The organism is Microbacterium enclense (assembly GCF_001456955.1).
Lineage (GTDB): Bacteria > Actinomycetota > Actinomycetes > Actinomycetales > Microbacteriaceae > Microbacterium > Microbacterium enclense.
Genome location: NZ_KQ758476.1, coordinates 56,462 through 103,536 on the forward strand (window position 1 = coordinate 56,462; position 47,075 = coordinate 103,536).

Below are 47,075 nucleotides of genomic sequence, written 5' to 3' on the forward strand. Positions count from 1 at the left end.
CCAGGCGGTCACCCTGAGTGCGGGCGGATGCCGCGCGCCCGGCCGACGGCGACGACACCGAAAGCGAGTGCGATGATGCCCGACGCGATCACGACGATGTAGCCGATCACCGAGCCCCACCCGTGAGTTGCCGGGTCGAGGAACGGGTACGGGTACCAGAACGGGGCGCCCGTGGTCGGGTTGGTGATGAGCGGGGCGCGCAACAGGGTGTAGACGATCCAGACGATGGGGAAGATCGCCGCCCCGAACGCCGCCGACCAGGGCAGCCGGCGACGGTTGGGCCCGATGAGAACGTCGAGCAGCAGGAACAGCGGCCCCCATACGTGCATGATCTCGTTCGACCAGCCGACGGTCTCGGGCTGCAGCGCGAGGCCCCGCAGGAGCAGGTTGTAGACCACCCCGGTGACGATCATGTACGTCGAGATCCACGCCAGGGCGGTGGCGAGCGCGGGCAGGTCGACTTCGGACGCCCGGCCGCGCACGAAGAAGCGCACGCCCGCGACGACGAGCACGACGACAGCCGACAGGTTCGAGAGGATCGTGAAGTAGCTGAAGAAGTTGGCGGTCACCGTCGCCAGGTCGCGCCCCCGGGCGAGCGCCTCCGACAGCGTCGAGACGAACTGTGCCAGGACAGCGGCGGCGATCAGCGCGGCGACGGCCAGTCGCCCGAGGCTCCATCCGACGGCCCACTCGCGTGATCGCAGCATCGCCCCAGGCTAACGGCGCACCGCTCGCGGATGGAGGTCCGCGGTCAGCGGCCCCCTCGCCGCCGAGGTCGGCGCCCCGGACCGAGGTCGCCTCGCTCCGCCCACCGGCCGGCATCGTGTCCGATTTCGAGGTGGCCGACGGCGGACCTGTGCTCGGCACCGCCGGGGAGGCGGGATCAGCCTGGATGTCACGGGGGATCGGTGCGGCCGATATCGCCTGAGGCGAAGGCGCCGGACCCCACTCACCCGGCGGCAGAGCGGGCCTCGAGCTCGGTGAGCGTCGCGGGGCCGGGCCGTCGAGCGCGGAGTACCATGCTCACCATGCCCGCCCCGTCCGCCGACGCGCAGTCGATCTCTGCGAGGCGGGGCTCGATCGACCGGATCGGTGTGAGGGTGCTCGACGAGATGGTCGAGATGATCGTCACCGGGACGGTGGCCGTCGGCGAATACCTCCCCCCGGAGCAGGCGCTGTGCGAGGAGTTCGGCGTGAGCCGGACGGTGATCCGCGAGTGCATCAAACGCCTGCAGGAGAAAGGCCTGGTCGTCGTCGCGCAAGGCCGCGGAACGCAGGTTCGGCGTTTCGACGACTGGAACGTGCTCGATGCCGACGTGCTCGACGCTCTCGTGCGCCACGACGAGTCGCTGGGTGTGCTCGACGAGGTCAGCGTGGTGCGCGCGACGCTCGAGGGCGTCATGGCCGCAGAGGTGGCGGCCACGGGGAGCGAGGATTCGCATCTCGAGATCGGCGGTCACCTCGATGACATGCGCCGCCTGCAGGACGACGATCCGGCCTTCTTCGAGGCCGACATGGAGTTCCACCTCGCGGTGATGGCCGCATCGAAGAATCGCATCGCCGCCACGATCGCGCGCTCCTCCTTCGTTCGTCCTCGCCAGAGCGCGCGCGGGGACGGCATCGACCCCACGGATGCCGTCGCGCGTACGCTCGAGGAGCACGAGCGCGTCTTCGAGGCCATTCGCGCGGGCGATGCCGCCGGGGCGCGGGTGGCGATGGAGGAACACATCCTCGGGTCGTGGCGCCGCCGCCGGCACCCGGACGGCGCGCACCACCTCAGCCCCTGACCTCCGTCGAGGTGGAAGACCTCGGCACGTCGGTCCGCGGCGCTCGGCCGTGGATGCGCCCGGCGGGGGCGGTGTCGGACCGCCTCGATAGGATGGGGTGTACCGCCGGAATCAGACGCGAGGAGCGCACATGCCCGGAATCGTGATCGTCGGCGTCCAGTGGGGCGACGAGGGCAAGGGCAAGGCCACCGACCTGCTCGGTGAGCGCACCGACTGGGTGGTGAAGTTCAACGGCGGAAACAACGCCGGCCACACCGTCGTCATCGGCGACGAGAAGTACGCGCTGCACCTGCTGCCCAGCGGCATCCTGTCTCCGGGCGTGACCCCCGTGATCGGCAACGGCGTCGTCGTCGACCTCGAGGTGCTCTTCAACGAGCTCGAGGCGCTCAACGCGCGCGGCCTCGACACCTCGCGTCTGAAGATCAGCGCGAACGCGCACATCATCACGCAGTACCACCGCACGCTCGACAAGGTCACCGAGCGCTTCCTGGGCAAGCGCATGATCGGCACCACGGGCCGCGGCATCGGTCCCGCCTACGCCGACAAGATCAACCGCGTCGGCATCCGCGTGCAAGACCTCTTCGACGAGAACATCCTGCGCCAGAAGGTCGAGGGTGCGCTCGACCAGAAGAACCACCTGCTGGTCAAGATCTTCAACCGCCGGTCCATCACGGCCGACGAGATCGTCGACGACCTGCTCGCCTACGCCGAGCGCGTGCGCCCCATGGTGGCCGACACCTCGCTGCTGCTCAACGACGCGCTCGACGCGGGCGATGTCGTGGTGTTCGAGGGCGGTCAGGCCACCATGCTCGACGTCGACCACGGCACCTACCCGTTCGTGACGTCGTCGTCGGCCACGGCCGGTGGTGCATCGACGGGCTCGGGCGTGGGCCCGAACCGGCTGGACCGCATCGTCGGCATCGTCAAGGCCTACACGACCCGTGTCGGTTCGGGTCCGTTCCCCACCGAACTGTTCGACGAGAGCGGCGACTGGCTGCGCTCGCGCGGGTTCGAGTTCGGCACCACCACCGGCCGCCCGCGCCGCGTCGGCTGGTACGACGCCCCCATCACGCGCTACGCCACCCGCATCAACGGCATCACCGACCTCGTGCTGACCAAGCTCGACATCCTCGGCGGCCTCGAGCAGATCCCCGTCTGCGTCGCGTACGACGTCGACGGCGAGCGGTTCGACGACCTGCCGGTGAACCAGACCGACTTCCACCACGCGAAGCCGATCTACGAGACCTACCCGGGCTGGAGCGAAGACATCTCGTCGGCGCGCACCTTCGACGATCTGCCGCAGACCGCGCAGGATTACGTGCTCGCCCTCGAGAAGATGAGCGGCACGCGCATTTCCGTCATCGGCGTGGGCCCCGCCCGCGATCAGGTGATCGTGCGCCACGACCTCATCGACTGATGCGGTTCTGGGTCGGCGCCTACGCCCCCGACAACGGGTCGGCGGAGGGCATCGGCATCCTTCAGGCGGGTGAGGCCGAGGCGCCGACCGCCAGCGGTCCCCTGGGCATGGTCGGCACGGCCGTCGCCGCCCCTGGCTCGCCGTCGTGGATCGCCGCCCACCCGACGCTCGACGTGCTCTACGCCGCGCTCGAGTTCGACGGCACGGTGCAGGCCTACCGGCGTGTGTCCGAGACGCGTCTGGCGCCGCTGGGCCCGCCCGTCGAGGCGGGTTCGGCCGTGTGCCACGTCGCCGTGTCGCCCGACGCGTCGTTCCTCGTCGCGAGCTGCTGGGGCGACGGTCGCGTCGTGCGGATCGACCTGGATGCCGCGGGCCGCCCGTCGCGCCCCGTCGTCGCCGCGGAGGCAGTCGATCCCTACGGCGTCGCACCCGCCGAGGGGGCGGTGTCGACCGGAGCGCGGGTGTCGGGCGCAGTCGTCCCCGATCTCGCGGCCGCGGCCCGCGCTCTGCGCGAGGCCGCCGGTGAAGAATATGCGCACCTCATCCCCGCCTACGACGACGTCCCCGAGACCGACGCCGAGTCCGAGGAGGCTCTGGCGGGCGATCGCGTCTCGCGCGCGCACCAGGCGATCTTCCTCCCGGGCGGGCTCGTGGCGACCACCGAGATGGGCCTCGACCTCGTGCGCATCTGGCGCGCGACAGACACCGGGCTGCGGGCGGTGCAGGACGTCGTGCTGCCCGAGGGCAGCGGTCCGCGCCATGGTCTCTGGCATCCGTCCGGCCACCTCTACGTCGTGACTGAACTCAGCCGCGAGGTCTTCGTGCTCGCGCCGGATCGCGAAGGACGCTGGCACCTCCGCTCCGGGCAGCCGCTCCTCGGCTCCCTCGACACCGACACCGCGGCCGAGATCTGCGCGAGCCGCGACGCCTCCACGCTCTACGCCGGGGTGCGCGGCAGCGACACCGTCGGCGTGCTCTCGGTGCGGGGGGCCGGCGAGACGCTCCAGCTGCTCGCGCTGGCCGAGACGGGCACGCACTGGCCGCGCCACCACGTCGTCGTCGACGACATGCTGCTCGTGGCCGGGCAGCTGGCGCACGAGATCGTGTCGCTGCCGCTCGACGTGCGCACCGGGGTGCCGGGGCGGGTGCGGCACCGCACCGCGTCGCCGTCGCCGACGCGGCTGCTGCCGATGCGCTGAGGGAGCGCCACGCCCCACGGGACGCCCCCTCAGCACGTTCATCGCCTCAGGCGGTCGGTATCCACACGCGCATGGTGGAGGGACCCCGGTTGCCCCAGTCGTGATAGGGCACGAGCGCCACGCGCTCGGTCTCGCCCAGCCCCCCGGACACCGCCTGCGTGTAGGGCCAGTCGCCCGGGTGGGCGGCTCGACGCGCGACGTCGACCCAGACGCGGCCGTCCTGCTCGGTCGGCGTGCTCCCGCGGTCCAGGGCCACCTCGCCGACGTCGCCGTGTCCCGAGAGATCGGTCGACTCGAGGGCGAGCACCTCCGGGCCGCGCTCCACCGCCACGCAGCCGCGGACGGCATCGATGCGGGGATCGGGGTCGACGACCCGCGGTGCCATCGGCAGTTCCAGCTCGACGACGTCGCCGGCGCGGAACGCGCGCGTCACGTCGGCGCGGCCGGGTGCCACGGAGACCGTCTCGACCACGGCGCCCCCGCTCCATACGCGAATCGCGGCGCCCTCGGCCCACTCCGGAACGCGCAGTGACAGGGTCCAGGGCTCGTCCGCGTCGCGGTCGACGCTCACGCGGACGGTGCCGTCGCTCGGGTAGGCGGTGTCGACGCGCAGCGACACGTCTCGGCCGTCATCGAGGGTCGTGCGGATCTCGGCGGGCGCGTACTGGTGGATCTGGATGCCGCGATCATCGGCCGTGGCGATGTAGGCGTCGAGACTGGCGAGGGTGCGGGCGACGTTCGGCGGGCAGCACGACACTTCGAACCAGGGCGCGCGCAACGACGAGGAGGCGCGCGGCGAGGTCGCGTCGGGGTCGGGCACCACACCCGGTACGCGCTGATGGAGCGTGTTCGCGTAGAAGAAGCTGCGGCCGTCGGCCGACGGCGAGGTCGCGACCACGTTGAAGAGCGTGCGCTCGATCAGGTCGGCGTAGGCGCTCTCGCCTCCCGAGAGCAGCAGACGCCACGAGAACATCACCGACGCGATGCCGGCGCACGTCTCGGAGTACGCGCGATCCGACGGCAGTTCCCAGTCGTCGCCGAAGGCCTCGTCCTGATGGTGCGAGCCCTGACCGCCCGTGATGTAGGTGCGTCGCCCGCGGGTGCGCGTCCACTGTGCGCGCAACGCGTCGAGAAGGTCGTCGTCGCGGGTCTCGACGGCGACGTCGACGGCGCCGGCCGCCAGGTAATTCGCCCGCACAGCGTGACCGCTCAAGGCGGTGGCATCCCGGATCGGCACGTCGTCCTGGAAGTAGCGGCGTCCCCACTCGATGTCGGCGAGCGTGTCGTGTCCGCGGCGCGCGACGAACAACGCCGCCTGCGCGGCGTAGCGCTCGTCGCCCGTGACACGGGCCAGCTCGGCGAGGGCCGCTTCGATCTCGGGGTGGCCGCAGAAGGAGGGGATGCCATCGGCTCCGAACACCTCGCAGACGAGGTCGGCGGCGCGACGGGCGATGAGGAGAAGGCCGTCGTCAGCGCCTGGCCGGGTGCGTTCGCGTGCGACCGCCGCCTGGAAGAGGTGGCCGAGGCAATACAGCTCGTGTCCCCACTCGAGATCCGACCAGCGGGGCTGCTGTCCGGGGCGGCCGAACTCCGTGTTGAGGTAGCCGTCGATCTCCTGCGCGGCGCCGACCCGTTCGACGACGGCGCGGAAGGTGCGCTCGAGTTCCTCGTCGTCGTGCCGGCCGAGCTCCCACGCCGCGGCTTCGAGGTACTTGTACACCTCGGAGTCGCTGAACTCGCGCCCGCGGCGCCCGGCGGGCAGAGTTCCCGCGGCGGCGCGATCGAAGTTGGGCAGCCAGCCCTCGGACTCGAGACGGTCGAGGATGTGGGACAGGGTGTGCGCGGCGTTCACGCGCTGGCGCTCGCCCCAGAATCCGCCGGTGATGCGCACCTCGTCGAGACCGAGCGGTCGAAGCCGCGCCCGTGAGGGGACGACGGGGGCGACGACGGTGCGCGCGGCGGCGGAGTCGAGCGGACGGGTGGGAAGTGTGGTCGACATGGTCATCCCTTGAATGCGCCCGACATGAAGCCGCGCACGTAGTGACGTTGGAGGATCAGGAACAGGACGATGCACGGCAGCGCGAGCACGACGACCCCGGCCTCGGTGACGCCGTAGTCGATGACGCCCATGGTCTGACCGCGGAGGTTCGCCACGGCCAGCGGCAGGGTGATGCGCGACTGGTCGTTGATGAGGATGAGGGGTGCGATGAAGTCGTTCCACGCGGTGAGGAAGGCGAACAGGCCCACCGTGATCAGGCCGGGTTTGACGGCGGGGAGAAGCACGCGCCAGAGCGCTGTGAAGCTCGTGCAGCCGTCGACGAGGGCCGCCTCGTCGAGTTCGCGGGGGACGGACTCGAACGAGATGCGCATCATGAACATCGAGAACGGCAGCTGGAACATCGTGAGGACCAGGGCCACGCCGACGAGCGAGTTCTGCAGCCCCACGGCGTTGAGGATCACGTACAGCGGGATCAGGAGCGTGGCGTACGGCACCATCAGGATCGCGAGCACCGACAGGAACAGCAGGTTCTTGCCGGGGAACGAGAAGCGCGCGAAGGCGTACCCGCCGAGGAACGAGATGAGCAGCGTCAGCACGACGGTGAGGATCGAGACGAACAGCGAGTTTCCGAGGTACACCCAGATGCCCGACTGGAAGTTGGCGAGCTTCTCGTAGTTGCCGAAACCCCACCCCTCGGCCTGGTTCGTGCCGGCCTGCGGACTCACCGAGGCGACGCCGGTCCATACCAGCGGGTACAGGAAGATGATGGCCAGGGCCCCGGTGAAGACCTTGCCGGGCAGACCCCAGAGCACCGGCCCGCTCGGCCGGGACCGGCCGCGGTAGCCGGGGGCGACGATCGCACGGGTGCTGCCCGTGACGGCCGCGCGCGGACGGATGTCGGTCGTGGCCATGTCAGGCCTCCTCGGGGCGACGGAACGCGCGCAGTTGCACGGCGTTGATGATGACGAGGGCGAGCAGGATGATGACCGACAGTGCGGCAGCGATGCCCAGGCTGTTCTGCCCCTGGAAGGCGATGTTGTAGATCAGCTGCACCACGGTCATGGTGCTGTTGTCGGGTCCGCCCTTGGTGAGGATGTAGAACTGGTCGAACGCCAGCAGCGACCCGGTCACGCACATGACGGTCGTGAGGGCGAAGGTCGGACGCAGAAGCGGCACCGTGATGTCGCGGAAGATCTGCCATCGCGACCCGCCGTCGATGCGCGCCGCCTCGTAGATCTCCTCGGGAATACCCTGCAGGCCCACGAGCAGCAGGAGCATGTAGAACCCGGCGAAGCGCCAGACGATGAGGAACACGGTCGACCACAGCGCCCCCTCCGGTGAGCCGAGGAAGGTGATGCCCCACGACTCCATGAGTCCGGCGAAGGGCCCGGCGATGGGGGAGTAGAGCACGTAGAAGAGCAGGGATGCCGACGCCAACCCGAGGGCGCTGGGCAGGAGGAACGCCGTCCGCAGGAATCCCTTCCACGCGGTCGACTCCTGGACCAGGAGTGCGAGCCCGAGTCCGAGGCCGATGAGAAGGACGGTGGTGATGACGGTGTACAGCACCGTGAACTGCACCGAATCCCAGAAGAGGCGGTGGTTCACGGCATCCACGAAGTTCTCGGGGAAGTTCGGGCCGGTGTTCCCTCGCAGCAGAGGCCAGTCGGAGCCGGACATCTGCAGGACGAGCAGGAGGGGGATGACGAAGAGGGCGACGACGAAGAGGGCCGTCGGGGCGGCGTACAGCCACCCCTGCACGGGACCGCCGAGGGCGGTGCGGCCGTACCGGGAGCGGCGGGGTGAGGTGGAGAGCGCCACGATGTTCCTTCCGGGGGTGCGGGGGTGCCGGCGAGCCAACACCCCCGCCGGGCATTACTGGGACAGAACGGCCGTGATCTCGTCGTTGTCGGCGTCGACGGTGTCGGTGTCGTTCAGGACGGCGTTGCGCACGAGCGTCAGCCACGGGCTGCCGGGAGCGTTGAACGCCTGCTGGAAGTTGAGCGCGACCGGGGTCTTGCCCTTGCCGGCGACCTCGTTGATGGCGACCTGACGGGGATCCTTCGACGAGTACTCGTTGTCGGCGAGGTCGGAGCGGGCGACGGTGCTGCCGTCCTTCGCGAGCACGCCCACCTGCGCGTCTTCGGAGGTCAGCCACGACAGGAAGTTCCAGGCCTGCGCGGACTGCTTCGAGTCCTTCGAGATGCCGATGCCGTCGCCGCCGACGAACGTCGACTCACCGCCGTCGACGCCCGGGATGCCCGAGACGCCGGCGTCGAACGACAGGCCCGAGAGCAGGGTGGCGGGGAACGGCATGATGCCGACGTTGCCCTCCTGGAAGCCGGCCACCCAGGTGGCGCCGGTCTCGTCGGCCGAGCCCGGAGCGACGGCGCCGGAGGACTCGAGGTCCTTCCAGGTCGAGTAGACCTCCTTCGCGGCGTCGTTGTTCAGCAGCGACTCGGTGCCGTCGGCGCTGAGCGCGTCCTCACCCGACGCCCAGATCGAGGGGAACCAGGTGAACAGCAGGCAGCCGCCGCAGTTCAGGCCCGTCGAGGTGCCCGACACGCCGGGCTTGTTCAGCGCCTGGACGGCCTTGGCGGTCTTGGCGAAGTCGGCGACCGTGGCGGGGGCCTTCTCGGGGTCGAGGCCCGCCTCGGCGACGAGGTCCTTGTTCCACATCATGACCGAGAGGTCGAGCACGAAGGGCAGGACGTGCTCCGCTCCGTCGAGCGTGCCGGCGTCGAGGTGACCCTGGTTGATGGCGTCCTTGTACGACAGCCCGTCGACCTGCGCCGTGATGTCCTGGAAGAGCCCCTGCTCGACCCAGTTGGGGACGTAGACGATGTCGGCGGCGAACAGGTCGGGCAGGCCCCCCGATCCGGCCGCGGCGCCGACCTTGGCGACGTAGTCGTCGTTGGGGACCACGGTCAGCTCCACCTGGTTCTGGTGGCTGGAGTTGTAGGCCTCCACCAGGAGCTTCGCCTGCTTCTCGAGGGGCGCACGAGTCCACAGGGTCAGGGTGGATCCGTCGTCGGTGCCCTCGGCGGGGATGTCGGCCGGTGCGGCGGTGGTCGAACCGCCGGAACACGCGGCGAGGCCACCGACGAGCGCGCTCGCGGTCAGGATGGCCGTTGCTGCCCGGAGGGCGAGGCGGCGCCGGAATGGGGTCATTGCAGTCTCCTCTAGCTCTTCATTGAGCGGATGCGACAGTCGGGGTCGGCACCGCTGGCGGGGCCGGAGCGTCGAAATGCCCGAAATCCCTTTCGGGACGGTAACGTGTGTTCTGCCGATCCGTCAAGACGGCGGAAGGTCACGAAGATGAAACGGAACGCGATGTCGACCGATCCCGTACGCGCAGCCACGCTGAGCGACGTCGCGCGCCGCGCCGGCGTCTCGATCGCGACGGCCTCCAAAGCGCTGAACGGGCGCGGCGACGTCGCCGCGGGAACGCGCAAGCGCGTGATGGAGGCCGCCGCCGAGCTGGCGTTCACCCCCAACGCGATGGCCCGCGGCCTCCTCGCCGGGCGCACCGGTACCGTCGGCCTGCTCACCAACGACCTCGACGGACGCTTCGTCATCCCGATCCTGATGGGCGCCGAGGACGCGTTCGGGGCGGGCCAGGTCAACGTCTTCCTCTGCGACGCCCGCGGAGACGCCATCCGCGAGCAGCACCACCTGCGCGCACTGCTGAGCCGTCGCGTCGACGGCATCATCGTCGTGGGGCGCCAGACCGACCCCCGACCGTCGCTCGGTCAGGAGCTCCCGGTGCCGGTCGTCTACGCCTACTCCCCGTCGGATGATCCGCGTGATCTGTCGCTCACTCCCGACAACTATTCGGGCGGGCGCCTCGCCGTCGAGCATCTGCTGTCGTGCGGTCGGCGTCGCATCGCCCACATCTCGGGTGACCCGTCGTACGCCGCGGCCCAGGACCGCCTCGCGGGGGCTCGTGCCGCGCTCGCCGCGGCGGGACTGGACTTCGTCGGCGAGCCCATGTTCGCCGCGTGGAACGAGCACTGGGGCCGCGACGCGGCCGCCATGCTGCTGGAGCGGCATCCCGACGTCGACGCCGTGTTCTGCGGCTCCGACCAGATCGCCCGCGGCGTGCTCGACACCGCGCGCGACTTCGGTCGGGATGTGCCGGGGGATCTCGCCGTCATCGGTTACGACGACTGGGAACTGCTCACCGAGAACGCCCGGCCTCCCTTGACGAGCATCAACGCCAACCTGCAACAGCTCGGACGTCAGGCCGCGCAGCGGGTGTTCGATGCGATCGACGGGGTCGACGTCGGCGCCGGCACGCACCCGATGCCCGTCAAGCTCGTCATCCGCGCGTCCACGATCGCACGGCGCTGATTTTCCGCGTTTCCGAGTCGTTTTCGACGATGTTTCGAAATAACAGAAAACCATTGCGAAACACTTCCCCGCCTCGGTAGCGTGCCTCCCACGCACCCGCTGCTCATCGGAGAGCAGCGCCGAGAGGAACAGACACAGTGGACTGCAATCCGACGACCCCCCATCGCGTCGGGCGTTCCGCGATCGCCACCGCGGCGATCGCGACGGTGCTGGCGACGACCTTCGTGGTCGCACCGGCACACGCCGCGAACACCGACATCGGCTACCCGACGTTCTCGGGAAGCCCGACCCCCGTCCCCGACACGGGGGTGACGTACACCCCCGGAAACCAGCTGCAAAGGATCTTCGACGCCGATCTCGCCGCCGGCGCGGGCTCGAGTGCGTCGAACGACTTCTGGATCGATGAGATGCTCGCGCGCACCGGCGACGCGGGCAGCTTCGGTGACAACAACCAGTGGTTGTTCACACGCGGACGCGCCGCATTCATGAAGGAGCACAACCCCGCTGTTCTCGGCTTCGGCGGCCAGCTCGCCTACTGGGAGGCCATCGACGGCCGCTCCGGGTACACCGTCACCGCCCGCGTCGGCGGCAACGACGTGAACCTGTCCGAGGACGTCGCGCAGCGCAAGCAGACGCCGAGCTACTGGCGCAGCGTGCACCGCGGCGCCGGGCTCGAGGTCGTGCAGACCAAGTTCATCACCGACGCCAACGTGCTCGTCACCGACCTCGAGGTGCGCGCGACCGGTGGAGCCGTCGACGTGGAGCTCGTGGCATCCTCCCCCTTCGCCACCACCGTCGAGGGCGATGAGCTCGTCGGGCACGTGCAGGCGCTGAACGACCTCACGAAACTCTCGCCGCGTTTCTCGGGCGACGGCTTCGCCCCCGCCGATGCGACGCTGACCCGCACGCTCTCCGTTCCCGCCGGCGGCTCGGTGACCACCAAGCTCCAGCTCGGCCTGGTCACCGAAGAGATCGCCGCGTCACGCACCGAGTACGACGCGACGCGCGGCCAGTCGGCGGGCGAGGCCTACACCGCCCACGTCAGGGCATACAACCAGTGGTGGGCCGACAACGTGCCGTACCTCGACACGCCCGAAGACAACATCGACAAGACGCTGTTCTACCGCTGGTGGCTCATGCGTTACAACTTCCTCGACGCCGACATGCCGGGCAACACCTACCAGTTCCCCGTCGCCATGGAGGGTGTGCTCGGGTACAACAACTCGATCGTGCTCACCACGGGCATGTTCATCGACGATCTGAAGTACTTCCGCGACCCGATCTACTCCTACGGCCCGTGGGTCTCGACCGGTGAGACGAGCAAGAGCTACAAGTTCGTCGACAACCCGGGCGACCCCGCCAACTGGTCGAACAGCTACACCCAGTACATCTCCGAGGCGGCGTGGCGCTCGTACGAGCTGCACGGCGGTCCCACCGCGATCGCCGAGAACCTGGCGAAGTACGCCGAAGACGACGTCAAGGGACTCGTCGACGCGTACGACTTCAACAAGAACGGCCTCATCGAGTACAACTGGGGCGCCATGACCGGCAACGACGCGGACGCCGTGTCGTTCCACTGGAAGAGCGGCTACCAGGACCGGGCCGAGAACGCCTACCTGTACTCCAATGCCCTGGCGGCGGCCGAGGCGTACCGCACCGCGGGCGACTCCGCGAAGGCCGACGAGATGGAGGCGTTCGCGCAGAACATCAAGACCCAGGTCATGAAGGTGCTGTGGAACCCCGACCGCAAGCTCCTCGAACACGCGATGGCGAACAACGGCGAACACGTGCCGTGGAAGGAGATCAACAACTACTACCCGTTCTCGGTGGGTCTGGTCCCCAAGCCCGGTGACGCCGACTACAAGGACGACTACGTCGAGGCGCTCCGTCTGTTCGCCGACGACAAGCAGTACCCGATCTTCCCCTTCTACACCGCGAACCAGGCCGACCAGGCGGCGTACAACGCCACCGGCGGTCAGGGCAGCAACAACTTCTCGGTCATCAACTCCACGGTGACGTTCCGGATGCTGTCGAAGGTGCTGCGCGACTATCCCACCGACGCGATCGACGCCGAGTGGTACAAGAAGCTCCTGTACTGGAACGCCTGGGCGCACTACCAGAACGGTGGCGACAACCGCCTGCCCGACCAGAACGAGTTCTGGGCCAACGGCTCGGCCGATCCGCAGAAGATCGACTACCGCTCGTGGATCCACCACACGATCCTCGGCGCCACCAACTTCACCATGATCGAGGACGCGATGGGGGTGCGCACCCGCAGCGACGCGAAGATCGAGCTCGACCCGATCGACATCGGCTGGGACCACTTCACCGCCAACAACATCCGCTACCGCGACCGCGACCTCACGGTCACCTGGGACGCGCCGGGCGGAGAGCGGCACTACGGCTCCGACGTGCCCGAGGGGTACTCGGTGTTCCTCGACGGCAAGCTCGCCTTCACCGTCGACGAGCTCGCGCACGTGGTCTACGACCCCGCCAGCGGCACCGTCGAGGTCGTGAAGGGCGAGGCGAAGGTCACCACCGCCACGGCATCCACCGTCCAGGCCCCCCAGGACGTCCGGTTCGCGGACGACGCCCGCGTGGTCGACCTCTTCGCCAAGGCGGGCGCCGACATCCGTACCGACAGCACGGGCAGCGACAACCTCGCCGCCTCCGCGACCGCGACGTTCTCGGCCGCGGGACGGGAGCCCGCCGGCGCCGTCGACGGCACGACCATCAACGAGCCCTTCTGGGGTACCGCGGGATCGCCGAACGCGAAGGACTCCCTCACCGTCGAGCTCGGCGGAGAGAAGACGTTCGACGACATCCGCACCTACTTCTACGACAGCTCCTCGTCGGCGACGGCCGCCGGCTACGCCGAGCCCGCGGTCTACACCCTCGAGGTGCGTCGGGGCGGGCAGTGGTCGGTGATCCCGCAGCAGGCGCGGACCCCCGCCTACCCGCGGGCGAACTACAACCACGTGCAGTTCCCCGAGGTGACCGGCGACGCCGTGCGTCTGACCGCGACCCACGCCAGCGGCGCCAAGACCGGCGTCAAGGAGCTGCAGGTCTTCCGCACGGGCATCGCCGCCCCGGCATCCTCGAACGCGGCGCCCCTGGTGACCGCGTGGCAGAACGACCAGGCCTCGGCCGGTGGCGCGGCCGCTCTGGTCGGCACGGTCAAAGACGACGGGCTGCCCTCCGGCACCGTGTCGTCACGGTGGAGCGTGGTGAGCGCACCCGAGGGGGCGACCGTGCTCTTCGACGACGCCGCCGCGGCCTCGACCACGGCGCGCTTCTCCGACGAGGGCGAGTACGTGCTGCGCCTGACGGCGGACGACGGCGAGAAGACCTCACAGGTCGACGTCACCGTTCAGGGCGAGCCGGCCACCGCCGGCACGAACATCGCACCGCAGGCGACGCCCACCGCGGAGTACACGGCGGGTTGGAACAACGTCAAGGCCGTCAACGACGGCAAGGTGTCGTTCACCGGTGGGAGCCAGAGCGACATCTGGGGCACCTGGTCGGGCAACCACCCGGCGACCCGCTGGCTGCAGTACGAGTGGACGTCGCCGCAACGCATCGCGGGGGCCGAGATCGGCTTCTGGCGAGACCAGAACGATGTGAACTCCACGAACGGCGTCAACGTCCCGAAGGGGTGGAAGGCGCAGTACTGGACCGGCTCGGCGTGGGCCGACGTGGCGAACCCCTCCGGCTACACCGTCGAGCGCGACGAGACCAACGCCGTCACGTTCGACGCCGTGACCACGACGCGACTGCGAGTGGTGCTCCAGGCTGCGGGCAACGGCCCGTACGCCGCCGTGGCGGTCAGCGAGCTGAAGGTCTTCTCCGACGCGCCCGTCTCGATCGAGCCGATCGACGTGCGCACGCAGGTGGGCACGAAGCCGACGCTTCCGGCGACGGTGGATGCCACCTACTCCGACGGCAGCCACGCCGACCTCCCCGTCACCTGGGCCGAGGTCGCCGACGGCCAGGTCGCCGGCGAGGGCAGCTTCCCCGTCTCGGGCATCGTCGCCGGGTCGCCGGTGCCCGCCAAGGCCACCGTCTGGGTGCGCGCGACCGCTCCCGGGCAGATCAACCAGGTGGATGCGGTGACCACGCGCACCCAGCCGGGTGTCGCGCCCGTGCTGCCGAAGAGCGTGGGCGTGCTGTTCAACGACGGTTCGCGCCAAGACCTCCCGGTCACGTGGGACGCGGTGCCGGCGGGGTCCTACGCCGCCGCCGGTCAGTTCACGGTCGCGGGCGTCGTGCAGAGCGATCTGGCCGGGTCGAAGGCCGCCCAGGCCACCGTGACCGTCGGCGGGGGCGGGAGCGACACCAAGGCGCCCACGGTCGCCTTCCAGACGTCGCCCGCCGCGCCCGAATCGGGCTGGTACACGCAGGCGGTCGCCGTCGAGGTGACGGCGCGCGACGATCAGGACGCCGCACCGCGCATCGAGGTGCGGGTGGACGAGGGTGCGTGGTCTGCGTACACCGGCGCCGTCTCGGTGACCGGCGACGGATCGCACGTCGTGCAGGCGCGGGCGACGGACGCCGCCGGCAACACGTCGGCGGTGGCCGAGCAGGCCGTGCGCATCGACGCGACGGCACCGACGGTCGAGGTCTCCCTCGACCCGGTCGCGCGCACGGTGAAGGCCACGTCGACGGATGCCGGTTCGGGAGTCGCCTCGGTCGAGTACCGCGTCGGCACCGACGGGACGTGGGCGCCGCTGACGGGCTCGGCGTTGCTCGGACTCGACGAGGCGAAGGTGCAGGCCCGCTCCACGGACAAGGCGGGAAACGTCTCGCCGGTCGTCGAGCAGACCATGCCCAAGGCCGACGGCACGCAGAAGCGCAACGTCGCCCGACTCGCCACGCCCACGGCATCCGGAACCGCCGCCTGGAACAAGGTGACGGGTCTGAACGACGACGTCCAGCCGACGTCGTCGGGGGATGTCACGCCGAACGACAACGCCAATGTCTGGGGCGTCTGGCCGGCCGTCACCGACCAGTGGGTGCAGTACGACTGGACCGAGCCGGTGCGCATCGGCGAGCTGGGCGTCTACTTCGTCTCGAACATCGACGCGCAGGGCCTCGGCATCGACGTTCCCGCGAAGTGGGAGGCGCAGTACTGGGATGCCGCGGCGAGCGCCTGGGTCCCGGTGAAAAACGCCGGTGCGTACGGCACCGCGAAGGACACCTACAACACGGTGACCTTCGAGCCCGTCACGACGACGAAGCTCCGCCTCGCCCTCGACCCGGTCGGGACCGAGGAGGGCAAGGGCAGCGTCGGCATCAAGGAGTGGCAGGTGTTCGAGCGCGCCGAGGTCGCTCAGTCCACGCTGGAGGTCGAGGTGAGCGCGACCACCCGTGCCATCGCGGGCAAGGCGTACGTGATCGCCACGGCGAAGAACAACGACGACGTCCCGGTCGATCTCGTCTTCACCTCGGCGTACGGGAACAAGACGGTCAAGGGCGTTCAGCCCGGCAAGACCGTGAGCGCGTCGTTCAACTCGCGACAGACGTCCGTCCCCGCGGGGAAGGTCACGGTCACCGAGAGCGCCACCGTCGACGGCGCGCTGGTCACCGAGACCTCCGAGGCGTCGTACGCCGCGTCGAAGTGACATCGAGGGAAGGGGGCGGGTCCGCCCGTCCCCTTCCCCCTCCTCGCGTTGCGAGGATGCCCGCAGGCGCGCCCCGCTCACGCGCGCCCGGACGGGCGCCCCATCCCGGATCTTCGAAGCGAAAGAAGCTCATGACCAGACTGACCGCTCGCCGGACCCTGGCGGCGACCGCCGCCGCGGGTCTCGTCGCAGGCCTGCTCGCGCTGGCCCCCGCCGGCGCCGCCTCCGCCCTGCCCAACCCCCTGCTCGGAGACGGATCGGTGTATTCCGCCGACCCGGCCACCCTCGTCGTCGACGACACGCTGTACGTCTATGCGGGCCGCGACGAAGCGGGCCCGACCACGAACGACTTCATCATGAACGAGTGGCAGTCGTTCTCGACCACCGACGTCGAGGGCGGCGAGTGGGAGTACCACCCGGCCCTGATGCGGCCGGAGCAGGTCTTCTCCTGGGCGACGCCCGGCCGCGCCTATGCCGGACAGGTCGTGCAGGGCGCCGACGACCGCTTCTACTGGTACGTGCCCGTGCACGAGGCCGGGAGCACCTCCGTCGATCCCTTCGGCATCGGCATCGCCGTGTCCGACACGCCTTCCGGCCCCTGGACCGATTACGCCGGCGGGCCGATCGTCTCGCAGAAGATCCTGGGCAACGACGCCCACAACATCGACCCCACCGTGTACGTCGCCGACGACGGTCGCGTGTGGATGTACTGGGGCAGCTTCAGCAGGTTGTTCGGTGTCGAGCTGGCATCCGACATGAAGACCTTGATCGGGACGCCCACCGAGATCCGCAGCGGCGTCGACGGCTTCTTCGAGGCCGCCTGGTTGTTCGAGCGCAAGGGAACCTACTACCTCGCCTACGCCGCGAACACCGCGGGCCCCGACAGCTGGTGCACCCCGGCGGTGTACCACGCGTGCATCGCCTACTCCACGGCGCCCACGCCGATGGGACCGTGGACCTCGCAGGGCCGCGTGCTGGCACCGGTGTCGTCGACGACGAGCCACCCCGCCATCACCGAGTTCAAGGGCGAGTGGTACATGGCCTACCACACCGCCGACGCGGTCGGCGGGAACCACTTCCGTCGCTCGGTCGCCGTCGACGAGGTCGAGTGGGACGACTCGGTCACCCCCGCGCGGATGAAGCCGGTCGTCACGACGCCCGTTCGGGACGACGACGCGACGCCGTCGGAGAACGTGGCGCCGTGGGCCACGGCGTCGGCCTCAAACCAGCCGATCCCGACGCAGTACTGGATCGCGGCTCTCAACGACGGCATCACCCGCCCCAACCCGCTCCCGCCGGACATGTGGGGCTCGTACGCCGCCGACCGCCCCGCGAGCCAGTGGATCCAATACGACTGGACGGAGCCGGTGCGCATCGATCGTTCATCCATCCAGTTCTGGAACGACGCCCAGCCCGGCAGCGGTGACGGCGTCGCAGCCCCGGCATCGTGGTCGCTGCAGTACTGGGACCAGGGTCGGTGGAACGACGTAAGGAACCCCAGCGGCTATCCGACGGCGGTTCGCGAGATGCACGAGGTGACCTTCGAACCCGTGACGACGACGCGGTTGCGGGCCGTGATGAACGCCGCGCCCGGCAAGACGACGCCCGTGAAGTACTCCGCCCTCGCGGTGGAGGAGTGGTCGGTCGCAGCCGTCGCCGCCGACGGGTACGCGCCGGCCGCCACCCGCACGCTGGTCGGTGAAGCCCCTGTGCTGCCCGACACCGTCGCGCTGATCTACGGCGTCGATCGTGTGGCCGCGCCCGTGAAGTGGGATGCCGTCGACCCCGCGTCGTACGCGCAGACCGGCTCCTTCGCGGTTCGTGGGACCGCTCAGGGGTATGCGGCCGGCCGCGTCGAGGCGACCGTGACGGTCGAGGAGCTCGACGATTCGCCCGACACCGCCGCACCCGAGGTCGGCGTCGACCTGCGCGGACCCCGGGGCGCCGGCGACTGGTACGTCGGCCCCGTGACCGTGCGCGTCACCGCCACGGACGACCGCGACCTGCGCTCGCGCATCTCGGTCGGCATCGACGGCGGCGCCCTGACAGACACCGCCGACGTGCGCCGCGTCGACACCGTCGTGAGCGCCGACGGAGCGCACACCGTCATCGCGCGGGCGACGGATGCCGCCGGCAACGTCTCGGACGACGCCTCGGCGGCGTTCCGCATCGACGCGACGGCCCCGAAGGTCACGGCGCAGCTCGACACCGACGCGCGGGCCGTGTCGGCCTCGGCGACCGACTCCGGCTCCGGTCTCGCCGGACTGGAGTACGCGATCGACGAGCCCACCGCCTGGAAGCCGTTCACGGCGCCTGTGGCAGCGCCCGACCTCGAGCGGCACGTCGTCTTCGTCCGGGCGACGGACGCGGCGGGCAACGTCTCGACGCCGACCGCGACGACCGTCCCCCGCTCGCCCGATGCGCCGATGACCGGCAACGTGGCGCGCTACGCGACGGCGACCGCGTCGTCGGCCTCGGGATGGGCTCCCGTCGACAACGTCAACGACGGGTCCACCGCGACGAACTGGGGCACATGGCCCCGGGTCGGCGAGCAGTGGGTTCAGCTCAACTGGGAACGCCCCGTCCGCGTCGACCGCGCGGGCGTGCGGTTCGCCCGGGATGCCGCCGACTCCGCGAACGCGGGACTGATCCCGCCCCGGTCGTGGGTGCTGCAGTACCGCGGCACGGACGGCGTCTGGCATGACGTCGCCACCGATGACGCCTACGCCCGGTCGTCGGATGCGGTGAACGAGATCGCGTTCGACGCGGTCGAGACGACGGCGCTGCGCGCCCTCATGCAGTCGTGGGGTGCGCAGGAGGGCCAGGGCTCCGCCGGCATCCAGGAGTTCGAGGCGTGGGCCGCCGAGGCGCCCGCCCCGGCTCTGACGATCGAGCCGTCGGCGTCGACCCGGATGATCGCGGGGAAGGCGTACGTGGTCGCCACCGTGAAGAACGCCGACGACGTGGCGGTCGACCTCGTGATCACCAGCGAGTACGGCACGAAGACGATCACGGGTGTACAGCCGGGCAGGACGGTGAGCGCGACCTTCACCTCTCGCAGGGCGTCCGTTCCGGCCGGCGAGGTCACGGTGACGGCCACCGCGACGGTCGACGGTGCTCCGGTGACCGCCACCGTCGAGGCGCCGTACGGCGCGCAGAACTGACTGTCAGCGGAGGGGGCGACTCCTCCCGCCCCCTCCGCTGATCAAGCCCCGAATCCGCTCGATGAAGAGAAGAGACAGCATGACCCCCATCCATCCCCCCGTCCTCACCCGACGCGCGCTGCTCGGCTCGAGCGCCGTGGGTGGGCTGCTCGCCGCCGCGGGCGCGCTCCCGGCATCGCCTGCGGCCGCCGCCCCCGCGGCATCCGCTTTCCGCCTTCCCGGGCTCCGGCACTCGGCTGCGATCGTTCGAGCAGCGGCCCGCGAGGTCATGCCCGACGCGTGGGCGTTGCAGCCCTTCCCGCTGAGCGCGGTCACCCTGGGGCAGAGCGTCTTCACGCGTGCGCAGAAGCAGGCGCTGATCCTGAACCGCGCGTACTCCGTCGATGCCCTGCTGGCGGTGTTCCGCCGCAACGCGGGACTCGACACCCGCGGCGCCACGCCGCCCGGAGGATGGGAGGAATTCGGCCCCGCCCCCGACGATCAGCGCTGGGGACCGTCGGAGTACCGGCCCGGGCAGAACGCGCGTGGCGCGGGGGGCCTGCTGCGCGGCCACTTCGCCGGGCACTTCCTGAGCGGGCTCTCGATGGCGTACGCCTCGACCGGCGAGGGGGCGCTCGCGCAGAAGGTCGGCGCATTCGTCGCCGGCCTCGAGGAGTGTCGGGCCGCCCTCGCGGCGCAGAAGGTCGGCACCGCCCCGCGCTACTCGCACCCGGGCTTCCTCTCGGCCTACGGCGAGTGGCAGTTCTCGGCCCTCGAGAACTACGCACCCTACGGCGAGATCTGGGCGCCGTATTACACGCTGCACAAGATCATGGCGGGCCTGCTCGACGCCCACGCCTACACGGGCAACGCCCTCGCGCTCACCCTGGCCGAGGGCATCGGCCATTGGGTGTACTCGCGTCTGTCGAAGTGCGCCCCGGCGCAGCTGCAGAAGATGTGGTCGCTCTACATCGCGGGCGAGTGCGGCGGCATGAACGACGTGCTCGTGGAGCTCTACTGGCGGTCGACGGACTCGGCCCGCGAGGAGTTCCTGCAGGCGGCGAAGCTTTTCACCTACGACGCCCTGGTCGACGCGTGCGCCGAGAACCGCGACACGCTCGACGGCCGGCACGCCAACCAGTACATCCCCACGTTCTCGGGCTACCTGAAGCTCTACGACCAGACCGGCGAGGAGCGCTACCGCACCGCCGTGACGAACCTGTTCGGCATGGTCGTCCCGGGGCGCGCATACGCCCACGGCGGTACGGGCGAGGGCGAGCTGTGGGGGCCGGCCGGCGCGGTCGCCGGTGACATCGGCAAGCGCAACGCCGAATCGTGCGCCGCATACAACATGCTCAAGATCGCGCGCTCGCTGTTCCTGCACGACCAGGACCCGGCCTACATGGACTACTACGAGCGCACCGTGCTCAACCACATCCTCGGCGGTCGCCGCGACGCCGAGTCGACCACCAGCCCGCAGAACTGCTACATGTTCCCGGTCAATCCCGGCACCCGCAAGGAGTACGGCGACGGCAACATCGGGACCTGCTGCGGCGGCACCGCTCTCGAGAGCCACGTGAAGTACCAGGACACAATCTACTTCCGGTCCAAAGCCGGCGACGCGCTCTACGTGAACCTGTACATCGCCTCCACCCTCGACTGGGGCGAGAAGGGGCTGACCCTCGTGCAGACGTCGTCGTACCCCGAGGCCGACACATCCACCCTCGAGTTCACCAGCGCCCCCGCGGGGTCGTTCACGCTGCACGTGCGCATCCCGGCGTGGGCGCGCGGAGCGAGCGTGAGCGTGAACGGGGAGCGGACGGATGCCGACACCACCCCCGGAACCTACGTGGCCCTCACCCGCTCGTGGGCGAAGGGCGACACGGTGACCGTCACCGTTCCGCTCAGCCTGCGCACCGAGCCGACTCCCGACCGCGCCGACATCCAGGCGCTCGTCTACGGACCCGTCGTGCTCACGGCCATCGACTCCTCGACGCGCTACGCGAAGCTGGCGCTGTCGTCGCGGGCGGGGCTCGACGGTTCCATCCGCCGGGGCGTCGAACGTCGTGCCGGGAACGTCTTCGAGATCGATGGACGCACTTTCGAGCCCGCCTACTCGGGGAAGGACGTGGCGTACCACATGTACTTCCAGCGATCCGAACCCACGGTCGCCTTCGCCGGCATCGACTCGAAAGTGCGCAACCCGACGCGCGGTCAGAACGGTCCGAGCCTGCTGGAGGAGGTGTGGGCCGAGTCGCCCTTCGCCGACCGCACGGCCTTCCTGGATGCCGTGCGCTCGGTGACGCAGTCCTTCACCGACGCGAACCTGCTCACCGCCCGCGACCGCCAGAAGGTGCTGCTCGCGGCCGGCCGGGCCCCGATCGACGCGTGAGAACGGCAGGACCCGTCATGCACACCCCTCGTTCCCTTCCGCGGGCTTCCGTCGCCCTGGCCACCCTCGCCGCCCTCGCCCTCGTCGTCGGCGCGTCCGTGGCGGCCCCCTCACCTGTCGCGGCCGAGACGCCGGGCAACGTCGCCGTCGCGACCGGCGAGCACGCCCCCGACGTCGCCGTCAGCTACGTCCCGCCGTGGAACTCCGCCGCCGCCCTCAACGACGGCGCGTCGAGACCGACCGACAACCTGAGTGCGATGTGGGGCACCTGGGGCATCTCTCCCGCCCCCGACACCGACGTCGTGACCTACACGTGGGACACCCCCGTCACGGTGTCGGCATCCACTCTGTACCTCTGGCAGAACGCGGGAGTCGGCGACGGCGGCGTGCGGATCCCCGCCGGCTGGTCGCTGGAGTATCAGGATGCCGCCGGCGAGTGGGAGCCCGTGAGCGGCGACGACGTCGCCTACCCCCTGCCCGCCTTCGACCCGGCGCAACCGAAGACCTCGCTCGCTCCCGTCTCCGTCGCGTTCGACGCGGTGACCACGCGCTCGCTGCGGTTGATCCTCGAGCGGCAGGTCGTCGACGGCTCTCCGCACGCAACGAGCGTCATCGAGTGGGAGGTCACCGGGTTCGCCGCGCCCGACGAGCCCGACCCCGACCCGAGCGACGGATTCGTCGCGGCCGAGGACGTCGCGGTCCGCACCCTGACGGGTGTGCTGCCCATCCTGCCGACCCGCGTCTGGGTGATCGGCGCCGATATCCCCCTGCAGGACATCCCCGTGACGTGGGATGCCGTGTCGACGGCGAACGTGGCCCAGCCCGGCACGTTCGCGGTCAGCGGCCGGGTGGACGGCTACGACGCCCAGACGGTCGAGGCGACGGTCTTCGTCGCGGATGAGCTCTCGCAGACGATGACCTCCATCGACTACACCTCGGTGATCACCGCGCCGGGTGTGGCCCCGGTGCTGCCCGCCACCGTGCGCGCCGCGTTCGACGACGGTACGGCCGCGAGCGGCGTCCCCGTCACCTGGGATCCCATCTCTCCGGACGCGTACGCGGATGCCGAGGCGATGTTCGACGTGTCGGGAACCGTCGCGGGCTTCTCCGCCGGGGCGCTCGCGACCGTGTTCGTCGTCGCCCCGGTCGATCAGACGACGCCTCTGGTCTCCATCGCGTTCGACGGCGCCCCCGAGGGCTCCGGCTGGTACATCACCGCCCCGAAGGCGACGGTGACGGCTCAGAAGACCGCCTCCGATCTCCGCTCGATCGAGGTGAGCCTCGACGCAGGCGCGACCTGGCGGCCGTACAGCGAGCCGGTCGCGGTCGACGGCCAGGGCGAGGTCATCGTCCTGGCTCGAGCCACCGCCGTCGACGGCGCCGTGGGCGAAGCCCGGGCGAGCGCGAAGATCGACACCGTCGCCCCGGTCACCCGCGACACGGTCGAGGTGGTCGACGGCGTCTCCGCCGTCGTGACGCTCTCGCCGACCGACGCCGAGCCCGGTTCGGGGCTCGCGCGCACGGTCTGGTCGGACGGCCCCGACGCCGACCCCGCGGGCGCGTCGAACAACATGTTCGCCACCTACGAGAAGCCGTTCTCGGTGGAGCTGACCGACGCCCCGCGATACGTGCACATCCGCTCACAGGACGCCGCGGGCAACGAGGAGTCGACGCGGACGATCACACTCCCGTCGCGCACGGCGACTCCGGCCCTCGAGATCGAGGCGTCGGCGACGACGCGGCTCATCGCGGGCAAGGCCTACGTGATCGCGACGGCGAAGAACACCGACGATGTCGCGATGGACCTCGTCGTCACCACGCCGTACGGCTCGAAGACCTTCACGGGCGTCGGGCCGGGCCGATCGGTGAGCGTGTCCGTCAATTCGCGTTCGACGACGATCCCCGCCGGTCAGGTGCACGTCGAGGCCACCGCCGTCGTCGACGGTCGAGAGGTGTCGGACGAGAAGACGGCCGACTACCGCGCGCTCTGAGCAGACGGCCGGGTCGACGTCATCGCCGTCGACCCGGCCGCCTGCTCCTTCCGATCTGGAGGACTGCCCATGCCCCGACCGTCGAGCCTCGGACGGCAGCGACCGAGCATCTACGACGTGGCGCGTCTCGCCGGCGTCTCGCACCAGACGGTGTCCCGCGTGATCAACGATCAACCGAACGTCAGCCGTGAGACGCGCACGCGCGTCCTGCGCGTGATCGACGAGATCGACTACGCGCCCAACATGACGGCCCGGGCCCTCGCCACGCGGCGTGCCCGGCGTATCGGCGTGCTGATCGACGGCCCGGTGCAGAACGGGCCGAACAGCACGTTGCGCGCCTTCGAGAAGGCGGCGCGCGAGGCCGGGTACGCGGTGAGCGCGTTCTCGATCGGAGACGATGAGGCGTCGCAGATGGACTCGGGCGTGATGGAGCTGGTGACACAGGGGATCGATGCGCTGTGCGTGATCGCTCCGCGGGAATCATCGTTGGATGTTCTCCGTGACCAGATGACGGGTCTGCCCACGGTCGTGATCAAGGCGGAGGCGGACCCGTCATGGCACACGGTCGGCGTCGATCAACGTCTGGGCGCGCGCCTGGCCGTTCAGCACCTCATCGATCTGGGTCACCGCACGATCGCGCACCTGGGGGGTCCGATCGACTGGTTCGACGCTCGTGATCGCGCACAGGGATGGCGCGAGTGTCTGGCCGCGGCGGGGGCGGCGCAGGGCCCGTACGTCGTCGGCGATTGGACGTCGGATTTCGGGTTCGCGTTCGGCCGGTCGGTCGAGTTGGGCCAGACCACCGCGGTGTTCGCGGCGAATGACCAGATCGCGCTCGGCGTCATCCACGGGCTGCACGGGCGTGGCATCCGTGTGCCCGAGGATGTCAGCATCGTCGGCTTCGACGACTCCGTCGACGCCCGGCACGTCCTCCCCCCGCTCACCACCGTCCGCCAACGCTTCGCGTCGCTGGGCGAACTGGCGCTTCAGCAGATCATCGCGGCCATCGACGGCGAGACGGAGCCCAGTCACGCCGGGATCGAGCCGCAGCTGATCGTCCGCGAGTCCACGTCGATGGCCGCCGCGGATGTGCTCACCGCCTCGGGCGCGTCGCGGCGCCGGTGGTATCCGCCTACTTCTTGGCATCCTGTCGCGGGATCACGATCTGCTTGATGATCAGCAGAACGGAGGCCGTGACGGGGATCGCGACGAGCGCTCCGAGCAGGCCCAGCAGGGTGCCGCCGACGAGCGCGCCGATCACGACGAGCGCGCCGGGGATCGAGATGGTGCGGTTCATCACGCGCGGCGTCAACAGATATGCCTCGAGCTGCATGTAGACGAGATAGGCGATGGCGAAGATCAATCCCGCGGTGGGGCTGACGATGAGGGTGAAGATGGTCGCGGTCGCCCAGAACAGCACCGACCCGACGAGGGGGATGAGGGTGATCCCGAACGCCAGGGCCGCGAGCAGGGCCGCGAACGGCTGCTGAACGATCGTGAGCACGATGAAGGCGAACACCGCGTTGCACAAGGCCAGCACGACCATTCCCGCGAGGTAGCCGCCGACCGAATCGGTGATCTGCCCCGTCATATCGGCGACGGTCGACCGGCTTCGCGCGGGGGTGAGTCGCACGAGGCTGTTCTTCATACGGGGGAGGGATGCCAGGAAGTACAGGCTCAGCACCAGCACGATGATGGCGCCCGAGATGAACGTGCCGATGCTGACGCCGACCTGCAGGAGACCGCCGCCGATCGCGGCGATGTTCGTGGGGTTGGTGACGAAGCTCTGCACCTCCTTCAGCACGTCGCCGAGGCTGTCGCCGAAGTTCGCCTCGACCCAGCGCACGGCGTCGCTGTCGATGAGGTCGTTGACGAACGCCGGGATGTCGCCGATGAACTGCTCGACCTGGCGGACGACGGGCGGGATGAGCAGCCAGAGCGACCCGGCGAGGATCAGCGCGAGTCCGCCGAAGACGATCACGATCGACCACGCGCGCGACAGGCCGTGGCGCACGAGGAATCGCACGAGCGGGTCGAGCGCGAGGGCGACGAACAGCGCGATCGCGATGTAGATGAGCACCGTCGACAGGTTCGACAGGGCCAGGGCCAGCAGAGCGGCGGTGAGGCCGCCGAGCGTGAGGAAGAACCCCGCCGCGTACGGGCGCGAGAGCCCCGTCCATACGGGCCTGTCGCGCGAGGTCGGCGCGCCGGCCTCGGCTCCCGCGGCGGTGGGATCGGGACGCGTCGATCGGCTCATGGTCACACTGTAGGACTCCCCGGTCGCGGCATCCGGAGCGCCGCCCCACGCGATAGGGTCGGAGCGATCTGGGAGGACACATGACCGACGCCGACCCCTCGACGATCCTGCAGGGGCTTCGCGGCAGCATCGACAACATCGACGCCGCGCTCATCTTCCTCCTGGCCGAGCGCTTCCGCTGCACCAAGCAGGTGGGCGTGCTCAAGGCGAAGCACGGGATGCCGGCATCCGACCCCGCTCGTGAAGAGCAGCAGATCGCCCGCCTCATGCGTCTGGCCGAAGACGCCGACCTCGATCCCGCGTTCGCGCAGAAGTGGTTCAACTTCGTCGTGGCCGAGGTCATCCGCCACCACCGTTCGGCCGCCGCGGAGTCCGTCGCCGACTGAGGCCGCGACTCGAGACCCGTGACACGCTGACGCGCGCGGCCGCGACACGCCCGGACTGACGCACGCGGACCCCCGCCGGCGCCTCCCCCGACGAGGCGGCGCACGCGCCCGCGCGTGACACACGGCATCCTGAATCGCAAGGCGCTGGGCGATTTGCCAGCGTATCCATTGCGTGAAACCTTGGTCGAGGCCCGTTTCCGGGCCGCCCACCCGACCAGTCCGCGGTCGCCGGTGCCGCCTCGGGGGAGGAGGTGCCGCGAGCGTACGGTCGGCGGCCGAGGCGACGGATCCGACATCCGACGCGCGTGCTCCACCCCCGGAGAGCATCGACGGCTGCCACCCGGGCGTGACCGCCGCGGCCACCCGAAGGCCGCCGAGGTACACAGTGACCCATCCGCCTGCTCTCGAGGCGCCCGCCCTCTCGGCGCGCAGTCTGTTCAAGGTTTTCGGCCGTGCCCCGCACGCCGCCGTCGACAAGCTCCGCTCCGGCGCCCGCCGCGACGAGATCGCCGAGCACGGGACCGCCGCCGTCATCGACGCGAGCTTCGACGTCCGACCCGGCGAGATCTTCGTCATCATGGGCCTATCGGGCTCCGGCAAGTCCACGATCATCCGCATGCTGAACGGCCTGCACGAGGCGACCGCCGGCACCGTCGAGGTGCAGGGCGACGCTCTCACCGGCGTCGGCACCGCGCGCCTGCGGTCGCTGCGCCGCGAACGCCTCGCGATGGTGTTCCAGCACTTCGCGCTGCTGCCGCATCGCACGGTCGCCGCCAACGTCGCCTACCCGCTCGAGCTGCGCGGCGTGGGCAAGGCCGAGCGTCTCGCGAAGGCGGAGGAGATCCTCGCGCTCGTCGGCCTCGACGGCTGGGGCGACAAGCTCCCCTCCGCCCTGTCCGGCGGCATGCAGCAGCGCGTCGGAATCGCGCGTGCGCTCGCCGCCGACACCGACATCCTGCTGATGGACGAGGCGTTCAGCGCCCTCGATCCGCTCATCCGCCGCGAGATGCAGGAGCAGCTCATCGAACTGCAGCGGACGCTGAAGAAGACCATCGTCTTCATCACCCACGACCTCAACGAGGCGATGTTCCTCGGCGACCGCATCGCCGTCATGCGCGACGGGCGCATCGTGCAGATCGGCACGCCCGAAGACATCCTCACCGACCCCGCCAACGACTACGTCGAGCAGTTCGTGCAGGACGTCGACCGCGCCCGCGTGCTGACCGCCGGCAACGTCATGGAGCGTCCGCGTCCGCGCGTCGACGCCTCGGCGGGCCCCCGCACGGCCCTGCGACAGATGCGCGACGCCTACATGTCGGCCGTCTACGTCACCGACCGCGACCGCAAGCCGCTCGGCATCATCACCGACCGGGATGCCATGAAGCTCGTGCGCGCGGGTGAGAGCTCGCTCGTGTCGAAGCTGCGTCCGCTGCCGCAGAGCGTGCGCGAGGACGAGGTGCTCATGAACCTGTTCGTGCCCTCGGTCGAGTCGCCCCTGCCGCTCGCCGTGCTCGACGCGGAGGGCCGCCTGACCGGCGTCATCCCGCGGGTGACCCTGCTCGCCGCCCTCGGCCCCGGTCCGACAGCCACCGAGGAGATCACCGTGCTGCCGCAGCCCCTGCCCTCCGCCGAGATCGACGCCGTGCTCGACGCGGTGCCCGCTGCCGCGGGGGTCGTGGCATCCGAGACCGAGGGGGTGCGCTGATGGATGGCTTCCGCATTCCGGTCGGATCCTGGGTGGATGCCGGCGTGGACTGGGTGCGCGACAACCTCTCGGGCGTGCTCGACCTCGTCGCCGTGGTCGTGCGTTTCCTCGTCGGAGGCCTCAGCGACGTGCTGCTCGCCGCCCCGATCGTGGTGGTCATCGTCGTCGCGGCGGCCCTCGCATGGCTGCTGCGCTCGTGGAAGCTCGCGTTGGGGACGGTGATCGGCTTCGCGCTCATCCTCGCGATGGGGCAGTGGGTCACCGCCATGCAGACGCTGGCTCTGGTGCTCGTGGCGACCGTCGTGGCCGTGGCGATCTCGGTGCCGCTGGGCATCTGGTCGGCGCGCAACCCCACGGTGCGCGCGATCCTCAAACCGGTGCTCGACTTCATGCAGACCATGCCCGCCTTCGTCTACCTGATCCCGGCGATCACGTTCTTCAGCATCGGGGTGGTGCCCGGCGTCGTCTCGACCGTCATCTTCGCGCTGCCCCCGGGCGTGCGTCTGACCGAGCTCGGCATCCGCGGGGTCGACTCCGAGACCGTCGAGGCGGGACACGCGTTCGGCGCCACGCCCGGGCAGATCCTCCGCGGCATCCAGCTTCCGCTGGCGATGCCCACGATCATGGCGGGCGTCAACCAGGTCATCATGCTCGCGCTGTCGATGGCGGTCGTCGCCGGCATCGTGGGTGCCGACGGCCTGGGCAAGGAGGTCGTGCAGTCGATCTCGACCGTCAACCTGCCCAAGGGCGTCGAGGCCGGCCTCAGCGTGGTCATCCTCGCGGTCTACCTGGATCGCCTCACCGCGGCCCTCGGCAACCGCGCCGACAACCGCGGCTCGCTGCTGGGCGTCCTCGCTCGGCGCCGGACGGCGCGGTCCGCCGCGGTCGTCACGGCCGCAGCCCCCGCGGCGCCGCACGCCGACCCCGCCTCGACGGATGCCGCAAGCGAGGCCGAGCGCGAGCAGGCGTCGCCTCGTCGCGCGCCGGTGTCGTCCGGGCGCTGAGTCGCGGCATCCCCCTCCTACGCGCGAGGGGTCAATCTTCGTCGCTTCGGCGCGCGCCAGGCGACAGAAATTGACCCCTCACGCGGGGGGCACTGAAGGAAATGCATACGAAAAGGAAGAGAACACAGTGATGAACACGCGACACCTCACCTCCGGACTCGCCCTCGGCGCCGCGGGAGCCCTGCTGCTCGCCGGCTGCGCGAGCGGCAACATGGCCGAAGGCGGCTCGGGCGACGGCGGCGAGAAGGGCACGATCACGCTCGGCTTCCTGCCCTCGTGGACCGACGGTCTCAGCACCGCGTACCTGCTCGAAGACCAGCTCGGCAAGCTCGGCTACCGCGTCGAGATGCAGACGCTCACCGAGGCGGGCCCGCTGTACACCGGCCTCGCCCAGGGCGACGTCGACATCTACCCCTCGGCCTGGCCCGAGCTCACCCACAAGTCGTACATGGACCGCTACGGCGACCAGATCGACGACCTCGGCGCGTACTACGACAACGCCACCCTCACGATCGCTGTGCCGAGCTACGTCGACATCGACTCGATCGACCAGCTGAAGGGCAACGCGTCGCGCTTCGACGGCCGCATCTACGGCATCGAGCCGGGGGCCGGTCTCACCACGCAGACGCAGGAGACGATGCTCCCCGGGTACGGCCTCGACGGCGAGTACGAGCTCGTGACCTCGTCGACCGCGGCGATGCTCACCGAGCTCGACAACGCGATCGCTGCGCAGAAGGACATCGCGGTGACGCTGTGGCGTCCGTTCTGGGCCAACGACGCCTACGACGTGAAGGACCTCGAAGACCCCCAGGGGCTGATGGGCACCCCCGAAGCGCTGCACTTCCTCGGCACCTCGGGCTTCGCCAAGCAGTACCCGGATGCCGCTGAGCTCATCGCCGGCATCCAGCTGGACGACGAGCAGTACGGCGCACTCGAAGACCTCGTGGTCAACGAGTACGGCGAGGGCCGCGAGGCCGAGGCCGTCGACGCCTGGCTGGAGCAGAACCCCGGCGCGTTCTCGACGCAGCGCTGAGATTCCACGACGACGCCCCTCCGCATCGGAGGGGCGTCGTCGTGCGTGCGGGGCGTTGCGCGACGGAAGGGGGCCTGGGCGGAGCGTTCGACCCGGTAGCCGTCGTTCTCCGGTCGGCGCCGCCCGGTCGCCGTGGACTCAGGCGATCGCGTGCGCGCCCGTGAAGCGGGTGATGAACCCGGGGTGATCGGCGGGCATCGCGAGCACCGAATCGGGCGTGCGGCCGGCGAGCTGCGGGAAGCCGGAGTCGGCGACGAGGTCGTCGTCGAGGGCGTCGAGCTCGGCCGTGACGAGCGGCCAGGGCTCGTGCGCGTTCGCGGCCCAGATCGTGCGGCCGAGGTGCCGCTCGTGGAAGCCCCAGCGGGCGGTGAGGAAGCGCGACAGCGGAGTGTCGACCGTATCGGTGCCGAGCGCGGCCCGCACGCGCGTTCCCGGATGCCGCCCCCCGTGGCGTCGCGAGCGGTACTCGATGCGCGAGCCTTCGGTGCGTACCCCCGCCCGAGCCCACCGGTACGGCAGGCCGAACATCGCCCGAGCGGCCAGCACCGGCGCGAGGTGCTCGGCCTCGAGCGTGCGGAACACCACCCCGCGGCGGCCCTCGTCGTCGATCGCGTAGGTGCGCACGTTGATCTCGGTGAAGGTGCCGAGCAGCGGCACCGGCGGCAGCGGCAGGAAGCGGAACTCGCTCAGCACGAACGGCACGAGTCCCACCCACGCCGCACCGTCGTGCACGTCGGGGTGCGTTCCCGGCGGCAGCAACGGGGCGATCTCGGCCGGGTCGACGCGCCAGTGCACGAAGACGGCGCGGTTCCATCGCTGCGCGATGACGGCGCGTCCGGGCAGGTCGGGGGCGTGGCGCTCGGTGATCACCGGGTCAGTCTGGCCCCGGGGCCTCGGCGCGGAGGGAGACTGGACAGATGACCCCGTCGTCTGGTGCAGACCCCCGGCTCGTGGCATCCATCCGCGATCTGCTCGCCGCGCGCGACGCCGACAAGACGATCTGTCCGTCGGAGGCCGCCCGTGCGGTGGGCGGCGACGACTGGCGCGACCTGATGCAGCCCGCGCGCGACGCGGCGCAGTCGTTGGTCGAGCTCGGCGAGGTCGAGGTGACGCAGAAGGGCGAGGTGGTCGACGTCACCACCGCGCGGGGGCCGGTGCGGATCCGTCGGAAGCGGTGAGACCAGCGGATCCGGAGTCGCGCGTCGGATCCGGATGCCGCGGGCCATTCCATCCGGATCTCCCGCATCCCGCGACCGAAGGAATCTGCGGGCGACGCGTCAGGCGACGGAGCCGGGCGCCTCGTCGGGTGATGGTGCCGATGCGGGGCGTCCGGCCGTTCCGCGGGGCAGTTCGAGCGCGACCTTCTTCTCGAGCACGTCGACCGCTTCGTCACTGAGCCAGATGAGTCCGTCGAGCTCCTCGCGAACGCGTCTGTAGGCCACTTGCCGTTCGTTCGGGGTCGCGGCCTGGTCGGTGGCGACGCTCAGCAACTGCTTCGCGGTGTCGAGGCGCTTGCGTTCGTCGGGCGAGAAGGCGGCGTCCTTCACACGACGCGCATCGCGCTCGGCGACGTCGAAGGCGACCTCGTAGTCGGTGACGGCCTCGCGATACTCCCGCAGTCGTTCGGGTGGAAGGGTCTCACCGTCTCGCGGACGAAGGTTGTCGGCGGCCTTCTTCGCGCGCAGGAACGCTGCCGTCAGCGGCTGACGGCCATCGCTCATGGCGGGGTAGCTGATGAGCTTCGACGCGTCGAGTTCGTAGTCGAGCCAGCGGTGGGTCACCGCGTCTTGCGCGGCGATGACGCGCCGCTGGTCGTCGACGATCGGCGGGGCGGCCGTGACCGCGGCCGCCGGCACCGCTCCGCCCTGGGCGCGGATCAGCTCGAGGCGTTCGCGATGGCGCCGGCGCGCCGCGAGCTCACGGCGCTTGCCCACCGCGCCCGTGGCGCCCATCACCATGCCGAAGACGGGAAAAGCGAGCCACCAGTGGTCAGCAGCGAAGGCCCAGAATTGCTCCACGGGCGCCATGCTACGCCGCCCGCCCCAGCGGATCTCAGGATGCCGGTGGGTGCGGCCGGTCCCGTGCGGGTGGCGGCCACACCGGACCGTTCGTCGACGCGGCACCGCCCGCGCGGGGCGCCGGGCGCTCGGCATCCGGGGCGTTCTTCGCGGTGCGCTTGGCGCCCCGATCGTTCCAGCTGCGGGCTGCGGCTCGGCCCATCGACTCCATCGAACGGGCCAGGGCGCGCTGCGCGGTGTCGGCGAGATCGGATGCCACGCGGCTCCAGGCATCGCCGGCCTCGACGCTCGGCTGCGGCTGCCCACCGCGGCGGGCCGTCTGCTCGGCGTGGTCGAAGGCGTGGGCGGCGCGACGCACGGCATCGCGGTAGGCGAGGAACTCGGCGGGTTCGAGACGGGTCTGCGGGCTGGCCGGACGCAGCCACTGAGCGCGCTCGTGCGCCCGCAGGAACTCGGCCAGGAGCGGCGAGCGGGGATCGGTCATGGCCGGGTAGTCGATGGCGAGGGCGAGATCGGTCTCGTAGGCCATCCAGCGGGCGAGGATCGCGTCGTGCTCCGCGAGCAGGCGGACGATCGGCAGGGGCGCGCTCCCCGAGCGGATCGCCGGGAGCATCACCTTGGCCGCTTTGACGCCCGCGCGTCGTGCGCGCACCTCGGCCGCGGCCGCGCGCAGGTCGCGCTGCGCATCGACGAGGCGGGCGCGGGCCGCCGACACGGCCTCGGGCGAGACCCGGGATGCCGCCCGCTCCGCCTGGGCGCGAACGACCTCGGCGTCGGCGACCTTCACGTCGGCGCGACCGCGGGCGACGGCGAGGCGCGCAGTCTGCAGGTCGAGCTGCGCGGCATCCAATTCGAGTCGGCGCGCGGCGGACTTGCTGAGCGGCCGCGAGGCCCACGCACGAGCGGCGCGGTCGCCGGTGGTCGTTACGCCGGGCGTGCTCGAACCGGCGGGAAGCGCACGGCGACGGGTACGGCGCACGCCGACCCAGCCGACGGTGCCCGCACCGGCCGCGGCGGGGCCGATCCACCACCACTCGGCGAACAGGGCCAGAAGCGGTTCCACGCCCCCATGCTACGTCGGGGCTCCGACACCGTGCTGGGTGTCAGGCCGGAATCCGCAGCAGGGGGGGAACCGGTGTCATCGCCTCGGGCGGCCTCTATCGCCGTCGGTCCGGGGATGCGAGAGTGTGCGCAAGACGATCGGGGAGGTCACCGTGAAGGTCATGCTGATCATGTGGTCCGACGGCAGCTACGAGGGGGGTGGCGACGCCGACGGCAGGGCCTGGGCGGAGTACGAGCAGACGCTCCGAGCCGACGGGGCGCTGTCGAGCTCGGGGCATTTCGCCGAACCCTCCGATGCCGGCGTGATCGTGACCGCGATCTCGCGGCATCCGGATGCCGAACCCCAGCCCTCGGCGGCCCTCTCGGGGTACTACCTGCTCGAGGTGGCCGACCGCGCCGCCGCCGAGGAGTACGCCCGGCGTGCGCCGCTGTACGGCACGGTCGAGGTGCGCCCCCTCGTGGAGTACTGACGCGCATGCGTGAAGGAGATCGCATGAGCAGCCGGCTGCAACCGCACACTCCGCCCGAGGAGATCGACGACCTCCGCCGCCGCATCGCGGCGACGCGGTGGCCCGACGACGTCGGCGACGACTGGACACGGGGTACTCGGCCGTCGGCCCTGCGTCGTCTGCTCGACGCGTGGGCCGAGGCCGACTGGTCGGCGGTCGAGCGCCGCCTCGTCGAGGAGAACCATCTGCTCGTCGGGCGCCCCGGCGCACGCCTCCACCTATGGCGGTCGGGGACGGCCGGCGCGCCCGCCGTCGTGCTCATCCACGGCTGGCCGGACAGTTTCGTCCGATTCCGCGGGGTGGCGGAGCGTCTCGGTGATCTCGACGTCGTCGTTCCGAGCATCCCCGGGTTCGGCTACAGCGATCCTGCTCCGCGCGAGGCGGGCGGGCCGCGGTGGAACGCCGAGCGCATCCTGGCCGGCCTCGACGACCTCGGCATCCGGCGGTTCGTGGTGCACGGCGGCGACCTGGGCACCGCCATCGCCGATCAGGTCGCGCTGCTCGCCCCGGATCGCATCGCGGGTCTGCATCTCACGGACGTCCCCCTGTGGCGCGCGGCGGATGATGAAGAGCTCTCCGCGGAGGAGCGGGAGTGGGTGGATGCCGCGGCGGCCTGGGAGCGCGACGAGGGCGCGTACGCCGCCGAGCAGCGCACCAAGCCGCAGACTCTGGCCGCGGGGCTCACCGACTCTCCGGCGGCGCTCGCGAGCTGGTACCTGGAGAAGTTCCAGGCGTGGGGCGACGGAGACGTCTTCGAGCGCATTCCGATGCAGCTCCTCGTGGAGAACCTGTCGGTGCACTGGTTCACGCGCACGGCCGGCAGTGCGGCACGGGTGTACTTCGATAGGCGGCGGTTCCCCCCGACCGGCGGCCCGGTGACCGTGCCGACGGCCTTCGGGCTTTTCCCGCACGACATCGACCACGGGGTGGAGTCGTTCGCGCGGCGGTGGTACCCGACGGTGCGCTTCACGCGCTTCCCCTCGGGCGGGCACTTCGGGGCGATGGAGCACCCCGACCTGCTGGCCGATGACCTTCGGGCGCTGCTCGCCAAGGCGTTCTGAGGCCCAGCGCGGCTCCCGCTCACGGAGGCGGCCGACCTGCGTGCGCTTGTCGAGGAAACGTGAGGGAGCGTCCTCTCTCGCGTCACGCGCGGCTCAACGACAGCACGTGAAGCATCACGCGGTGGACGGTGCGACGAAGACGCGCGAGCCCGACTTCTCGTGTCGGTTCCGCGCGTCGCCTCCCCGGCGTGACGGGAGGTCAAGCGGGCGGGGTGCTCGCGATGTGCGCCTGCATCGGCAGAAGGTTCTGCAGTGGCGCCATGTAGCCCTGCTCGGGCATGTCGAACACCACGCCGGCGACGCCCTGCTGCGCGAATGCGGCGAGCCACTCGACAGCGCCCGGGAGCGGAACGCTCAGCACGCGCGACGCGGCCTCCTCGTCGAGCCCCGCCGCGAGGGCTCCGCCGTGCGCGCGTTGCCGCGTGGTGAAGGCGAGCACCATCGGCCCGTTCGCGAGCTGGCCGATGAAGGGCGAGGGAGCGTCCTCGCTGCCGCGCGCGATGAACGACCAGTGGGGGAGCGCGTAGACGGCGCGCCACAGGGCGTCCATCGCCGCGAAATCGCCCGGTCGGGCGCGCGCGGCGTCGGAGAGGGCGTCGAGCGTGGCGACGGTCTCGGGCGTCGGATCGATGAGGGACATGCGGAACCGCCTCGTCTCGTGGTCAACCCAGGATCAGCGAAATCACCGTGGCGCCGCCACCCGTGAGGATGAGCGCCGCGATCACGACCCACGCGGTGATCTTGACGCGCTTCTGGCGCTTGTCGCTGAAAACTGTCATGTCGTCGTCGTCATCGGTCATCGCACGTCTCCTCTCAAGGGATTCTGGGGCTGATGCTCGGACGGGCGGGGCACTGACCCCGGCCGAAGCCGGCGGCGTCGGGACGGGCCCGACGCCGCGCGGCGTCAGGCGACGGGCTCGGCGATGGTCGGACCGAAGACCGCGGGGAGCGTCTCGGTCGACAGGCGCCGGAGCTCGGCGACGGGGACCGTGAAGACGTCTTGGATCTCGAGGGTCGCCTCGGTGCCCGGCTCGATGTCGGTCACGCCGATGCGCAGCACCGGATAGCCGCGGCCGTCGCAGAGGCCCCGGAACTTCACGTCTTCTTCGCGGGGGACGCTGACCAGCACGCGACCGGTCGACTCGCTGAACAGGGCAGCCGTGGCATCCACGCCGTCGCGCTCCATGAGCTCGGTGAGCCAGACGCGCGCCCCGACGCCGAAGCGCATGACGCCCTCGGCGAGGGCCTGCGCGAGACCGCCCGACGACAGGTCGTGCGCGCTCGAGACGAGCGACTGCGAGCCCGCGGCCTGCAGCAGCTCGGCGAGCTTGCGCTCCTGCGCGAGGTCGACCTTCGGCGGGCGGCCGCCGAGGTGGTCGTGGATGGTCCCTGCCCACTGCGAGCCGTCGAGCTCGTCGGCGGTGGTGCCGAGCAGGTAGAGGTTCTCGCCGGCATCCTGCCAGCCGCTGGGGATGCGGGCGGCGACGTCGTCGATGATGCCCATGACGCCCACGACGGGGGTCGGGTGGATCGGCTGGTCGCCGGTCTGGTTGTAGAACGAGACGTTGCCGCCCGTGACCGGGATGCCGAGCTCGAGGCATCCGTCGCTCAGACCCTCGACGGCCTGGCTGAACTGCCACATGACCTCGGGGTTCTCGGGGCTGCCGAAGTTGAGGCAGTCGGTGACGGCGGTCGGCACCGCGCCCGTGACGGCGACGTTGCGGTACGCCTCGGCCAGGGCGAGCTTGGCACCGTTGTAGGGGTCGAGCTGGTTGTAGCGGCCGTTGCAATCGGTCGCGATCGCGAAGCCGAGACCGGTCTCTTCGTCGACGCGGATCATGCCGGCGTCGTCGGGGAAGCTCAGCGCGGTGTTGCCGAGCACGTAGTAGTCGTACTGGTTGGTGATCCACGAGGTGTCGGCGAGGTTGGGGCTCGCGACGAGGGTCGTGAACTGCTGGCGGAGGGTCTCGGCATCCGTCGCCCGGGGCAGCGTCGCGGCCGAGTCGGCCTGCAGCGCGTCGATCCAGGTGGGGTAGGCGACCGGGCGCTCGTAGACGGGCCCGTCGACCGCGACGGTCGAGGGGTCGACGTCGACGATGCGCTCGCCGTACCAGTCGATGACGAGGCGGCCGTCGCCGGTGACCTCGCCGAGGACGCTCGTCTCGACGTCCCACTTGCCGACGACGGCGAGGAACGCGTCGAGCTTCTCGGGCGCGACGATCGCCATCATGCGCTCCTGCGACTCCGACATGAGGATCTCTTCGGGCGTCAGCGAGGGGTCGCGAAGCAGCACCTTCGACAGCTCGACCTTCATGCCGCTGTCGCCGTTGGCGGCCAGCTCGCTCGTGGCGCACGAGATGCCGGCGGCACCGAGGTCTTGGATGGCCTCGACGAGGTCGTCGCGGTAGAGCTCGAGGCAGCACTCGATGAGCACCTTCTCGGCGAACGGGTCGCCCACCTGCACCGCGGGACGCTTGGTGGGGCCGCCGTCGGCGAAGGTGTCGGATGCCAGGATGCTCGCGCCGCCGATGCCGTCGCCGCCGGTGCGGGCACCGAACAGCACGACCTTGTTGCCGACGCCGGTGGCGTTGGCGAGCTTGATGTCTTCGTGGCGCATGACGCCGACGGCGAGGGCGTTGACGAGCGGGTTGCCCTGGTAGACGGCGTCGAACACCGTCTCGCCGCCGATGTTGGGCAGGCCGAGGCAGTTGCCGTAGAACGAGATGCCGCTCGTGACGCCGTGCACCACGCGCGGGGTGTCGGGGTGGTCGATGGCGCCGAAGCGCAGCTGGTCCATGACGGCGACGGGGCGCGCACCCATCGAGATGATGTCGCGCACGATGCCGCCGACGCCGGTCGCGGCGCCCTGGAACGGCTCGATGTAGCTGGGGTGGTTGTGCGACTCGACCTTGAAGGTGACCGCCCAGCCGTCGCCCACGTCGACGACGCCGGCGTTCTGGCCCATGCCGACCATGAGGCGCGTCTTCATCTCGTCGCTGACCTTCTGGCCGAACTGACGCAGGTAGATCTTGCTCGACTTGTAGGAGCAGTGCTCGCTCCACATGACCGAGTACATCGCCAGCTCACCACTGGTGGGGCGGCGGCCCAGGATCTCGCGGATCTTGGCGTACTCGTCGCTCTTGAGGCCGAGCGCGCCGTACGGCTGCTCCTTCTCGGGCGTGGCGATCGCGTTCTCGACCGTATCGGCGAGGGCGGTACGGGCGGCGGGGTTCGGGGTGGTCACGCGGCTGAGCTCCAAGAATCGCAGGGGCCGGACGGGCATCAGTCTAGTTGGGCGCGCCGACATTGCCGGGGTGGGCGGCGGGACAGCCGCCGGGCGTGCGCACAACCTCCGTCATGCACGCAAAGTCAGCTCATTCGGTGGCATCCGGGCTGAGGTTGTGCGCATCGCTGAGGTTGTGCGCAGGGCTGAGGCTGGGGGCGATCCGGCGTCGGCTCAGTGATGCACGCAAAGTCAGCGCATTCCGTGGCATCCGGGCTGAGGTTGTGCACATCGCTGAGGTTGTGCGCAGGGCTGAGGCTGGGGCCGATCCGGCGTGAGCCCGGTGGTGCGTGCAGATTCGACGCACCGCGTGGCATCCGGGGGAGGTCACGAGGTTCGCCGACCGCGCGCGTGTACGGGGGAAGCGTGCGTGCACGGGGGAAGATGGAGACATCGGCGCCCGGGAGCGGCCCGCGGAGGGGGCAGCATGCGCATCGTCATCGCCCCCGACAAGTTCAAGGGCACGCTGACCGCGCGGGAAGCGGCGGATGCCATGGCCGCGGCCGTTCGTGAGCGGTGGACCGGCGCGCACGTCGCGGTCATTCCGATCGCGGACGGCGGCGACGGCACACTCGACGCCCTGGGCGGGCCGAACCGCCGCGACACGGTGACCGGTCCGCTCGGGCGCCCGGTCGATGCCGGCTGGCGCCTCGACGGTGACCTCGCCGTGATCGAATCCGCCGCGGCATCCGGGCTCGTGCTCGCCGGGGGGGCCGAGGGCAACGATCCGTGGGGCGCCACGAGCCGCGGCGTCGGCGAGCTCATCGCGCTAGCCCTCGACGCCGGCGCAGCCCGGGTGCTCGTCGGCATGGGCGGCTCGGCGATGACGGACGGCGGGCGCGGGGCCATCGAGGCGTTGGGAGAACGCGTGCCCTTCCCCGCGGGCCGGGTCGTCGCGCTCACCGACACGACGGTGACGTTCGCGGAGGCCGCGCGGGTGTTCGCACCGCAGAAGGGGGCCGACGGTCCGATGGTCGCGCGCCTCACGGCGCGCTTGGAGACGGATGCCACGGACTGGGCCGTCCGTTTCGGTCGCGACGTGCGGGCGACACCGCGCACGGGCGCCGCAGGGGGTCTCTCGGGCGCACTGTTCGCCGCGGGCGCCGACCTCGTCGACGGGGCGGCGTCCATCGCCGACGCCCTCGGCCTCCTCGCCGCGATCGCCGCCGCCGACCTCGTGCTGACGGGTGAGGGGGCCTTCGACGCCACGACGCAGGCGGGGAAGGGGCCGGGTCACGTGCTCGCGCTCGCTGCGGCCCACGGCGTGCCGGCCCTGGTCGTCGCGGGCGTCGTCACGAGTGATGCGCGCGGCCCGGGCATCACGGCCGTCGCCGACGTCGTCGGCATCGATCGTTCTCTCCGGCACGCGGCGGACGCCGTCCGCGTCGCGACGGCGCACGTTCTGGCCTCGACAGACGCCGGGCGTCAGTCGTCGTGCGCGAGGTCGCGCACGCCCTCGACCGGGGACGATCCCGCGAAGTGATGACGGAGCCGGTCCACGCCGCGCTGGGGGTGGGCGTCGGCGGCGAGATCGGCGCGCCGAGCACGGGTCTTCGCGGGGTCGAGATCCATCGCTTCGGCGCGATGCGCCTCAAGGAGCGGATCGGCCTCGCCGTCGCGGTTGAACGACCACATCAGCTTCGGTTCGCCGAGAGGCAAGGAGTGACCGCCGCCGAGGTCGTGACGACCCGTGTGCCAGGTGTGCCACGTTTTGCCGTAGCTGTTCATCAGGCGCTTCATGAGAGCCTTCTCCGCCGTGGCGGGGAGCCCGGGTGCGATGAGGGAGCCGCCCAGAATCTCGTAGTTGTGAGGATGCCAGTACTCCTGCTCTTCCTCGGGCAACGTCTCGAACACCCGCTCGGACACGATGTATTCGATGCCGATGAGGTTGGCATCCGGGGTGTTCCCGTCGAACAGGGCGGCCTGGATGAAGTCGTCGTTGACGACCCGGCAGTAGTGGTGGGCCTCCATCTGCATCGACGGGTCGTCGAGCGCGGGGTGGAAGCCGCACACGTAGACGTCGAAGTGCTTCAGCGGTGCGGTGCTCTGCAGGAGATCGGCGCCCTTCTCCAGAGCGGCGAGGCCCACGCCCTTGCGCTCTCCGTCGGGGCTCAGGGGGCTCTGGCGGTCCTTCATCACGGGGTCCTCCTTCGTCAGGAAAATCTCACCGTGCGCTCCATCGACATCGGCCGTCAGCCGGGTTGACGGGCGGCGGCGGGGTGCGGGGCGGCGCGGCCGGGGTTCGTGGTGGGATGGCCGGTATGCGCGTTTCCTCCCGCTTCGTCTCCGGCGTGCTCTGCACGGGGCTCGTGCTCGTCACGGTGGGCTGTACGGGCTCCACGGAGAACCCGTTCGACGCACTCTGCGCAGACCCGGTCGTCGTGAAATGCGATCCCGTGGACGGGCCGCTTTCGATCACGGTCGATGCCGCAGCCGCGAACGACGCCGTACAGGGCTTCGCCGGTCGGGTGCAGGATGCCGTGACGCAGACGCAGCGCGAGATCACCCTGCGCGCCGACGATCCGTCGGCGGTGCAGCTCGACCCTGAGGTCGCGACGACCCCGAAGTGGCAGTTCACGCTGCAGCCCGGCGGAACCGACGATGCGCTCGCCGGGGTTCTCCAGGCCGCGGCCGTGCCCGGAGCACGTGGCGTCTACGCGGGTCTGGGCTGGCCGTCCGCGGAGGCGGCGACCCTCGACGACGTCGAGCCGCTCATCACCGCGCTCTCATCGACGACGCTGTTCGCCGACGGGGGCACGTTCACGGTGCCCTCGTTGCGTGAGCGCTTCCGTCTCGTCTACGTGCCCGCGTTCACGACGCTGGACGGCGTGCGCGCCGTCGTCTCGGTCGCCCGGGATCATCCGGATGCCGAGGTGCTCCTCGAAGCGCCCACGGCAGGGCCGAATCAGCCGACGTTCTACGTGGCTCATCTCACTCCCGATGAGGCGACGGAACTCTCGGCGCGCTTGAGCGCGCCCGAGATGGCCGCGGCGAGCGTGCCGGGTGCGCCGCTGGAGTTCGTGCTGACCTCGCTGAGCGAGCAGGGAACGGATTCGCTCACCGGCACCTTCGGTGGCATCGCCGGCTGACCGGTCGTCGTGGCCGCGCCGCTCGCTCAGGCGGTCCTCGCGATGCGCACCCGGATGTCCTTCATCAGCGGCTGGTCGCTCTGACGGCTGTAGTCGTCGGGCCCGAGCAGCACGTTCATCTCGGGGAAGTAACCGGCCGCGCTTCCGCGAGGGGTGTCGTACTCCAGCGCGCGGAACGCGGTGACGCTGCGCACCGAGCCGTCGCGCGAGGTGGCGACGATGTCGACGAGGTCGCCTTCGGCGATGCCGCGCTCCTTCATGTCGCGCCGGTTCATGAACACCAGTTCGCGGATGTTGCGCACGCCCCGGTAGCGGTCGTCGGCCGAGTAGATCGTCGTGTTCCACTGATCGTGCGACCGCATGGTCTGCAGCACCAGCACGTCGGCTTCTTCGGGGATGACGTTCGGCAGCTCGGCCTGCGAGAACTCCGCCTTGCCCGAGGGCGTGCGGAAGTCGCGCGCGCGTGCGGGCTGCGGGATGCGGAAGCCGTAGTGCTGTCGCACGAGCTCGTTGAAGCCCTCGAAGCCCGGCAGCACCTTCGCCATCGTGTCGCGGATGCGGTCGTAGTCGCCGACGTACCACTCCCACGGGGTCGCCGAATCCGGCATGGTCGCGCGGGCGATGCGCGCGATGATCTCGGGCTCGCTGAGCAGGTGGGGCGACGCCGGTTTGCGGGAGCCGAGCGAGAGCATGACGGAGCTCATGGCATCCTCGGTCGAGATCGACTGCGGCCCGCTCTCTTGTTCGTCGCGCTCGGTGCGGCCGAGGCAGGGAAGGATCAGCGCCTGCTTGCCGTGGGTGAGGTGGCTGCGGTTCAGCTTGGTGCTGACGTGGGCGGTCAACTCGCACCGGCTCATGCCCTCGGCGGTGAGCGCGGTGTCGGGAGCGGCCCGCACGAAGTTGCCGCCCATGCCGACGAAGACCTTGAGGTCGCCGCGGTGCAGCGCCGCGACGGTGTGCACGGTGTCGAGCCCGGGCTCGCGGGGCGAGGTGATGCCGCAGACCTCGTCGAGCTTGGCCAGCCACTCCTCGGTGGGCTTGTGGTTGATGCCGCAGGTGCGGTTGCCCTGCACGTTGCTGTGGCCGCGTACGGGTGAAGGACCCGTGCCCTTGCGCCCGACGTTGCCGCGCAGCAGAAGCAGGTTGACGATCTCGCGCACGGTGTCGACGCCGTGCTGGTGCTGGCTGACGCCGAGGCACCAGCTGATGACGCAGGCCTTGGAGGCGAGGTACACCTCGGCGGCGGCGCGGATCTCGGCCTCGGTCAGACCGGCCTGCTCCACCAGCAGAGACCACGAGGTCGCTTCGACGCGGGCGCGGTACTCGTCGAGCCCGGTCGTGTACTGGTCGAGGAACGCCTGGTCGATCGCTGTCGGATCGCTCTTCGACGCCTCGAAGACGACCTTGGCCATGCCGCGGACCAGGGCCAGGTCGCCGCCCGGGCGCACCTGCAGGTTCATGGTGCTGGTCGGGGTGGAGTGGAAGGTCGCCATGTCGACGATCTCGTGCGGCACGATCGTGCGGGTGCCCGCGACCTCGCGCAGCGGATTCACGTGCACCACCTGAGCGCCCCGGTCGATCGCCTCGGCGAGGCTGGTGAGCATGCGCGGGGCGTTCGAAGCGGCATTCACACCGAGGACGAAGAGCGCGTCGCAGCTCTCCCAGTCCTCGAGGTCGGCGGTGCCCTTGCCCGTGGCGAGGGATGCCGTGAGCCCCCGGCCCGAGCCCTCGTGGCACATGTTCGAGCAGTCGGGCAGGTTGTTGGTGCCGAGCTCGCGCGCGAACAGCTGGTAGAGGAACGACGCCTCGTTGCTCAACCGGCCGGACGTGTAGAACGCCGCCTGATCGGGGGAATCGAGGGCCGTGATGTGCTGCGCGATGAGACGGAACGCGTCGTTCCACGAGATCGGCACGTAGTGGTCGGTGTCGGCGTCGTAGACCATGGGTCCGACGAGGCGCCCCGCGTCTTCGAGCTCGAAGTCGCTCCACTGCGACAGCTCGGTCACCGAGTGCGCGGCGAAGAACTCCTTGCCCACGCGCTTGTGCGTCATCTCCCACGTGACGTGCTTGATGCCGTTCTCGCAGATGTCGAGCGCAACGCCCTTGTCGTCGGGCCACGCGCAGCCGGGGCAGTCGAAGCCGCTCTTGGGGTGGTTCATCGTGAACATCGCCTTGGTGCCGGCGACGGGCTGCCGCTGTTCGAGCAGCACCTTGCCGACGGTGAGCGCAGCGCCCCAGCCGGCGGCGGGATGCTCGTAGGCGCCCGTGCTCGACCAGTCGCCGTCGACCCGCGGGCCGAGGCCCCCCTGGCGCGGCTTGTCGGTCATCAGTCCGAAGGACTCACCCATCTTTGACCCTCCGATGGTCGTGGCGCCGGGCTCGTGGCATCCGGTCGTCGTCAGCGTACGCTCGCGACCTCTGTCGCCGCGGGGGTTGTGGACGGCACCCGGATGCGATCAGCGCGGGTGTACAGATTCATGCTCGAGCCGCGAACGAACGCGGCGAGGGTGAGGCCCGCGCGCTCGGCGAGCTCGATGGCGAGCGACGACGGCGCCGACACGGCGGAGAGGATCGGGATGCCGGCCATCACGGCCTTCTGCACCAGCTCGAAGCTCACGCGGCCCGACACCTGCAGCACGGTTCCGCGCAGCGGGAGCCGGTCGTTCAGCAGGGCCCACCCGACGACCTTGTCGACCGCGTTGTGTCGGCCGACGTCTTCGCGGGCGACCAGTAACTCGCCGGTCACGACGTCGAAGAGGGCCGCGCCGTGCAGGCCGCCGGTCTTGTCGAACGTCTTCTGCTGCTCTCGCAGGCGGTCGGGGAAGGCGGCGACGTCGTGCGCCGAGACCTGGATGCCGTCGGAGGATACGTCGTAGCTCGACACCTTCTCGACAGCGTCGATGGATGCCGTGCCGCACACCCCGCACGAGCTCGTCGTGAAGAAGGATCGCGGGGTGGGCGACGCCACGCCCGGTGCGAGGGTCAGGTCGAGCACGTTGTAGGTGTTGCCGTCGGCGCCGCCGGTGCCAGGGCCACCGCAGTGGATCGCGCGGGCGAACTGGTCGCCGCGGCTGAGCACGCCCTCCGACACGAGGAAGCCGGCGGCGAGCTCGACGTCGTGCCCGGGCGTGCGCATGGTGACCGACAGCGGGGAGCCGGCGACGCGGATCTCGAGCGGTTCTTCGACCGCGATGGCATCCGGACGCTGGCGGTTCACGCCCTCGAGCGTGATGCGCGTGACGCGACGCGAGGTGGTCAGGCGGCCCATGTCAGGCGTCGGCTCCGATGGGGAAGGAGGACATGGGGGAAGCGTACGCCGGGCCACCGACATCGGGTCGGAGACGGAGGGGATCCAGCGGCGCAACCACGCCGCGGCATCCACCGAGATCGACCCCGACTCATTCGCGCGAATACAGATCTCGCAAAGTTTTTCAAGTCCCGCGTGACGTTCACCTCGTTCGGTACGTCTTAGTCATGTAGGTCGCAACACCTACCCCGGAGCATCCGGGTCACGAACTCTGAAAGGCATCGACATGGCTGAGAACACCACCCCCGCCGCCCAGAACGTCCCCCAGGCGGCATCGCGCGTGAACCGTCCCCTGGGCGCCCGCGGTGCGGAGGCGCAGACCGAGGGCAAGACCACGATCGCCGAGGGCGTCGTCGCCAAGGTCGCCGGTATCGCGGCCCGCGAGGTCGCCGGTGTGTACGCGCTCGGCGGCGGCGGAGCCCGTGCGCTCGGCGCCATCCGTGACGCGATCAACGCGACCGACCTGACGCAGGGCGTCAAGGTCGAGGTCGGCGAGACCCAGGCGGCCGCCGACATCACCGTCGTCGTCGAGTACGGTGCCCCCATCCAGGAGGTCGCCGACCAGGTGCGCGCCCGTGTCGCCGGTGCGATCAACCGTCTCGTCGGTCTCGAGGTCGTCGAGGTCAACGTCGATGTGAACGACGTCCACATCCCGGGCGACGACAACAACGACGACAGCAACGAGAAGCGCGTCCAGTGAGCGCCACGACGAAGGGCGCCCTGGTCGGACTCGTTCTGGCCCTCAGCGCTCTGATCTTCGGTTTCTGGGGCTTCATCCTCGTGGCCCTCTTCATGGCGATCGGCGTGGTCGTGGCCCGCATCACGGCGGGTGAACTCGACTTCGGCAACATCGTCAACGCCTTCAAGGGTCGGAGCACATCGTGACCACCGTCACCGCTTCTCCCGGGGTCGGCAGCCGCACGGTTGCCGGCCCCGGCCTCCCCGCCGGTCGGGTGAACATCGCCGATCGTGTGCTGCAGAAGACGGCGGAGCGGGCTGCGGCGGAGATCATCGGGGTGGATGCCAAGAGCGTGCACGTCGAGATCGTCTCGGCCCGTGACACCGCCGCCGTGCGCGTGACCACGCCGTTCCCCGTCCCGCGCCTCGACGACACCGAGGCGGTGCGCGCGGCGACGCCCGTGCTGGAGGCTGCCCGCGTGGCTCAGGGGGAGCTGAAGTCGCGGTTGGCCCGGTTATTCGGGCGGGAGATCTCTCGGGTGGATCTGACCATTTCGGGCGCGAGCGCCCCTCAGCGAAAGCGAGTGCTGTGATGACCGACACCGTCCTTCGCACCGTGGTGCGCCGCGAGACTCACTCTCCGCGCACCGTGGCCATGCTCGTCGTGGTCGTGCTGCTGCTGCTGGCTCTGGCGTATGCCGCGGTGGAGATCGTCCTGAACCTCACCGGTGCGCAGCCGCTGCTCGTCGCCCCCGGCGAGGCCCTCCAGGCCGTCGTGACCGCGCCGACCGCGTTGCAGCCGGTGGCGTTCATCGTCGGCGGTGTGGTCCTCGCGATCCTGGGTCTGATCGTGCTGGTGCTGGCGCTCAAGCCGGGCCGGTTGTCCAAGCACGAGATGGCGTGGGGCGAGCGTGCCGTCGTCGTCGACAACGGGGTGGTGGCATCCGCTCTCGCCACCCACCTCAGCAACGAGTCCGGCATCGCCCGCGACGACATCGTCGTCGGTGTCGCTCACCGCTCGGTCGATGTGACCGTGCGCCCGCCGGTGGGTATCCCCGTCGATGAGGCCCAGTTGCGCCGCATCGTCGAGGAGGAGATCACCGCCTACAAGCTGACGCCCGCCGTCCGCACCCGCGTGCGCGTCGAGCGTCCCGACACCAAGGAGTCCCGATGAATGCGACGCGTCGCGGTCTGAACCGCTTCGTCCTCTTCCTCGTCGCCGTCGTGCTGCTGGGCCTGGCGACCCTCGCCCTGCTGGTCGGGCTCGTCCCCGGCGGCACCGACACCTGGACCACCGTCATGGGCGGGTTCCAGGGCTGGCTCGAATCCCTCGGCCGGGAGTCCGCCGGGTGGGGTGCGGTCGCCGCGATCGTGGTGATCGCGATCGTCCTCATCGTCATCGCCTCCGCCGCCGTGCGCGGTCGCCGGCAGGCCGCGCTGCAGTCCACCGGCAGCGCGAATGCCGAAGGCCGCATCACCGTCACCGACGGGTTCGCGTCCGAGGCGCTGAAGAACGCCCTCGCCGAACGCGACGAGATTCTCTCCTCCCGCATCACCGCCGGCGAGGTGGGCCGCGAGTCGGTGCTGCACGTCGCCGTCACCCCGCGGCAGAACACCTCCCCCCGCGAGGTCGCCGCGCACGTCGACACCCTCGTCACCAACCTCGCCGCTCTCACCGGCCAGAACCTGCGCGCCTACATCTCCATCCACAGCGGCCTGCGCGCCAAACTCGCCCGCGAGAACACCCGCGTGCACTGACACCCCCACGAGGAGACGTCAATGAC

The 47,075-nt window shown here is 70.4% G+C and carries 38 protein-coding genes; 23 read left to right on the plus strand and 15 right to left on the minus strand.

Translation table 11 applies throughout. From position 1 onward, the window contains the following. Positions 1-8: 8 nt before the first annotated feature. Complete coding sequence (locus AS029_RS15905; RefSeq protein WP_058233576.1) at positions 9-707, minus strand: Pr6Pr family membrane protein; 699 nt, start codon at positions 705-707, stop codon at positions 9-11. A 321-nt stretch (positions 708-1,028) separates the two neighbouring features. Between AS029_RS15905 and AS029_RS15910 the strand changes: the two genes are divergently transcribed. From AS029_RS15910 to AS029_RS15920, 3 genes are all read left to right on the plus strand, one after another. Then, a complete protein-coding gene (locus AS029_RS15910) occupies positions 1,029-1,787 on the plus strand; it encodes a FadR/GntR family transcriptional regulator (protein WP_058233610.1) in 759 nt (252 codons plus the stop codon). A 130-nt stretch (positions 1,788-1,917) separates the two neighbouring features. Next, positions 1,918-3,204: an adenylosuccinate synthase gene (locus AS029_RS15915; protein WP_058233577.1), complete on the plus strand. Its 1,287-nt coding sequence runs from the start codon at positions 1,918-1,920 to the stop codon at positions 3,202-3,204. Continuing rightward, the gene (locus AS029_RS15920; RefSeq protein WP_058233578.1) at positions 3,204-4,403 is read left to right on the plus strand and encodes a lactonase family protein; all 1,200 of its coding nucleotides are present in this window, start codon (positions 3,204-3,206) and stop codon (positions 4,401-4,403) included. The genes AS029_RS15915 and AS029_RS15920 overlap by 1 nt, the downstream gene beginning before the upstream one ends. Positions 4,404-4,449: 46 nt before the next feature. Here the strand turns inward: AS029_RS15920 and AS029_RS15925 are convergent, their stop codons facing one another. The 4 genes from AS029_RS15925 to AS029_RS15940 are packed head-to-tail and all read right to left on the minus strand — an operon-like array spanning position 4,450 to position 9,570. After that, entirely contained in the window at positions 4,450-6,402 is a 1,953-nt protein-coding gene (locus tag AS029_RS15925; RefSeq protein WP_058233579.1) for a glycoside hydrolase family 127 protein, read from the minus strand. A gap of 2 nt (positions 6,403-6,404) precedes the next feature. Then, positions 6,405-7,313: a carbohydrate ABC transporter permease gene (locus AS029_RS15930; protein WP_082642357.1), complete on the minus strand. Its 909-nt coding sequence runs from the start codon at positions 7,311-7,313 to the stop codon at positions 6,405-6,407. A 1-nt stretch (position 7,314) separates the two neighbouring features. Continuing rightward, entirely contained in the window at positions 7,315-8,220 is a 906-nt protein-coding gene (locus AS029_RS15935; RefSeq protein WP_228375975.1) for a carbohydrate ABC transporter permease, read from the minus strand. A 54-nt stretch (positions 8,221-8,274) separates the two neighbouring features. Beyond that, positions 8,275-9,570 carry an ABC transporter substrate-binding protein gene (locus AS029_RS15940; protein WP_058233580.1) on the minus strand — a complete coding sequence of 432 codons (1,296 nt, stop codon included), beginning with the start codon at positions 9,568-9,570 and terminating at the stop codon, positions 8,275-8,277. A 147-nt stretch (positions 9,571-9,717) separates the two neighbouring features. Between AS029_RS15940 and AS029_RS15945 the strand changes: the two genes are divergently transcribed. From AS029_RS15945 to AS029_RS15970, 6 genes are all read left to right on the plus strand, one after another. After that, on the plus strand, positions 9,718-10,752 hold the full coding sequence (locus tag AS029_RS15945; protein WP_228375976.1) for a LacI family DNA-binding transcriptional regulator: 1,035 nt from the start codon (positions 9,718-9,720) through the stop codon (positions 10,750-10,752). 137 nt (positions 10,753-10,889) lie between these two features. Continuing rightward, positions 10,890-16,373 (plus strand): Ig-like domain-containing protein, encoded by a 5,484-nt coding sequence (locus AS029_RS15950; RefSeq protein WP_228375977.1) that lies wholly within the window; start codon positions 10,890-10,892, stop codon positions 16,371-16,373. 131 nt (positions 16,374-16,504) lie between these two features. After that, positions 16,505-19,537, plus strand: a complete 3,033-nt coding sequence (locus tag AS029_RS15955) for a family 43 glycosylhydrolase (protein WP_058233582.1) — start codon at positions 16,505-16,507, stop codon at positions 19,535-19,537. A 79-nt stretch (positions 19,538-19,616) separates the two neighbouring features. Continuing rightward, the gene (locus AS029_RS15960; RefSeq protein WP_058233583.1) at positions 19,617-21,908 is read left to right on the plus strand and encodes a beta-L-arabinofuranosidase domain-containing protein; all 2,292 of its coding nucleotides are present in this window, start codon (positions 19,617-19,619) and stop codon (positions 21,906-21,908) included. 17 nt (positions 21,909-21,925) lie between these two features. Further along, the gene (locus AS029_RS15965; RefSeq protein ID WP_058233584.1) at positions 21,926-23,899 is read left to right on the plus strand and encodes an Ig-like domain-containing protein; all 1,974 of its coding nucleotides are present in this window, start codon (positions 21,926-21,928) and stop codon (positions 23,897-23,899) included. Positions 23,900-23,968: 69 nt separating this feature from the next. Next, positions 23,969-25,072 carry a LacI family DNA-binding transcriptional regulator gene (locus AS029_RS15970; RefSeq protein ID WP_074615978.1) on the plus strand — a complete coding sequence of 368 codons (1,104 nt, stop codon included), beginning with the start codon at positions 23,969-23,971 and terminating at the stop codon, positions 25,070-25,072. On the opposite strand, the gene AS029_RS15975 is transcribed toward AS029_RS15970, so the two are convergent. Continuing rightward, positions 25,032-26,156, minus strand: a complete 1,125-nt coding sequence (locus AS029_RS15975) for an AI-2E family transporter (RefSeq protein WP_058233585.1) — start codon at positions 26,154-26,156, stop codon at positions 25,032-25,034. The genes AS029_RS15970 and AS029_RS15975 overlap by 41 nt on opposite strands. A gap of 80 nt (positions 26,157-26,236) precedes the next feature. Between AS029_RS15975 and AS029_RS15980 the strand changes: the two genes are divergently transcribed. The 4 genes from AS029_RS15980 (at position 26,237) to AS029_RS15995 (ending at position 30,284) form a co-directional block, all read left to right on the plus strand. After that, positions 26,237-26,542, plus strand: a complete 306-nt coding sequence (locus AS029_RS15980; RefSeq protein ID WP_058233586.1) for a chorismate mutase — start codon at positions 26,237-26,239, stop codon at positions 26,540-26,542. Positions 26,543-26,927: 385 nt separating this feature from the next. Continuing rightward, on the plus strand, positions 26,928-28,247 hold the full coding sequence (locus tag AS029_RS15985; RefSeq protein ID WP_058233587.1) for a quaternary amine ABC transporter ATP-binding protein: 1,320 nt from the start codon (positions 26,928-26,930) through the stop codon (positions 28,245-28,247). After that, positions 28,247-29,251 (plus strand): ABC transporter permease, encoded by a 1,005-nt coding sequence (locus AS029_RS15990; RefSeq protein ID WP_058233588.1) that lies wholly within the window; start codon positions 28,247-28,249, stop codon positions 29,249-29,251. Before AS029_RS15985 ends, AS029_RS15990 begins: the two co-directional genes overlap by 1 nt. A gap of 130 nt (positions 29,252-29,381) precedes the next feature. Next, positions 29,382-30,284 (plus strand): glycine betaine ABC transporter substrate-binding protein, encoded by a 903-nt coding sequence (locus AS029_RS15995; protein WP_058233589.1) that lies wholly within the window; start codon positions 29,382-29,384, stop codon positions 30,282-30,284. 138 nt (positions 30,285-30,422) lie between these two features. Here the strand turns inward: AS029_RS15995 and AS029_RS16000 are convergent, their stop codons facing one another. Further along, positions 30,423-31,154: a YqjF family protein gene (locus tag AS029_RS16000; RefSeq protein WP_058233590.1), complete on the minus strand. Its 732-nt coding sequence runs from the start codon at positions 31,152-31,154 to the stop codon at positions 30,423-30,425. A 47-nt stretch (positions 31,155-31,201) separates the two neighbouring features. On the opposite strand from AS029_RS16000, the gene AS029_RS16005 reads away from it, so the two are divergent. Beyond that, entirely contained in the window at positions 31,202-31,462 is a 261-nt protein-coding gene (locus tag AS029_RS16005) for a DUF3253 domain-containing protein (RefSeq protein WP_058233591.1), read from the plus strand. A gap of 99 nt (positions 31,463-31,561) precedes the next feature. Here AS029_RS16005 and AS029_RS16010 read toward each other — a convergent pair whose 3' ends face one another. Next, entirely contained in the window at positions 31,562-32,302 is a 741-nt protein-coding gene (locus AS029_RS16010; protein ID WP_139168161.1) for a hypothetical protein, read from the minus strand. A gap of 34 nt (positions 32,303-32,336) precedes the next feature. Then, on the minus strand, positions 32,337-33,365 hold the full coding sequence (locus AS029_RS16015) for a hypothetical protein (RefSeq protein ID WP_058233593.1): 1,029 nt from the start codon (positions 33,363-33,365) through the stop codon (positions 32,337-32,339). Positions 33,366-33,489: 124 nt separating this feature from the next. On the opposite strand from AS029_RS16015, the gene AS029_RS17400 reads away from it, so the two are divergent. Both AS029_RS17400 and AS029_RS16025 read left to right on the plus strand, forming a co-directional pair. Further along, the gene (locus AS029_RS17400) at positions 33,490-33,834 is read left to right on the plus strand and encodes a YciI family protein (RefSeq protein ID WP_058233594.1); all 345 of its coding nucleotides are present in this window, start codon (positions 33,490-33,492) and stop codon (positions 33,832-33,834) included. A 23-nt stretch (positions 33,835-33,857) separates the two neighbouring features. After that, entirely contained in the window at positions 33,858-34,934 is a 1,077-nt protein-coding gene (locus tag AS029_RS16025; protein ID WP_058233595.1) for an epoxide hydrolase family protein, read from the plus strand. A gap of 199 nt (positions 34,935-35,133) precedes the next feature. On the opposite strand, the gene AS029_RS16030 is transcribed toward AS029_RS16025, so the two are convergent. From AS029_RS16030 to purL, 3 genes are all read right to left on the minus strand, one after another. Beyond that, on the minus strand, positions 35,134-35,574 hold the full coding sequence (locus tag AS029_RS16030; RefSeq protein WP_058233596.1) for a hypothetical protein: 441 nt from the start codon (positions 35,572-35,574) through the stop codon (positions 35,134-35,136). A gap of 22 nt (positions 35,575-35,596) precedes the next feature. Then, complete coding sequence (locus AS029_RS17725; RefSeq protein ID WP_167345291.1) at positions 35,597-35,734, minus strand: hypothetical protein; 138 nt, start codon at positions 35,732-35,734, stop codon at positions 35,597-35,599. A gap of 104 nt (positions 35,735-35,838) precedes the next feature. Beyond that, positions 35,839-38,217, minus strand: coding sequence for a phosphoribosylformylglycinamidine synthase subunit PurL (purL, locus tag AS029_RS16035; protein WP_228375978.1), 2,379 nt, complete (start codon positions 38,215-38,217; stop codon positions 35,839-35,841). A 427-nt stretch (positions 38,218-38,644) separates the two neighbouring features. On the opposite strand from purL, the gene AS029_RS16040 reads away from it, so the two are divergent. Then, a complete protein-coding gene (locus tag AS029_RS16040; protein ID WP_058233597.1) occupies positions 38,645-39,700 on the plus strand; it encodes a glycerate kinase in 1,056 nt (351 codons plus the stop codon). On the opposite strand, the gene AS029_RS16045 is transcribed toward AS029_RS16040, so the two are convergent. Beyond that, the gene (locus tag AS029_RS16045; RefSeq protein ID WP_058233598.1) at positions 39,643-40,353 is read right to left on the minus strand and encodes an OBAP family protein; all 711 of its coding nucleotides are present in this window, start codon (positions 40,351-40,353) and stop codon (positions 39,643-39,645) included. The two genes, AS029_RS16040 and AS029_RS16045, sit on opposite strands and share 58 nt — an antisense overlap. A gap of 125 nt (positions 40,354-40,478) precedes the next feature. Here AS029_RS16045 and AS029_RS16050 point away from each other — a divergent pair, with 125 nt between their 5' ends. After that, positions 40,479-41,306 carry a hypothetical protein gene (locus AS029_RS16050; RefSeq protein ID WP_139168163.1) on the plus strand — a complete coding sequence of 276 codons (828 nt, stop codon included), beginning with the start codon at positions 40,479-40,481 and terminating at the stop codon, positions 41,304-41,306. A 26-nt stretch (positions 41,307-41,332) separates the two neighbouring features. Here the strand turns inward: AS029_RS16050 and AS029_RS16055 are convergent, their stop codons facing one another. Both AS029_RS16055 and fdhD read right to left on the minus strand, forming a co-directional pair. After that, positions 41,333-43,654 carry an FdhF/YdeP family oxidoreductase gene (locus AS029_RS16055; RefSeq protein WP_058233600.1) on the minus strand — a complete coding sequence of 774 codons (2,322 nt, stop codon included), beginning with the start codon at positions 43,652-43,654 and terminating at the stop codon, positions 41,333-41,335. 50 nt (positions 43,655-43,704) lie between these two features. Beyond that, the gene (fdhD, locus tag AS029_RS16060; protein ID WP_058233601.1) at positions 43,705-44,574 is read right to left on the minus strand and encodes a formate dehydrogenase accessory sulfurtransferase FdhD; all 870 of its coding nucleotides are present in this window, start codon (positions 44,572-44,574) and stop codon (positions 43,705-43,707) included. Between the two features lie 265 nt (positions 44,575-44,839). Between fdhD and AS029_RS16065 the strand changes: the two genes are divergently transcribed. The 5 genes from AS029_RS16065 to AS029_RS16085 are packed head-to-tail and all read left to right on the plus strand — an operon-like array spanning position 44,840 to position 47,049. Beyond that, positions 44,840-45,313 carry an Asp23/Gls24 family envelope stress response protein gene (locus tag AS029_RS16065; RefSeq protein ID WP_058233602.1) on the plus strand — a complete coding sequence of 158 codons (474 nt, stop codon included), beginning with the start codon at positions 44,840-44,842 and terminating at the stop codon, positions 45,311-45,313. Next, positions 45,310-45,498: a DUF2273 domain-containing protein gene (locus AS029_RS16070; RefSeq protein WP_056225276.1), complete on the plus strand. Its 189-nt coding sequence runs from the start codon at positions 45,310-45,312 to the stop codon at positions 45,496-45,498. The genes AS029_RS16065 and AS029_RS16070 overlap by 4 nt, the downstream gene beginning before the upstream one ends. Then, positions 45,495-45,884 (plus strand): Asp23/Gls24 family envelope stress response protein, encoded by a 390-nt coding sequence (locus tag AS029_RS16075; protein ID WP_058233603.1) that lies wholly within the window; start codon positions 45,495-45,497, stop codon positions 45,882-45,884. Before AS029_RS16070 ends, AS029_RS16075 begins: the two co-directional genes overlap by 4 nt. Then, the gene (locus AS029_RS16080; protein ID WP_058233604.1) at positions 45,884-46,465 is read left to right on the plus strand and encodes an Asp23/Gls24 family envelope stress response protein; all 582 of its coding nucleotides are present in this window, start codon (positions 45,884-45,886) and stop codon (positions 46,463-46,465) included. The genes AS029_RS16075 and AS029_RS16080 overlap by 1 nt, the downstream gene beginning before the upstream one ends. Next, positions 46,462-47,049 (plus strand): hypothetical protein, encoded by a 588-nt coding sequence (locus tag AS029_RS16085; protein ID WP_058230583.1) that lies wholly within the window; start codon positions 46,462-46,464, stop codon positions 47,047-47,049. The genes AS029_RS16080 and AS029_RS16085 overlap by 4 nt, the downstream gene beginning before the upstream one ends. Positions 47,050-47,075: the final 26 nt, after the last annotated feature.

Bases quoted from the DNA above. Each gene is read 5' to 3' on its own strand.
- AS029_RS16030 (WP_058233596.1), bottom strand. From the start codon at position 35,574: ATGTCCCTCATCGATCCGACGCCCGAGACCGTCGCCACGCTCGACGCC.
- AS029_RS15920 (WP_058233578.1), top strand. From the start codon at position 3,204: ATGCGGTTCTGGGTCGGCGCCTACGCCCCCGACAACGGGTCGGCGGAG.
- AS029_RS16045 (WP_058233598.1), bottom strand. From the start codon at position 40,353: ATGAAGGACCGCCAGAGCCCCCTGAGCCCCGACGGAGAGCGCAAGGGC.
- AS029_RS16065 (WP_058233602.1), top strand. From the start codon at position 44,840: ATGGCTGAGAACACCACCCCCGCCGCCCAGAACGTCCCCCAGGCGGCA.
- AS029_RS15925 (WP_058233579.1), bottom strand. From the start codon at position 6,402: ATGTCGACCACACTTCCCACCCGTCCGCTCGACTCCGCCGCCGCGCGC.
- AS029_RS15965 (WP_058233584.1), top strand. From the start codon at position 21,926: ATGCACACCCCTCGTTCCCTTCCGCGGGCTTCCGTCGCCCTGGCCACC.
- purL (WP_228375978.1), bottom strand. From the start codon at position 38,217: ATGCCCGTCCGGCCCCTGCGATTCTTGGAGCTCAGCCGCGTGACCACC.
- AS029_RS15940 (WP_058233580.1), bottom strand. From the start codon at position 9,570: ATGACCCCATTCCGGCGCCGCCTCGCCCTCCGGGCAGCAACGGCCATC.
- AS029_RS15905 (WP_058233576.1), bottom strand. From the start codon at position 707: ATGCTGCGATCACGCGAGTGGGCCGTCGGATGGAGCCTCGGGCGACTG.
- AS029_RS15955 (WP_058233582.1), top strand. From the start codon at position 16,505: ATGACCAGACTGACCGCTCGCCGGACCCTGGCGGCGACCGCCGCCGCG.
- AS029_RS15915 (WP_058233577.1), top strand. From the start codon at position 1,918: ATGCCCGGAATCGTGATCGTCGGCGTCCAGTGGGGCGACGAGGGCAAG.
- AS029_RS17725 (WP_167345291.1), bottom strand. From the start codon at position 35,734: ATGACCGATGACGACGACGACATGACAGTTTTCAGCGACAAGCGCCAG.
- AS029_RS16085 (WP_058230583.1), top strand. From the start codon at position 46,462: ATGAATGCGACGCGTCGCGGTCTGAACCGCTTCGTCCTCTTCCTCGTC.
- AS029_RS16040 (WP_058233597.1), top strand. From the start codon at position 38,645: ATGCGCATCGTCATCGCCCCCGACAAGTTCAAGGGCACGCTGACCGCG.
- AS029_RS15990 (WP_058233588.1), top strand. From the start codon at position 28,247: ATGGATGGCTTCCGCATTCCGGTCGGATCCTGGGTGGATGCCGGCGTG.
- AS029_RS15960 (WP_058233583.1), top strand. From the start codon at position 19,617: ATGACCCCCATCCATCCCCCCGTCCTCACCCGACGCGCGCTGCTCGGC.
- AS029_RS16080 (WP_058233604.1), top strand. From the start codon at position 45,884: ATGACCGACACCGTCCTTCGCACCGTGGTGCGCCGCGAGACTCACTCT.
- AS029_RS16025 (WP_058233595.1), top strand. From the start codon at position 33,858: ATGAGCAGCCGGCTGCAACCGCACACTCCGCCCGAGGAGATCGACGAC.
- AS029_RS16005 (WP_058233591.1), top strand. From the start codon at position 31,202: ATGACCCCGTCGTCTGGTGCAGACCCCCGGCTCGTGGCATCCATCCGC.
- AS029_RS15945 (WP_228375976.1), top strand. From the start codon at position 9,718: ATGAAACGGAACGCGATGTCGACCGATCCCGTACGCGCAGCCACGCTG.
- fdhD (WP_058233601.1), bottom strand. From the start codon at position 44,574: ATGGGCCGCCTGACCACCTCGCGTCGCGTCACGCGCATCACGCTCGAG.
- AS029_RS15995 (WP_058233589.1), top strand. From the start codon at position 29,382: ATGAACACGCGACACCTCACCTCCGGACTCGCCCTCGGCGCCGCGGGA.
- AS029_RS15930 (WP_082642357.1), bottom strand. From the start codon at position 7,313: ATGGCCACGACCGACATCCGTCCGCGCGCGGCCGTCACGGGCAGCACC.
- AS029_RS15980 (WP_058233586.1), top strand. From the start codon at position 26,237: ATGACCGACGCCGACCCCTCGACGATCCTGCAGGGGCTTCGCGGCAGC.
- AS029_RS16055 (WP_058233600.1), bottom strand. From the start codon at position 43,654: ATGGGTGAGTCCTTCGGACTGATGACCGACAAGCCGCGCCAGGGGGGC.
- AS029_RS15910 (WP_058233610.1), top strand. From the start codon at position 1,029: ATGCCCGCCCCGTCCGCCGACGCGCAGTCGATCTCTGCGAGGCGGGGC.
- AS029_RS15970 (WP_074615978.1), top strand. From the start codon at position 23,969: ATGCCCCGACCGTCGAGCCTCGGACGGCAGCGACCGAGCATCTACGAC.
- AS029_RS16050 (WP_139168163.1), top strand. From the start codon at position 40,479: ATGCGCGTTTCCTCCCGCTTCGTCTCCGGCGTGCTCTGCACGGGGCTC.
- AS029_RS15975 (WP_058233585.1), bottom strand. From the start codon at position 26,156: ATGAGCCGATCGACGCGTCCCGATCCCACCGCCGCGGGAGCCGAGGCC.